Origin of the sequence: Belliella calami, assembly GCF_022549695.1 — a bacterium.
In the GTDB taxonomy this organism is placed as follows: Bacteria; Bacteroidota; Bacteroidia; order Cytophagales; family Cyclobacteriaceae; genus Belliella; species Belliella calami.
The window spans coordinates 403,700-447,111 of sequence record NZ_JAKZGS010000003.1; the positions used below are offsets into that span (position 1 = coordinate 403,700).

General features: G+C 36.6%; 41 protein-coding genes and 1 rRNA gene (1 of these 42 cut by a window edge). 24 read left to right on the top strand and 18 right to left on the bottom strand.

Features of this window, described 5'->3' with window-relative positions; genetic code table 11:
* The 3 genes in view from MM236_RS06440 to MM236_RS06450 are tightly spaced (at most 18 nt apart) and all read right to left on the bottom strand, a layout consistent with a single transcriptional unit that may run on beyond the window.
* Window positions 1-657, bottom strand: the 5' portion of a protein-coding gene (locus tag MM236_RS06440) for a hypothetical protein (protein WP_241274124.1). The gene continues 126 nt to the left of window position 1, outside the view; only the first 657 of its 783 coding nucleotides appear in the window; its start codon is at window positions 655-657; its stop codon lies beyond the left edge, outside the window.
* An 18-nt stretch (window positions 658-675) separates the two neighbouring features.
* Window positions 676-1,458, bottom strand: coding sequence for a hypothetical protein (locus MM236_RS06445; protein ID WP_241274125.1), 783 nt, complete (start codon window positions 1,456-1,458; stop codon window positions 676-678).
* 3 nt (window positions 1,459-1,461) lie between these two features.
* Complete coding sequence (locus MM236_RS06450) at window positions 1,462-1,686, bottom strand: hypothetical protein (protein ID WP_241274126.1); 225 nt, start codon at window positions 1,684-1,686, stop codon at window positions 1,462-1,464.
* Window positions 1,687-2,026: 340 nt separating this feature from the next.
* Here MM236_RS06450 and MM236_RS06455 point away from each other — a divergent pair, with 340 nt between their 5' ends.
* Window positions 2,027-2,593 carry a septal ring lytic transglycosylase RlpA family protein gene (locus tag MM236_RS06455; RefSeq protein ID WP_241274127.1) on the top strand — a complete coding sequence of 189 codons (567 nt, stop codon included), beginning with the start codon at window positions 2,027-2,029 and terminating at the stop codon, window positions 2,591-2,593.
* Window positions 2,594-3,162: 569 nt separating this feature from the next.
* Here MM236_RS06455 and MM236_RS06460 read toward each other — a convergent pair.
* Together MM236_RS06460 and tnpA are read right to left on the bottom strand one after the other, a co-directional pair.
* Window positions 3,163-3,324 carry a hypothetical protein gene (locus tag MM236_RS06460; RefSeq protein ID WP_241274128.1) on the bottom strand — a complete coding sequence of 54 codons (162 nt, stop codon included), beginning with the start codon at window positions 3,322-3,324 and terminating at the stop codon, window positions 3,163-3,165.
* Between the two features lie 8 nt (window positions 3,325-3,332).
* Complete coding sequence (gene tnpA / locus MM236_RS06465) at window positions 3,333-3,794, bottom strand: IS200/IS605 family transposase (protein ID WP_241274129.1); 462 nt, start codon at window positions 3,792-3,794, stop codon at window positions 3,333-3,335.
* Window positions 3,795-4,379: 585 nt separating this feature from the next.
* Between tnpA and MM236_RS06470 the strand changes: the two genes are divergently transcribed.
* From MM236_RS06470 to MM236_RS06505, 8 genes are all read left to right on the top strand, one after another.
* Window positions 4,380-4,571, top strand: a complete 192-nt coding sequence (locus MM236_RS06470) for a hypothetical protein (protein WP_241274130.1) — start codon at window positions 4,380-4,382, stop codon at window positions 4,569-4,571.
* Window positions 4,572-4,619: 48 nt separating this feature from the next.
* A complete protein-coding gene (locus tag MM236_RS06475; RefSeq protein WP_241274131.1) occupies window positions 4,620-5,708 on the top strand; it encodes a hypothetical protein in 1,089 nt (362 codons plus the stop codon).
* A gap of 657 nt (window positions 5,709-6,365) precedes the next feature.
* Window positions 6,366-6,557: a hypothetical protein gene (locus MM236_RS06480; protein ID WP_241274132.1), complete on the top strand. Its 192-nt coding sequence runs from the start codon at window positions 6,366-6,368 to the stop codon at window positions 6,555-6,557.
* A gap of 56 nt (window positions 6,558-6,613) precedes the next feature.
* Window positions 6,614-7,699 (top strand): hypothetical protein, encoded by a 1,086-nt coding sequence (locus MM236_RS06485; RefSeq protein WP_241274133.1) that lies wholly within the window; start codon window positions 6,614-6,616, stop codon window positions 7,697-7,699.
* Window positions 7,700-8,358: 659 nt separating this feature from the next.
* A complete protein-coding gene (locus MM236_RS06490) occupies window positions 8,359-8,550 on the top strand; it encodes a hypothetical protein (RefSeq protein WP_241274134.1) in 192 nt (63 codons plus the stop codon).
* A 48-nt stretch (window positions 8,551-8,598) separates the two neighbouring features.
* Window positions 8,599-9,687, top strand: coding sequence for a hypothetical protein (locus tag MM236_RS06495; RefSeq protein WP_241274135.1), 1,089 nt, complete (start codon window positions 8,599-8,601; stop codon window positions 9,685-9,687).
* 658 nt (window positions 9,688-10,345) lie between these two features.
* Window positions 10,346-10,537, top strand: a complete 192-nt coding sequence (locus tag MM236_RS06500) for a hypothetical protein (RefSeq protein WP_241274136.1) — start codon at window positions 10,346-10,348, stop codon at window positions 10,535-10,537.
* Between the two features lie 45 nt (window positions 10,538-10,582).
* The gene (locus tag MM236_RS06505; protein ID WP_241274137.1) at window positions 10,583-11,671 is read left to right on the top strand and encodes a hypothetical protein; all 1,089 of its coding nucleotides are present in this window, start codon (window positions 10,583-10,585) and stop codon (window positions 11,669-11,671) included.
* A gap of 549 nt (window positions 11,672-12,220) precedes the next feature.
* On the opposite strand, the gene MM236_RS06510 is transcribed toward MM236_RS06505, so the two are convergent.
* The 8 genes from MM236_RS06510 to MM236_RS06545 form a co-directional block, all read right to left on the bottom strand.
* Complete coding sequence (locus tag MM236_RS06510) at window positions 12,221-12,913, bottom strand: hypothetical protein (protein ID WP_241274138.1); 693 nt, start codon at window positions 12,911-12,913, stop codon at window positions 12,221-12,223.
* Complete coding sequence (locus MM236_RS06515; protein WP_241274139.1) at window positions 12,910-13,584, bottom strand: hypothetical protein; 675 nt, start codon at window positions 13,582-13,584, stop codon at window positions 12,910-12,912. The genes MM236_RS06510 and MM236_RS06515 overlap by 4 nt, the downstream gene beginning before the upstream one ends.
* Before the next feature lie 10 nt (window positions 13,585-13,594).
* Entirely contained in the window at window positions 13,595-14,305 is a 711-nt protein-coding gene (locus MM236_RS06520; protein WP_241274140.1) for a hypothetical protein, read from the bottom strand.
* Window positions 14,292-14,981 carry a hypothetical protein gene (locus tag MM236_RS06525; protein WP_241274141.1) on the bottom strand — a complete coding sequence of 230 codons (690 nt, stop codon included), beginning with the start codon at window positions 14,979-14,981 and terminating at the stop codon, window positions 14,292-14,294. Before MM236_RS06525 ends, MM236_RS06520 begins: the two co-directional genes overlap by 14 nt.
* On the bottom strand, window positions 14,978-15,646 hold the full coding sequence (locus MM236_RS06530; protein ID WP_241274142.1) for a hypothetical protein: 669 nt from the start codon (window positions 15,644-15,646) through the stop codon (window positions 14,978-14,980). The genes MM236_RS06525 and MM236_RS06530 overlap by 4 nt, the downstream gene beginning before the upstream one ends.
* Window positions 15,643-16,326, bottom strand: coding sequence for a hypothetical protein (locus MM236_RS06535; RefSeq protein ID WP_241274143.1), 684 nt, complete (start codon window positions 16,324-16,326; stop codon window positions 15,643-15,645). Before MM236_RS06535 ends, MM236_RS06530 begins: the two co-directional genes overlap by 4 nt.
* A 119-nt stretch (window positions 16,327-16,445) precedes the next feature.
* Window positions 16,446-16,790 carry a PadR family transcriptional regulator gene (locus MM236_RS06540; RefSeq protein WP_241274144.1) on the bottom strand — a complete coding sequence of 115 codons (345 nt, stop codon included), beginning with the start codon at window positions 16,788-16,790 and terminating at the stop codon, window positions 16,446-16,448.
* 363 nt (window positions 16,791-17,153) lie between these two features.
* Window positions 17,154-18,452, bottom strand: a complete 1,299-nt coding sequence (locus tag MM236_RS06545; protein ID WP_241274145.1) for a serpin family protein — start codon at window positions 18,450-18,452, stop codon at window positions 17,154-17,156.
* 333 nt (window positions 18,453-18,785) lie between these two features.
* Between MM236_RS06545 and MM236_RS06550 the strand changes: the two genes are divergently transcribed.
* From MM236_RS06550 to MM236_RS06560, 3 genes are read left to right on the top strand one after another with little or no spacing between them, the layout of a single operon-like run.
* A complete protein-coding gene (locus MM236_RS06550) occupies window positions 18,786-20,240 on the top strand; it encodes a methylmalonyl-CoA mutase family protein (RefSeq protein WP_241274146.1) in 1,455 nt (484 codons plus the stop codon).
* Entirely contained in the window at window positions 20,237-22,363 is a 2,127-nt protein-coding gene (scpA, locus tag MM236_RS06555; RefSeq protein ID WP_241274147.1) for a methylmalonyl-CoA mutase, read from the top strand. Before MM236_RS06550 ends, scpA begins: the two co-directional genes overlap by 4 nt.
* Before the next feature lie 28 nt (window positions 22,364-22,391).
* Window positions 22,392-24,302, top strand: coding sequence for a TIGR00341 family protein (locus tag MM236_RS06560; protein ID WP_241274148.1), 1,911 nt, complete (start codon window positions 22,392-22,394; stop codon window positions 24,300-24,302).
* Window positions 24,303-24,643: 341 nt separating this feature from the next.
* On the opposite strand, the gene MM236_RS06565 is transcribed toward MM236_RS06560, so the two are convergent.
* From MM236_RS06565 to MM236_RS06580, 4 genes are all read right to left on the bottom strand, one after another.
* Window positions 24,644-24,964 carry a 2Fe-2S iron-sulfur cluster-binding protein gene (locus MM236_RS06565; RefSeq protein ID WP_241274149.1) on the bottom strand — a complete coding sequence of 107 codons (321 nt, stop codon included), beginning with the start codon at window positions 24,962-24,964 and terminating at the stop codon, window positions 24,644-24,646.
* A gap of 15 nt (window positions 24,965-24,979) precedes the next feature.
* Window positions 24,980-25,984 (bottom strand): NAD(P)/FAD-dependent oxidoreductase, encoded by a 1,005-nt coding sequence (locus tag MM236_RS06570; RefSeq protein ID WP_241274150.1) that lies wholly within the window; start codon window positions 25,982-25,984, stop codon window positions 24,980-24,982.
* Window positions 25,985-26,079: 95 nt separating this feature from the next.
* The gene (locus MM236_RS06575) at window positions 26,080-26,511 is read right to left on the bottom strand and encodes a MarR family winged helix-turn-helix transcriptional regulator (RefSeq protein WP_241274151.1); all 432 of its coding nucleotides are present in this window, start codon (window positions 26,509-26,511) and stop codon (window positions 26,080-26,082) included.
* Window positions 26,512-26,593: 82 nt separating this feature from the next.
* Window positions 26,594-27,451 (bottom strand): toxin-antitoxin system YwqK family antitoxin, encoded by an 858-nt coding sequence (locus MM236_RS06580; protein WP_241274152.1) that lies wholly within the window; start codon window positions 27,449-27,451, stop codon window positions 26,594-26,596.
* A gap of 134 nt (window positions 27,452-27,585) precedes the next feature.
* Here MM236_RS06580 and MM236_RS06585 point away from each other — a divergent pair, with 134 nt between their 5' ends.
* The 8 genes from MM236_RS06585 to MM236_RS06620 all read left to right on the top strand — a co-directional run bounded on the left by MM236_RS06585 (window position 27,586) and on the right by MM236_RS06620 (window position 38,392).
* Entirely contained in the window at window positions 27,586-28,788 is a 1,203-nt protein-coding gene (locus MM236_RS06585; protein ID WP_241274153.1) for a pyridoxal phosphate-dependent aminotransferase, read from the top strand.
* Window positions 28,789-28,873: 85 nt separating this feature from the next.
* Entirely contained in the window at window positions 28,874-29,584 is a 711-nt protein-coding gene (locus tag MM236_RS06590; RefSeq protein WP_241274154.1) for a glycosyltransferase family A protein, read from the top strand.
* A 1,014-nt stretch (window positions 29,585-30,598) separates the two neighbouring features.
* Entirely contained in the window at window positions 30,599-31,642 is a 1,044-nt protein-coding gene (locus tag MM236_RS06595) for a DUF4421 domain-containing protein (RefSeq protein ID WP_241274155.1), read from the top strand.
* 112 nt (window positions 31,643-31,754) lie between these two features.
* A complete protein-coding gene (gene amaB / locus MM236_RS06600) occupies window positions 31,755-33,299 on the top strand; it encodes an L-piperidine-6-carboxylate dehydrogenase (RefSeq protein WP_241274156.1) in 1,545 nt (514 codons plus the stop codon).
* A gap of 368 nt (window positions 33,300-33,667) precedes the next feature.
* Window positions 33,668-34,984 (top strand): 30S ribosomal protein S12 methylthiotransferase RimO, encoded by a 1,317-nt coding sequence (rimO, locus tag MM236_RS06605; RefSeq protein ID WP_241274157.1) that lies wholly within the window; start codon window positions 33,668-33,670, stop codon window positions 34,982-34,984.
* Between the two features lie 87 nt (window positions 34,985-35,071).
* Entirely contained in the window at window positions 35,072-35,941 is an 870-nt protein-coding gene (locus MM236_RS06610) for a glycerophosphodiester phosphodiesterase family protein (protein WP_241274158.1), read from the top strand.
* 129 nt (window positions 35,942-36,070) lie between these two features.
* A complete protein-coding gene (locus MM236_RS06615; protein ID WP_241274159.1) occupies window positions 36,071-37,237 on the top strand; it encodes a hypothetical protein in 1,167 nt (388 codons plus the stop codon).
* Window positions 37,238-37,396: 159 nt separating this feature from the next.
* A complete protein-coding gene (locus tag MM236_RS06620; protein ID WP_241274160.1) occupies window positions 37,397-38,392 on the top strand; it encodes an adenosine kinase in 996 nt (331 codons plus the stop codon).
* A gap of 194 nt (window positions 38,393-38,586) precedes the next feature.
* On the opposite strand, the gene MM236_RS06625 is transcribed toward MM236_RS06620, so the two are convergent.
* Entirely contained in the window at window positions 38,587-39,720 is a 1,134-nt protein-coding gene (locus MM236_RS06625; RefSeq protein WP_241274161.1) for a DEAD/DEAH box helicase, read from the bottom strand.
* A 345-nt stretch (window positions 39,721-40,065) separates the two neighbouring features.
* Between MM236_RS06625 and MM236_RS06630 the strand changes: the two genes are divergently transcribed.
* From MM236_RS06630 to MM236_RS06645, 4 genes are all read left to right on the top strand, one after another.
* Complete coding sequence (locus MM236_RS06630) at window positions 40,066-41,412, top strand: Gfo/Idh/MocA family protein (RefSeq protein ID WP_241274162.1); 1,347 nt, start codon at window positions 40,066-40,068, stop codon at window positions 41,410-41,412.
* A gap of 93 nt (window positions 41,413-41,505) precedes the next feature.
* Entirely contained in the window at window positions 41,506-42,258 is a 753-nt protein-coding gene (locus MM236_RS06635) for a 3-keto-disaccharide hydrolase (protein WP_241274163.1), read from the top strand.
* Window positions 42,255-42,860 (top strand): 3-keto-disaccharide hydrolase, encoded by a 606-nt coding sequence (locus MM236_RS06640; RefSeq protein ID WP_241274164.1) that lies wholly within the window; start codon window positions 42,255-42,257, stop codon window positions 42,858-42,860. Before MM236_RS06635 ends, MM236_RS06640 begins: the two co-directional genes overlap by 4 nt.
* Window positions 42,861-43,326: 466 nt before the next feature.
* Window positions 43,327-43,412 (top strand): 16S ribosomal RNA (locus MM236_RS06645); the annotation flags it as partial.

Here is a 43,412-nt window from a genome sequence, read left to right on the forward strand (position 1 = left end):
ACGATATGAAAGGTTAAATCCTAAATCAAACTTCTTTGATAACGATATACTTGTCAATAAACCACTCTCAAGATATAGACTGTTTGATTTTGGTCTATCTCTGTCATGAATAAGTGTAGTCCCTGGTGAATTAATACTCTCTAAAATGTAAAATGGAAATGTTAATCGAGAAAATCCTATTTTTTGAAATGGGCGAAATTCAACTGATTTGGCTAAAATAAATCTGTAACCAATTAGATAAGCTAAGTTTTGTACCTCATATTTTTCGTGAAAATTAACCTCCATAGGGAATTGATTACTGCCGAAGTATTTATTTGCTGATTCTATCCTGATAGCATTTGAAGATTGTCCGAAGGATAAACCATGTTCCCAGAACCTTCCTGCGAGAAAGTTGATCTCTAAATTTATATCACCTCCTCGTTTGGCATGTCCATGATTTTCTTTTGAAAAAAAACCAATATCATATTGTTGATCACTTCCTTTTTCAAAAACAGTTTGTTCAAAGCCTGCAGTTGATGTAGAAGCAAACTTTCCAACGGGTATAAGTACACCACCACCGATTGAAATTTCAAATCTACCTATATTGGTTTTGTTGTTTTGTGCCAATATATTGTTTGAAAATAAAATAAAGAATATAAAAATGATTAATCTAGCCATGGATTATTTCTTGTCAGCTTAAAGTTTATATGCCAGTCTAAATCCAGTCATAATTGCTCGCAGATTAACTTGATCGGGAACTATTAAAGTTGTTGAGCCACCAGGTACAACTCTTTTGTACATGATATAGTCAAAATCCGCAAAACGATATGAAAGGTTAAATCCTAAATCAAACTTCTTTGATAACGATATACTTGTCAATAAACCACTCTCAAGATATAGACTGTTTGATTTTGGTCTATCTCTGTCATGAATAAGTGTAGTCCCTGGTGAATTAATACTCTCTAAAATGTAAAATGGAAATGTTAATCGAGAAAATCCTATTTTTTGAAATGGGCGAAATTCAACTGATTTGGCTAAAATAAATCTGTAACCAATTAGATAAGCTAAGTTTTGTACCTCATATTTTTCGTGAAAATTAACCTCCATAGGGAATTGATTACTGCCGAAGTATTTATTTGCTGATTCTATCCTGATAGCATTTGAAGATTGTCCGAAGGATAAACCATGTTCCCAGAACCTTCCTGCGAGAAAGTTGATCTCTAAATTTATATCACCTCCTCGTTTGGCATGTCCATGATTTTCTTTTGAAAAAAAACCAATATCATATTGTTGATCACTTCCTTTTTCAAAAACAGTTTGTTCAAAGCCTGCAGTTGATGTAGAAGCAAACTTCCCAACGGGTATAAGTACACCACCACCGATTGAAATTTCAAATCTTCCTGCATTAGTTTTGTTCTTTTGTGCCAATATATTGTTTGAAAATAAAATAAAGAATATAAAAATGATTAATCTAGCCATGGATTATTTCTTTAAGATGACTCTTTGTTCGTTTTCCATCATTGCTTTTGTAAAACCATGACAGTTGTAGGTTGCTTGGGTGTGGCAATCTGAGAGTCTCTTGGAGCCGTATTGCACCCCAATAATCCAAAAATCATCCCCTTGGTTGGGATAGCAATAGTTGGATTGGGTGAATCCTTGAATGGAAAATAGGAAAAGCAAAATAGAAGTAATGTGTATATGTTTCATAAAAAAGAAGTTAAAATAGTTTAATGCATATATAAAAATTTAATCTCGTAAAATCAAATTTCAAGGGGATAAAAAGGAGTTATTAGTTTTTTTGCTAAATTAATATTTTGTTCTCCCATTCTGGAAAAATCCTGTAATCTTTTTCCTAGGTGCCAATCTGCCGTGTGTAGGATTTTGATCATAAATCAAAAGTAAGTAGTATGATTTTCAAGAAAATATTATAAATTCGTCAGCTTTTAAATATTAATGGAGTTTAAAGTCAGAATCTTCTTGCAACCATTGCAAACGAGGTTCTTTATAAATGACATAAATTGGCACATGATTTGCCATGCAAGCGCTTATGAAAAAAGTATTTACATTCCTATTTTTTTTGCTCACAGGAGTATTTTCTGTGCAGGCACAAGTGGAAGAATTGGAGATAGAAAACAATTATACGGTAATTGATTCCACTTTTTTGATACAAGAGGGAGTAGCAAGCTACTATGGAACCCGATTTCATCTGAGAAAGACTGCAAATGGTGAAGTTTACAATATGGAACATTTGACCGCAGCCCACAAGAATCTTCCATTCGGCACGATGCTTAGAGTCGTTAATTTGAAAAATGAAAAAGCGGTATGGGTACGTGTCAATGATAGACTCCCTCCAAATTCCAAAAGAGTGGTTGATTTATCAAAAGGAGCGGCAAGGGAGTTGGGGATGATCAGAGATGGAGTAGTGCGTGTTAGACTAGAAGTTCCAGATCAAGAGACTATCGCATCACTGATGGAGTATTTTGATGAAAACAAACCAGATGATATCCGTCTAAGGCTCTACCCTGTTCCATTGGAAGTTACTAGGCCTTCTATAGAATTGTTGGAGATGATGATGGACTTGCCAGGAGATTTGGTTTTGTCTAGAGGGAAGTGATTTTTTTTGCCAAACGGATTAGGTTTTAAACTATCTTTTAGCTTATCGGCCGTCCCTACGGGACTTTTAGGAGCGCGTCCTTGGGTTGATCCTTGGCCGTGGGTTGAAACCCACGGTTAATACATCGGACGTGCCTCTGGCACTTTGTGGGTATAGGAGCTTTTTGAGTCCGTGGGATGAAACCCACGGTTAGTATATCGCTCGTGCCTATGGCACTGTGAGCTGAAGAGCTACCAATGTATGTTTTTCAATATGTATCGTTGAGTTTGAATATGTCGTTAATTCCTGCTGAGCTTTGTGGAGGTGTGTCTGTGGTTTAAAACCCACGGTTAGTATGTCGTTCGTGCCTACGGCACTGTGAGCTGAAGAGCTACTAATGCATGTTTTTCAATATGTATTGTTGAGTTTGGGTATGTCGTTCATTCCTGCTGAGCTTTGTGGAGGTGTGTCTTTGGGTTAAAACCCACGGTTAGTATATCGTTCGTGCCTATGGCACTGTGAGGTTTTAAAAGGCCATCAAATCTGTGGATTGAAGTCTTTGTTTAATATATCTCGTTTGCATCTGGAACTTAAAGTTTGGAACTTTTGAATCTTACTATTGCAGTATTGAGATTGTTGAGTTTTTGGCTTTTGAAGCTGTTAAAAAGCTCCGTAGGAGCGACAGATCTATTAGCCACGGCTTTCAAGCCGTGGCGTGAAATGACAGTATTTCCAAAAAATGCCGTAGGCATGGGCGATTTTATTGGAGGTTTTTGAAAATGTATCTATCATCAAAATCTACATTGTATTTGTTCAAGAGTTTTTCATATTCATCTAAGAAGCTTATTTTTTGATGATGAGATTCTTGATTTTTTATATAGTTGTAAACTTTGTCGATTTGCCCATAGCTGTATGAGAAAGCTCCAAACCCGTCTTGCCATTCAAATCTACAATTTAGATAATCTGATTCATTGAGCCATTTAGAGGATTTGGCTTTTACTGATTGCATTACTGTTGAGATCGAATGTTTTGGTTTTAAGCCAATTAAACAATGTATATGATCTGAAACGCCATTTACTATAAAAGTTTTACATTCGGTTTCATTAATAAGATTGCCAATTACTGATAATAATTCATTTTTCCATTCTTGCTGGATCATAGCATTTCTGTACTTTACCGCAAAAACGGTCTGAATTATAATTGAAGAATAGGTATTTGCCATAAAAAAGAATTTTGGTTTAAAGAATGAACTAATTTAACATAGCTAGCTGAATGATAAAAGTTTGAGTAGGATATTAAACGTTTAAGTTTAGAGATCGGCCGTCCCTACGGAACTTTGAAGAGCTGGTTCGTGGGTTGATCTGTGTCCGTGGGCTGAAACCCACGGTTAGTATATCGATCGTACCTACGGCACTGTGAGGGGGGTGTTAGGATAGAGTTCTCTGTTAATACACTAGCCATACTTTTGGCTTTGGTAGTATGGAAACAGCTCCATAGGAGCGTCCGAACTATTAACCATGGTTTTTAAACCATGGATAGAAATGAGTGAAGGTTTCTAAAAATGCCGTAGGCATGGGCGATTTTAAATTGGGGATTAAATCTATTTTAAAACAGGTTTAGCCGGAGGTGTTTAGATGTCAAGTTGTTATTATAGCTCTATGCGTAATCTTGAGTATTTTCAAAACTTGTTTTTTAATTTCGGGGTGAGGTTATTTAGTTTTCGAAAAGTTTTCAATACCGGTTAGGAATACTTTTTAGGAGGACTGCACTGCCTGAGAGTGTAGGGTAAAATTTTAATCAATTATTTATGAAAAAGTCTAATTTAAAATCAGGTCTAATCATGTTTGCAATGGTTGGGATGTTCTTCGTCAATGTGCAAGATGCGAATGCCGTTCCTTGTAAACTAAAAAAGATTAATGAAGGTGGTGCTACGGCAATATATGATTGTGGGGAGCATGGTGAAGTGACTGTGGCAAGAGGTAAAACGGTAAGAGCATAATTTCTTTGGAGGGGAAACCCTCCAATTTTTTACCTTTAACAAGATAACATGAAAATTAAAATAATCTTATGTCTCCTTATACTTCTCAAATTGACTTCATGTAAACAATCAGATGAACTATTTTTTGAAACTGTATCAGGAAATTTAACAATAGTAGACTCAGTTAAAATCGATGATAGTGGGTTTAGTTTTTCTTCAGTTTGGAATGTGAAAGTGTACAATGATTCAATGTTAGCACTTGGAGACGGTTCTTTTTCAAGCATAAACATGTTTCATTCGAAAACAGGAGAGTTTTTGGCAACTTTTGAATCAGATAGTATCGAAAGTTTTATCATTCCGAAAAAAAGTTATTCGAATTTTTCAATTAATGGAAATAGAATTTACTTGTTAAACCATCTTCTTAGTAAGGTTTATGTTTTTGCTCTTAATAAAGAGTTTATAGAAGTAGTGGAATTGAAATTTAAGGATAACTTTTATAAGCCTCAATTTAATGTGCTCTTTGAGTTTGTTGATGATCGATATTATATAAGTACTGATTTTGACGGGGTAAGTATGCATGAAACTTTCAAGCATTCTCCATTAGTTTCTGTATTTAATGCAAATGGGGATTTTATCAATGATTTTGGATCTTACCCGAAGCCCTATTTAGAAGGTAATTTGGTCTTAAGTGCAAACGAAAACAAAATCATAAAAGATGGAAAAATCTATATCCTCAATGTTGCAGGAGTACCGATTTTGAAAGAATATTTGCTGAATGGTGATCTGAATGGCGTATATAAATTAGAATCTGAGCATCATGATCCTGAAATCGGATACTATACTGATGATCCGTTTTCAGCACCACTCACTGATCAGTTTAATGGTTTAGCTTCTGACCAGAATTCGCCAAAAAAAGTTTTTTATGCATCATACCACTCTTTTGATACCCGTGATAGGGATTATGGCTTAGGGACTTATAGGTGGATGTTGATGAAAATTGATCTTGAGAATATGACAATTAAAGAGACTGAAATTGCAGGTGCTTGGTATTTAGATGATTATCCTAATCTGATCCCTCAAGTGAAAGGAGACACAGTTAGTTTTTTAATCAGGGAGAAAGATGAGAACTTGTATTTGAAGCGGTTGATATTTGATTGAGGAGACTTATTGTGCTTTAAGGATATATCGCCTGTCCCTACGGGACTTTGAGGTGCGTGTTCGTGGTTGATCAGTGTCCGTGGGTTGAAACCCACGGTTAGTATATCGATCGTGCCTACGGCACTTGAAGGACCATGTTAAAACCCACTGTTAATACATTCGACGTGCCTTTGGTACTGAATTTTGAAATGTGTTTTATCTGTGGTTTTAAAACTCTGAGTAATAAAATAGTTTGTGCCTACGGGACACTTTAGAGAGGGTTTTGTCTTATTTATTGTTGATTAATATTAGAATGGATTTTATGTTGATTGTTTGATCAATGGGGTTTTGCATAGTTCAGCTCCATAGGAGCGACCGAATTAATTGCCACGGTTTTCAAACCGTGGATAGAAATGATGGCAAGTTTCGAAAATGCCGTAGGCATGGGCGATTTTAAATTGGGGATTAAATCTATTTTAAAACAGGTTTAGCCGGAGGTGTTTAGATGTCAAGTTGTTATTATAGCTCTATGCGTAATCTTGAGTATTTTCAAAACTTGTTTTTTAATTTCGGGGTGGGGTAATTTAGTTTTCGAAAAGTTTTCAATACCGGTTAGGAATACTTTTTAGGAGGACTGCACTGCCTGAGAGTGTAGGGTAAAATTTTAATCAATTATTTATGAAAAAGTCTAATTTAAAATCAGGTCTAATCATGTTTGCAATGGTTGGGATGTTCTTCGTCAATGTGCAAGATGCGAATGCTGTACCATGTAAGTTGGTAAAACTTAATCCAGGAGGAGCTACCGCAGAATACGATTGTGGTGAGCATGGAAGAGTAACTGTAGCAAGGGGTAAAACAGTTACTCCATAGTAAAATTTGCATTTGGAGGGGAAAATCTCCTCCATTTTTCACTAAATTGATATTTTATGAAAAAAAGAGTTTTATCATTTGTTTTTATAATTAATAGCTTGATTTCTTGTAATCAATCCGAAGAACAAGTTTTTGAAATTCAACAAGGAAATCTTACTATTTTAGATTCAGTTAAGATCGACGATAGTGGATTTAGTTTTGGTGAAGTATATAATCCAAGGGTATATAATGATAGTATCTTAGGTTTTGGTGACGCTACATTTCGTAGTATTAATCTTTTTCATTCGAAATCAGGTGCATTTTTGTCAACTTATGAGACAGATAGCATTGACAGCTATCAACTTCCTGTAAAAGACATGTCTTTTTTTTATATCGATGGAGATCGGGTTTTTATTTTAAATGACTTAGTGAGAAATGTGTTTGTCTTTGATTTAGATAAGAATTTTATCGAAAAAATTGAATTGAAATTCAGTGATTTTTCTCAGAAACCTGCGTTTGAAGGTTTTTTTGAAATCCACAATAATTCGATTTTTCTAAGTTCTGTTAATGATGGTACATTAAGTGAACGATTTAAATATTCAAAAATCGTAACTGAATTCGATTTGAAAGGCAACTATATTAACGATTTTGGCAATTATCCAAAACCTTATACAGAAGGTAATTTGGTTCTTAGTACCAATGAAAGCAAAATCATCAAAGATGAAAAAATCTATATCCTTAATGTTGCGGGAGTTCCGATTTTGAAAGAGTATTTGCTCAATGGTGATCTGAATGGCGTATATAAATTAGAATCTGAGCATCATGACCCTGAAATCGGATATTATATCAATGACCCATTTTCAGCACCTTTGACTGATCAGTTTAATGGCTTAGCTTCTGATCAGAATTCGTCAAAAAAAGTTTTTTATGCATCATACCACTCTTTTGATACCCGTGATAGGGATTATGGCTTAGGGACTTATAGGTGGATGTTGATGAAAATTGATCTTGAGAAAATGACAATTAAAGAGGCTGAGATTGCAGGTGCTTGGTATTTAGATGATTATCCTAATCTGATCCCTCAAGCGAAAGGAGACACAGTTAGTTTTTTAATCAGGGAGAAAGATGAGAACTTGTATTTGAAGCGGTTGATATTTGATTGAAGAGACTTATTGTGCTTCAAGGATATATCGGCCGTCCCTACGGGACTTTGTGGCGTGTGTCCGTGGGTTGATCAGTGTCCGTGGGTTGAAACCCACGGTTAGTATGTCGATCGTGCCTACGGCACTTGAAGGGCCGTGTTAAAACCCACTGTTAATACATTCGACGTGCCTTTGGTACTGAATTTTGAAATGTGTTTTATCTGTGGTTTTAAAACTCTGAGTAATAAAATAGTTTGTGCCTACGGGACACTTTAGAGGGGGTTTTGTCTTATTTATTGTTGATTAATATTAGAATGGATTTTATGTTGATTGTTTGATCAATGGGGTTTTGCATAGTTCAGCTCCGTAGGAGCGACCGAATTAATTGCCACGGTTTTCAAACCGTGGATTGAAATGATGGGAAGTTTCTAAAAATGCCGTAGGCATGGGCGATTTTAAATTGGGGATTAAATCTATTTTAAAACAGGTTTAGCTGGAGCTGTTTAGATGTCAAGTTGTTATTATAGTTCTATGCGTAATCTTGAGTATTTTCAAAACTTGTTTTTTAATTTATGGGTGGGGTAATTTAGTTTTCGAGAAGTTTTCAATACCGGTTAGGAATACTTTTTAGGAGGACTGCACTGCCTGAGAGTGTGTGGAAAAATTTTAATCAATTATTTATGAAAAAGTCTATTTTAAAATCAGGTCTAATCATGTTTGCAATGGTTGGAATGTTCTTCGTCAATGTGCAAGATGCGAATGCTGTACCATGTAAGTTGGTAAAACTTAATCCAGGAGGGGCAACAGCAGTATATGATTGTGGGGAGCATGGTGAAGTGACTGTGGCTAGAGGTAAAACGGTAAGAGCATAATTTCTTTGGAGGGGAAGCCCTCCAACTTTTCACTAATTATAAAACCATATGAAAATTAAAACTTCCCTATTTCTCTTTATTATTTTCAAATTGATTTCATGTCAATCATCAGAAGAAAGGGTTTTTGAAATTGAATCAGGAAATTTAACAATTTTAGACTCTGTTCAAATAGACGATAGTGGATTTAGCTTTGCTTCAGTCTGGAATGCGAAAATTTATAACGATTCTATCTTGGGGTTCGGTGATGGGTCGTTTTCTAGTATCAATATGTTTCATTCTAACACAGGTGATTTTCTCATGACTTTTGAGTCAGATAGTATTGAAAGCTATATTATACCAAAGAGAAGCTATTCTAATTTTGCAATTAATGGTAACAATTTTTTTCTTCTTAATCACCTTTTGAGTAAAGTTTATGTCTTTAGTCTTGATAAGAAATATATCAAATCAATTGATCTGAAATTCGAAAATGAATTATTTAAAGGTCAGTTTGATACATTTTTTGAAAATTATAATGAACAGTTTTTTGTGAGTACCGAATATTCTGCAGGGGGATTAAAAGAAACGTTTAAATTTTCACCACTACTGACAGTCATTGATAAATATGGTGATTATTCTTATAAGATTGGTAGTTACCCTAAACCGTATTTAGAAGGGGGTTTAGTTTTAAGTGCTAATGAAAACAAAATCATAAAAGATGGAAAAATCTATATCCTCAATGTGGCGGGAGTTCCGATTTTGAAAGAGTATTTGCTCAATGGTGATCTGAATGGCGTATATAAATTAGAATCTGAGCATCATGATCCTGAAATCGGATATTATATCAATGACCCATTTTCAGCACCTTTAACCGATCAGTTTAATGGCTTAGCTTCTGATCAGAATTCGTCTAAAAAAGTTTTTTATGCTAGCTATAGTTCTTTTGACACCCGTGACAGGGAATTTGGTTTGGGTACTTACAAGTGGATGTTGATGAAAATTGATCTCGAGAATATGACAATTAAAGAGACTGAAATTGGTGGAGCATGGCATCTGAATGAAGTTCGTAATCTCATTCCCCAAGTGAAGGGAGATACAGTAACTATTTTGATTAGGGAGAAAGATGAGAACTTGTATTTGAAGCGGTTGATATTTGATTGAGTAGACTTATTGTGTTTCAAGGATATATCGGCCGTCCCTACGGGACTTTGAGGAGCGGGTTCGTGGGTTGATCAGTGTCCGTGGGTTGAAACCCACGGTTAGTATGTCGATCGTGCCTACGGCACTTGAAGGGCCGTGTTAAAACCCACTGTTAATACATTCGACGTGCCTTTGGTACTGAATTTTGAAATGTGTTTTATCTGTGGTTTTAAAACTCTGAGTAATAAAATAGTTTGTGCCTACGGGACACTTTAGATAGGGTTTTGTCTTATTTATTGTTGATTAATATTAGAATGGATTTTGTGTTGATTGTTTGACCAATGGGGTTTTGCATAGTTCAGCTCCATAGGAGCGACCGAATTAATTGCCACGGTTTTCAAACCGTAGATAGAAATGATGGCAAGTTTCGAAAATGCCGTAGGCATGGGCGATTTTAAATTGGGGATTAAATCTATTTTAAAATAGGTTTAGCCGGAGGTGTTTAGATGTCAAGTTGTTATTATAGTTCTATGCGTAATCTTGAGTATTTTCAAAACTTGTTTTTTAATTTCGGGGGGGGGTAATTTAGTTTTCGAAAAGTTTTCAATACCGGTTAGGAATACTTTTTAGGAGGACTGCACTGCCTGAGAGTGTGTGGAAAAATTTTAATCAATTATTTATGAAAAAGTCTATTTTAAAATCAGGTCTAATCATGTTTGCAATGGTTGGGATGTTCTTCGTCAATGTACAAGATGCGAATGCTGTTCCTTGTAAATTGAAAGAAGTTAATCCAGGAGGAGCTACTGCAACATATGATTGTGGTGAACATGGAGAAGTAACTGTGGCTAGAGGAGTTACGGTGCGGGCTTAAAAAAGAGAGGGGTATCCCCTCTCTTTTTACTAAAATGATATATTTATGAAAATTAGAATTTTACTATTTGCATTTATAACTATAAGCTTGTTTTCTTGCTTTCAATCCGAAGAAAATGTTTTTGAAATTCTACAAGGAAATCTTACTATTATAGATTCAATTAAGATTGACGATAGTGGATTTAGTTTTTCAAATTTAAAGAATTCAAAAATTTACAATGACACACTTTTGGCTTTTGGAGATGGCTCATTTTCAAGTATAAATATGTTTCATTCGAAAACAGGAGAGTTTTTGGCAACTTATGAATCAGATAGTATAGACAGTTTTATAATTCCAAAAAAAAGCTATTCGAATTTTTGCATTGTCGGGGATAACATATATATACTAAATCACTTATTAAGTAAAGTTTATGTTTTTAATCTTGATAAAAAGTTTGAAGAAGTTGTGGATTTAAAGTTTAAGAATCATATGATGAAACCACGATACAATGTGTTTTTTGAAGTTTTCCAAAAATCAATTTATGTAAGTACTGAATATAATAGCTCTACAACAAATGAAAATTTTAAATTTTCTCCTTTAGTTTCAGTTTTTGATGAAAAGGGTAGATTTAGAATTGATTTTGGAAAATACCCCAAACCTTACACGGAAGGTAATTTGGTCTTAAGTACCAATGAAAGTAAAATCATCAAAGATGAAAAAATCTATATCCTTAATGTTGCGGGAGTTCCGATTTTGAAAGAATATTTGCTCAATGGTGATCTGAACGGCGTATATAAATTAGAATCTGAGCATCATGATCCTGAAATCGGATACTATACTGATGATCCGTTTTCAGCACCACTCACAGATCAGTTTAATGGTTTAGCTTCTGACCAGAATTCATCTAAAAAAGTTTTTTATGCATCATACCACTCTTTTGATACCCGTGATAGGGATTATGGCTTAGGGACTTATAGGTGGATGTTGATGAAAATTGATCTTGAGAAAATGACAATTAAAGAGACTGAAATTGCAGGTGCTTGGTATTTAGATGATTACCCTAATCTGATCCCTCAAGTGAAAGGAGACACAGTTAGTTTTTTAATCAGGGAGAAAGATGAGAACTTGTATTTGAAGCGGTTGATATTTGATTGAGGAGACTTATTGTGCTTCAAGGATATATCGCCCGTCCCTACGGGACTTTGAGGTGCGTGTTCGTGGGTTGATCAGTGTCCGTGGGTTGAAACCCACGGTTAGTATGTCGATCGTGCCTATGGCACTGTGAGGACCGTGTTCATAGGTTGAAACCCACGGTTAGTATGTCGATCGTGCCTACGGCACTGTGAGGACCGTGTTCATAGGTTCAAACCCACGGTTATGTCATTTGTGTCTCTGGCACTGTGAGGGCCGTATTCATAGGTTCAAACCCACGGTTAGTGTCTCGGTTGTGCCTACGGCACTGTGGGGACCGTGTTCGTAGGTTAAAACCCACGGTTAGTATATCGATCGTACCTACGGCACTGTGAGGGGGGTGGTAGGATAGAGTTCTCTGTTAATACACTAGCCATACTTTTGGCTTTGGTAATATGGAAACAGCTCCATAGGAGCGGCCGAACTATTAACCATGGTTTTTAAACCATGGATAGAAATGAGTGAAGGTTTCTAAAAATGCCGTAGGCATGGGCGATTTCTTTTGTTGGTCAATCAGTTTTCTCCATAAATATTGATTAATTCCTCAGTATCGGACATACTTCTGTCTAAAACCCTCGGAAGAATGAAAATACTGACAAAAAGTAAACAGAGACATGATAAAATTACTCCTTTAAAGATTCGAGAGAAAAGCACATCTGGTGTTGAATTATCATTATAAACAAAATTCCAACTTTGTGAGCAGGTAATAATTCCGAAATTGATCATTGCAAAAACATTGTTTGAAGCTATATAGGAAGCGTACTTCTTATACTTATTGTGTTTGCGCCAATAACGAATTATGATTGTCAAGAAAGAAATCAGAACAAAACCAATCATCATCAATATCCATGATTTGGAATCTTGAAACCAGTTAGATGGCTGGAACAAAATCAGCAAAATTAGGATTGGATACAAGATTCTATAGCTAGTCAATAAGCTTTTCAACTCTTCCCAATAATACCCTCTCAGCCTTTTTGAAATCATTTTCACATAAGACTCCTCTAATTCCGAAAACCCAAAAATACCAAAGGAAGCATGGACTTTTCTGAAAGCATCTGATAAACTAAGCTTTGGGTTTTCTTCCATCAGGACTTCCACTTTGCAAGCGACATGATCCAAGATTTCATATTGCACATCCACTTGTGGATAACCTTTGTAAGAAATCAGTTTTTTGAGTTGGTCGATTTGGTCTTTATCTAGCTTCATGATTTGATCAGTTTGAAGGTTTTGAGATTGATGGTGGTGAATACTAGCCATGAATAGGCAAGAATGATCATGCCTAGGCTGAGAAGTAGGAATGGAGTCAAATGTTCGTAAGGAGTATTTAACAAAAGCATAGGAAGTAATTGTGCAGACAGGTGGATTATGCCAAAAATTAATCCTTGAGAACCGAAGAACGTGGCTGCCAATACGTGTTTAGGTTGATGTTTGCCTGGAGAAAGGGATAACGTGAATCCATATTTTTTTCTGTTGTAATAAATGGAGGACCCCATCAATATTACAAAAAACATCATTACTACAATATAAAAAGACTCTTCGCCTGCGAAGTAAAATATCTGTATCAGAATCACTGCCGTCAAAATCAAAATCCCTATTTTCTTCCAGCCCAAACTCCAAACCTTAAAACTTGATTTCGCGGTATTCATCAATTCTCGCCAAGCAACCTTTTGAAGGTCTTTCTCCATCTGTTTAATGATTGACCAAGAGAATTCGTCATCCAAAGCTTCTTTTTTACAATCAAACTCTTCCTCAGGTGTTTGCTCCAAAGCAGAGATATAATGATCCAAGAGCTCATCATATATTTCTGCATAAGCAATCAAGCAGCGATCAAGCCGGTCTTTAATGGTTTGGATTTCTGTGTCGGTAAGTTTTCTCATGGCTCAAAAGTTATCTAAATTGAGGCTTGGAAAGTGTGGTCTTAACTCTGTATCTTACTATTGTCAATAGGAGTAGAAGCCATACGCCTATTATAGTGAAGTACAGGTATGGTGGTTCAAAAATAATAGACTGACTCCTTGTCTCATCAGTATATATCCCATAAGTAAACAATAGCGGAATCATTACTAATACTAATATAATTCCATGAAGTATGGCGTAACCCTTTGGTGTGTCAGCTTTGGTATGGGCAAAAATGGGTTTGTCGTCCTTACTTCTGTAATGATGTTTATGGTTTTTGTTAGGGTAATTTCTCCCGATCATCCAATTTTCAATACTCATGGTAGAGATTACAATCAAATTGAGTAGATGTACTAACGCACCACTTTTTGGAATCCAACTAGGAAAAGAAATAACTATTCCCAAAATTAATAGCGTGATCCAAATTTTTCTAGTTGTAAATAGAGCTAGTATTTCTTGCTTGAATCTTGTGGTATATTCTTTCTTTAAGTTACTCAAATAGTCTCTTCCTGCCTTTCTACAATAGCCAATTGTGAAAGATTGATCAAGGGATCTCAAGACATCTTCCATTGACTTTTCTTCCTCTGATTCCAATGCAGTCTGATAGTGATCCAGTACCTCGTCTCGAATTTCAACATACTCGATATGCTTGTCATTGATGTGGTAATGCAATTGTTCGATTTGGTCTTTACTTAGCTCCATATAAAAAAGGTTTGAGTTGGATAGAGTACACGGTGTAAAATGCTCTTGCCGATAAGATAAACATGTAAATAATGATGCTTGAAATTATTGGATGATAATATGTAATAGCGAAGTATTCGTCAAGTTCAAGCATTTTTCTGCTTGTGTCGAATATTATCTGCCAGAAAACGAAACATGCTAAAAGGCAAGTCCACATGGCGTCTCTTTTTGCACTTACATACCTATTTTTCCTTAAAAGCAATGATTTCTCACCCAAAGTGTCACGGCTGTGATAGATCCATGTTTGAAATATTGTTGGGAAGCCAAACCAAAGAAAGACGATAAGCGCTGTTGTTATGTTGAATGAATTTTCAAAGAATGTAAATCCTATAAAAACAGCCAGTACCAAAATAGGAATTTTGAATTTCAATTCCTCTTGTCCAATAGAAAAAAGAGACTTAAGAAAGGTGTAAAGGAAAAGCCAAATCAACGATAAATGATGAAAGAACCTTAATTTGTAAATCTTCCCCCAACTCCAATTTGATTTTTCCTGCTCCCAAAATGCCTCGACATCATTTATTCCTGAGGCTTCATATTTGCAAAGTACATGGTCAAGAATTTCAAAATATAACTCTTCCCACCTGAAAGGTCTTTCCGCTAGTTTTTCCTCTAAATACTTTATATCTAATCTATTCATGATTTGATCAATTTGAAGGTTTTTAGATTGATGGAATGATAAAGCGATAGTGCATAGAGATTCAAAAGTGTGCTGTAGAACAGCATCAGAATCATTGCCGAATGTTCTAAATCATTTTTATCTAATATTATTGATGTAATGAAAAAAAAGAAATTACTCGAATTTAAAACGAACCAGTATCTTCCTAAAGCTGCCTGTAAGATGACATTTCTAGGTCTGAAATAACTTGGCTTGAAAGAAAACCAAAAATAATTTCCTGAATGATAAAGTAAGACTATCATAATCCCTAATGCTGGCAAAAAAGAAAAAACCATCATCACATCAAGGCTTATCGTTTTATAAACAACAATCAATAAAACTGTGTAAGTGAAAATCCCAAAAACTCTCCAAAAATCCATTTTCCAGAATTTCAGTGATTCTAATTGAGAGTTTTTTAACTCACTGCTGACTGAGTTCAGCAGCTGTTTTTCCATACCTCTTACTACTGACCAAGCGAATTCCTCATCCAATAATTCTTTTCTGTGATCAAATTCTTCCTGTTCCACCTCTTCCAATGCCGTGACATAATGATCCAAAAGCTCATTGTAGATTTCTAAATAAGACAGATTTAAGCTGTCTAACCTGTCTTTGATGGTTTGGATTTCTGTGTCGGTAAGTTTTCTCATACCAATGCCGTTTTAGATTTGATTTTCCAGACTTCCAATAATGAAACTGTATAAAGTGTAAGCAATATTGTGATCATGGCAGCTCCAGCGGGTAGATAAGGTAATAGATCAATTTGGGAGAAAATTAATTTTGGAACATAGACAAAAAGTTGCGCCATCAAAATGGGAAAATACATGCGTTCAGTGATTGGTAGCGCCAAAGAAGAATTGATCGGGATTCCTATGTCTTTAAATGTTTTTTTGATAGGTCTAAGCTTTCTGAAATTTTGATATCCGAAGGCAATGTTAACTATCAGCAATAGAATCATGGGGGATAACAAAAGAACTCCCAATTCTTTTTCAGTTCTTGCTTGAGTAGCTACATAAAAAGCCAAAGCCATTATCCCTGCTAAATAGAACCATCTTGATGTACAAAAGTATTTTCTAATCACCATCCATTGAGTTTGGTGAATATCTTCTTTGGCTTTTTTATTGAATTTATACTGCAAAGCATGACAATATCCATAAGTGAACTTTTCATCCAGTTCAAAAAGTTGTTCATTGAAATTTTCTTCAGGAAATTCTTGTAAATGACTGATATAGTGATCATAAATCTCCATAAGAATCTCAGCTGAGGAAATTTCTTTCCTCATAATGCTTCTCCTGATTTCCTGTAGTTCTATTTCTGTAAGTTGACGCATATTTCCGATTAACCTTTGAGGTCTTTTTTAGAGCTCGAAGGTTTTAAGGTATGTGATGGTATAAATACTATTTTCTTGTTTTAAACCTTCGGGGTTTTTAAAACCCCAAAGGTTTGGAATCAAGCCAAGCCCGGTTTCCACTCCGGATCTAATATTCTCTGGAGATTGCCCACGAAGCTTTGAAGCTCGGACATTTTTGCACTCACTTCTTTTTGACCGTCCTTGGTTAGGCTATAGTATTTCCTAACCCTGTTATCCACTTGTTGGATTTCTGTGGTCAGCATTCCTTCTGCTTCTAGCTTGTGGAGGGCAGGGTAGAGGGCTCCTTCGGTAATTTTAATTTCACCTTCGGTAAGTTCTTTGACCCTTTGGGTTATTTCATAGCCATACATTTTATCATTTTCCTCAAGAAGTTTAAGGATGATGGTTTGAAGGCTTCCTTTTATTAAATTGTTGTTGGACATAATGATTTTGATACATCAGTAAGTCAAATATATAAAAAAATTATATACATAAGAAAGTTGGGTATTGAATTTTGTCTTAGAATGAGTGAGAGTCAAGAAACGAAAAGAGAAGCTAGCTATGAGACAAAGACAAAGTAATGAGACATGAGTGTTATGTCAATTAACCACGAAGTGCCTGCCTGCTGCAGGCAGGGTTAAACTTTGAATTGCCCCGGATTGCTACCAGGGGATCAAAGTCGATGAGCGAAACACAACCCCGAAGTGTCTGTCCCGACAGTTTCGGGAGGTTGAACTATAGTAATTGTAAGGAAAAGTGTCAACTATTTTCAGGACGAGACAATAGGGAAATCAATAGAAAAAGTGTCAACTATTTTCAGGATTTTCCAATTTACCTATAAATAAAATCGCTCCGCTATGCTTTTCCTGAATAAAAAATATGAAAGGCCTGTCCAATGTAAAAATAGTAGGGGATCTATCTGGAAGTAAACTGACTAGCTCAACTACTTCAACAATCGTTGCCGCAGCAGCTTCCGTGCCTCTTTCATCTACTTCTATCAGAGCTTGGTGAATAACCCTGTCGATTTTCAAAGGTTCAGTTGGGTTAGAAAACAAAGCTGTAAAGTTGTCTTTATGAAAGTAAAAGGCCTTTTCTAAGCCCATCGCTTGTAAGTCTTTTGATAGATTATCAATTCTATATTCAATTTTAAATTTTGGCATTTTCAAAATCAAATTTGCATCTCTTGAATTATCTCTCCAGGTATTCAGGTTTTCCATGGTGAATTGTTGGGATAGCTGCGACAGGTCCCCGCTTTCGTTGATCAGTATTCCCATTGTATATTGACCCGAGCTGTAAGGGATCTCCAGATAGGTGTAATCTGCGGAGAAATGTGTTTTGAATCCAGCTGGATCACCCAAATTCATCATGTCTGTCATGATTTCTTGCCCATTTCCAAGAGTGAATTTTTCTTTTTTGGTATTTTCCTTAGGAAAATTATAAGTCCAATCCCCTTTGAAGTAAATAGCATTGACTAAATACATCACAGCATCAGATGGAATGAAGTCCAGCATGTCTTTGATGAGGTTATTGGTCTGTTTTTCGATCCAGTTATTGATGATGTTTACAGAGTTAGGATTATGCATATCAAGAGGAGCTATTTCAGCATTGAAATATTGCTGAGAAGTATTCTTGAAAGGAATTTGTGCTTGATAATCATCTTTATACCAGATACCATTTGCGATGTTTAGCTTTACTTTTGAATCTACATCAAGTAGGAAGGAAGTTAAGTCTTTGACAGCTTGATTTGCCTCTGCTAAGCTCATGCCTTCCAATTGTAAAATTTGGATAAATTCTTCTAAAACTACCCCCTCATTTCCATTCATAGCCATAGCCAATGCTTGGTGCACTGAATATGGGCTGAAAAATAGATTTTCTGAATCATTATTCGAGGCTATTTGTTGAAAAAGGTTAATTGAAAACTTGGTATTAGCATCGGAGAGCCTGTTTTCATCCGAAGACAAAGCCCTGAGATTAGCTTCAACTTTGTCTGAAAGGGAATCGTCCTCATTATTGATACAACCAAAGCAAAAGAAAAATGCTGAAAGGATATATAAGCTTGAAATAGCTTTTGAACCCATGTAGGTTTTGATAAAGATTTTTTTCATGGCTAGCTTGTTTCCATCAAGACGTTTTTTTTCTCTTGAATGCTACAATTTAAGAGAAACTTTTTGAAAATCCCAGATCAGCATTTTTGAACGAATTCCTATACCAGGGTTTGTTTTTTGCGACAAACCCAATGTTTTCTGACTAAATATATATAAATACTATTTTCGTAGGCGATCCAATTTCTAGGAGTATCTAAATATTGAGAATGTTAGGCTATTTTATTCGCTTGACAAATTGCGTACCTACATCATATCTAATGTTTACATTAAAAACCTTATTTTTGGTTTTGAAGAGCAATGTCATTATTAAAAAATCAAGATTGATTTTAAACAATGCAAAATAACCCAAATGTAATTATAGATATGAGAAATAAATTGTTAGATGATTTTGTACCTACTACCAAAGAGGAGTGGATTGCTCAAGTTGTCAAAGATTTGAAAGGAAAGGATTTCGAAGATACCCTTGTCAATCAAACTTTGGATAGGTTCAGAATACAGCCTTTTTATACAATTGAAGATCTTCCTGCTGATACAGTACTAAGTGAATTTCACCATAGGCTAAACCTTAAGCCTTCTGTGCCTGGAATCGCGCCCCGAGTTTGGAGTAATGTGGTGAGGATCGCACATATCGATGAAAAAGCAGGGAACGAGATCCTTTTAGAGTCTCTTCAAAATGGTGCAGATGCAATTGTCTTGGAATTGGATGGTAATGAAGATCTTTCTGTTTTGTTGAAAGGTATTCAGCCAGCGTACATCAATTTGTTTTTAGAACCAACTGATGACCCCATTCCTGTATTTAGTAAATTCAAGGATTGGTTAAGTGCTGAGAGCCATGATTTTTCAGATATCAATGGAGGGATAATTTGGGATGGAGCTGTACAAAATTTGACAAAACGGAGAGATAGAAAAAATATATCCCAGACTTGCAAAACATTGCTTTCGATGGGAAAAGAGCTTTCAAGCTTTAGAACTTTAACTTTGCAATGTTCCCATTATCACAATTCAGGTTCCAGCATAGTTCAGGAATTGGCATTCAGCTTAAGTTATTTTATTGACCTGGTTGAAGAATTAAGTGCTGAAGGGATTAGTCCAAGGGAAATTTTCGGGAATTTAATACTTCAGACAGCTGTTGGCTCAGATTACTTTTTGGAAATGACCAAAATCAAGGTTCTGAGAATATTGATTCAAAATCTTGCTTCACTTTATCAAGTAGAACAAAGCCCCGAAGATATCTTCATTTATGTGCAAACAAGTTTTTGGACAAAATCAGGGGTCGATGTCCAGACTAATTTGCTGAGAAATACTACTGAAGCAATGTCAGCGATTTTGGGCGGATGCAATGCATTGGAAGTTTTAAGGCATGATGTGGTCAGCAAAGAAATGGGTGAATTTTCTTTGCGGATGTCCAGAAATGTTTCCAATATCCTAAAAGAAGAAAGTTACTTAGATCAAGTATTGGATCCTGTTGCAGGGTCATATTTTATGGAAAGTTTGATTGCAGAGATTTTTGAAAATGCCAAAGAGAAACTATTGGAAATAGAACAAATTGGTGGTTGGTGGCAAGCTGCAGATCAAAATATCATTCAAAATGAAGTGAAATCTGTTAGAGAGAAACAGCAACAAATGGTATTGGAAGGTAGTTTAATCAAAGTTGGTGTCAATAAATATTTGAGTGATATAATAGAAGATTTGCAGCTCGAAGATCCTATAGCCAATGAATCAGAAAGTCAGTTGAAATTCAACAGACAGAGTTTTTTGAAAGAAGTTTTGAACCAAGAGAAGTTATGAGACCGGATTTAAAACAATTGAGTTTAGACAAAAAGGTCAATTTTCAAAAAGAAGATTGGGGAAGTTATACATGGAATACTGCGGAGAAAATAGAAGTACCCGCGGTGGTCCAAAAAGAGAATCTTTCTGAAGCCGAACACCTAGGTTTCGCTGCTGGAATAGCACCATACTTAAGGGGGCCATATAGCACCATGTATGTGATGCGACCATGGACTATTCGTCAGTATGCTGGATTTTCTACAGCTGAAGAGTCAAATGCATTCTATAGAAAAAATCTTAAAGCTGGCCAAAAAGGGCTTTCTGTTGCTTTTGATTTGGCGACTCATAGAGGTTATGATTCTGACCATCCCAGAGTAGTAGGGGATGTAGGTAAGGCAGGTGTTGCGATTGATTCAGTTTTGGATATGAAAGTGCTTTTTGATCAGATTCCATTGGATCAAATGTCTGTCTCCATGACGATGAATGGTGCTGTGATTCCGATAATGGCTTTTTATATCGTTGCTGCAGAGGAGCAGGGAGTTAAGCCAGAGCAACTGAGTGGCACGATCCAAAATGATATTTTGAAGGAATTCATGGTCCGTAATACCTATATCTATCCACCTTTGCCTTCTATGCGGATCATTGCGGATATCTTTGAATACACTTCGAAGAAGATGCCCAAATTCAATTCAATCTCAATATCAGGTTACCACATGCAAGAAGCAGGTGCTACTGCTGATTTGGAATTGGCTTATACTTTGGCAGATGGTTTGGAATACCTAAGGACTGGAGTAGCGGCAGGTCTAGATATAGATGATTTTGCACCGAGGCTTTCGTTTTTTTGGGCAATCGGAATGAATCATTTCATGGAAATTGCAAAAATGAGGGCAGGAAGATTGCTTTGGGCCAAAATAGTGAAGCAATTCAATCCTAAAAATGACAAATCACTTGCTTTAAGGACTCATTGTCAAACGAGCGGTTGGTCACTTACAGAGCAAGATGCAATGAATAATGTCACAAGAACAGCTGTCGAAGCGCTTGCGGCAGCACTTGGTCATACACAATCCTTGCATACCAATTCCTTTGATGAGGCTATTGCTTTGCCTACGGATTTTTCGGCAAGAATAGCAAGAAACACACAATTGTATCTCCAAGATGAAACCGAGATCACACGGGTTGTTGATCCTTGGGGAGGATCTTATTATGTAGAGTACTTGACTGATCAATTGGTGAAAAAAGCTTGGGCATTGATAGAAGAAGTGGAAGGGCTTGGAGGAATGGCAAAAGCTATAGAAGCAGGTATTCCGAAAATGCGCATAGAGGAAGCCGCTGCAAGGAAGCAAGCAAGGATAGACAGTGGGAAAGATGTGATAGTCGGAGTCAACAGATATCAGACATCAGAGAAATCTGATTTTGAGATAAGGGAAGTTGACAATGATTCTGTCCGAAAGTCACAAATCGAAAGGCTCGACAAGTTAAAAGCAGAAAGGAATACGGAAGAAGTGAAAGCAGCTTTGAAGGCAATCACTGATTCAGCCAAAAGTGAAAAAGGTAATTTATTGGAACTGGCGGTAGATGCGGCTCGAAAAAGGGCTACCTTAGGAGAAATATCAGATGCTATGGAAGAAGCATTTGGGAGACACAAAGCTACAGTGAAATCAATTTCTGGGATTTATTCAGGTGAAGCGATGCATGATAAGAGTTTTATAGAAGCCAAAGCACTGGCCGATGAATTTGCCAAACTTGAAGGCAGAAGGCCTAGGATTATGGTTGCCAAAATGGGACAAGATGGCCATGATCGCGGTGCTAAAGTTATCGCAACTGGCTTTGCAGATTTGGGTTTTGATGTAGATATAGGGCCTCTTTTTCAAACTCCAGAGGAAGTAGCGCAACAAGCTGTAGAAAATGATGTTCATATAGTAGGAGCTTCTTCTTTGGCTGCAGGGCACAAAACACTGGTTCCTGCTTTAATTGCTGAGTTGAAGAAATTAAAAAGAGAGGATATTATGGTTATAGCGGGAGGGGTGATTCCGCCAAGGGATTATGATTTCCTCTATGAAGCAGGTGTTTCTGCTGTGTTTGGACCTGGTACAGTATTACCAAAGGCCGCAATAGAAATTTTAAATAAAATGATGGAGGGTTGATTTTCAACCTTTCTTTTTTGATACCCTTATGAAGTCGATTACTTTAATTTATGATGAAAATCAATTAGACCTCTTGGAAGAAAAGGTTTTGCCCTTATTGAGTAATAATGTCAAAATCAAAATTCCATACAAAGATCATAGAAAGCATGAGTTTACAGACAATGATTTTATCGTGGCTTATTTATCAGATGAGCAATTGCGTGAATTGTTGGATGGAATCATAGAGAATCATTGGAAAATAGGCTTTTTGCCTCATCCGAAATTGGTGGAGGCAAGACAGGGTTTTGGGGTCTCTTCAAATCTTGAAATTGCTGTAGATAATATTTTGACTACTGAAGAAGTATTTGAAATCGATGTCTTGTTGGCAAATGGCCAACCTGTATTGAATAAATTGATGATTGGAGATTCTTTCAGCCTTTTGTATGCGGTAGAAAAGGACAGGAATTTGATTTCTCAATTTGCCATTAGGGTTAAGCGCTTGTTGAATTCCTTCAGAAGAGTGAAGCTTCACCCTTTCAGTATCAATTGGAGTAATGAAGGCGGTGAGTTTAAGGAAAAACCTATCGAAACCGCCGCCTTAGGTATGGTGGTGGTGCAACATGGTCAGAGTTCTATTTTATCACGCAGAATCATTGAAGGATCCTACGCAAACGATGGTTTGATGCATTGCTTAGTGTTGGCACCAAGTAGTATTTGGGAAATTTTTAAGTTTGGGTTTTTCAGTATTTTCAAATCTTCAAAAAAGAATCGGCTTCCAGACTATGTAGCACACATTAAGACAGATAAAGTTCATATAAATAGTAGCTCGCCGATAAACTATTCGGTTGATGAAATTTTGATGACATCCAAGTCAATAGAATTGGAAGTAGTGTCAAAAGCATTGTCGATAGTACCAGGGAAATCCTTGAAGACAGAGGGTAAAGTCAAAAAAAGCAGAATCTATAAAACCCAAAACTTACCACAAGGTGAGCTGAAAAATGAGTTGTTGGAAAGATTCTTGCCAATCACTAATCATGCAACTACAGAGGAGTTTAAGTGGCTCTTTACAATCCTAAGGGAAAATTCAAGGCTCAGTTCGAGTTATCTTGTTTTGATGGCATTGTCTACGATCATAGCGACTTTTGGACTTTTTGGAGATTCATCTCCTGTGATTATTGGAGCGATGATTTTGGCTCCATTGATGTCTCCGATTATTTCATTGGCAATGGGTGTTTTGAGACAAGATAATAAGCTGATTAGCGAAAGCTTTAAAACTATAGGTTTTGGCTTAGGGGTAGGCTATCTTTTTGCAGTTTTGATCACTTGGTTTACCCCCTTGAATACAATGAATGGCGAGATTTTGGCAAGAATTCGACCTAACTTACTTGACTTGGGTGTGGCAGCAGCTTCAGGGATTGCAGGAGCATATGCCCATGCCAAGAAAGAAGTTGCAAAAACACTGGCAGGTGTAGCAATAGCAGTTGCACTAGTGCCTCCTTTGGCAGTATCTGGAGTTGGGCTTGGTTGGGGAGATTGGTCGGTTTTCTGGGGAGCGTTACTACTTTTGGGAACCAACTTGGCGGGAATGGTTTTGGCTGCAGCGCTTACATTTCTTTTTCTTGGATTTAGTCCATTCAAGCTGGCAAAAAAGGGTTTGACAATATCCCTATTCTTTGTAATCCTTATTTCAGCACCACTTGCTTTCGGTTTTTCGAAAATGGTCAAAGAGAATAAAATTATGCAAAATCTTAGTGGAAAGGAGATCTCTATAGGTGTTCTAAGGGATGTGAAAGTGATTAAAGTGGTTCCATTAAAGCTTTCAGCAACAGTTGTATCAGAGTCGCCTTTGGATATCCAAGAGCTCAATAAGGTGAAAGATGAAATTGAAGAAATATTGTCCCAAGAAATTGATTTGGAATTGTCAGTGGCAGTTGGTCTGTGGAGGAAAAACGATGAATGATGGAATAGTTTCAAAATAGGGAGCTAGGTTGTCTTCGACAATGTCACATAATAATCGAAGATCCTGTAAGGGATTATTCGAATGAAAAGTTTTTATATACTATCCGCTTTCTAGCACGTAGCCAAACAATAGATTGTCGGATGAACGATTTGTGGTTCTGTTAACTGTGAACTGTTAGCTGCTGACGAGTATCCGCAACTTACAAAAGTACTGATTACCTAATGTGCAACATTGCGGATACTCATAAGTTTTTATAAATAAACTTAATTTTACTCAGGTGATAAGAGCCAAAAAAGGAGGTCAATTTGACCTCCTTTTTTGCTTGTTATATCTTTTTCGTATTAATTGTCTTCACCTCTAAGCTTGATAACAGCCCCTTCCAATATTGGGCTGATTCTTACTTGACAAGCAAGTCTGCTTGTAGGGAAATACTCAGGGAGGTTTTCCAACTGATCTAGTTCAGTATCGGTAGCTTCTCCAAGTGCCTCTTCACCTTCCAAGACTTCTATATGGCAGGTAGCACAAAGAGCCATTCCGCCACATGTCGCAAGTACTGGGTACTCTGAAGCTTTCAAGATTTCCATCAAGCTCAGCCCCATGTCGTCAGGAGCTTCTATAGATTGGCGATTGCCGTCGTGATCTTCTACTGTAAATGTTACCATGGTGCAAAGATAAAATTAAAATGCATTTACACCATTGACAGTGGTATATTTGAAGCTTAATTTTTGATCAGGGTACACATATTTGAAAGCTGAGTGCATCATGATGGCTGCCTCGTGGAAGCCACAAAGTATCAGCTTCAATTTTCCAGGATATGTATTGATATCACCAATTGCATAGATTCTGTCAACACCAGTAGAATAATCAGTGGTATCCACTTCTATGGCGTTTTTATCAATGCTTAATCCCCAATCTGCTATCGGTCCAAGTTTTGGACTTAATCCAAACAATGGGATCAGATAATCAGCATCTATTTTTATTTCCTCTTTATTTTTACTTTCTAAAGTAACGCTATTTAACACACCATTTCCACTTACCTGCTTGAGATTTGCAGAAAGGATCAAATCAATTTTGCCATTATTTGCCATATCAAAAACCTTTGCGGCAGAATCAGGAGCGCCTCTGAAAGTTTCATTTCTGTGAACCAAGGTTACCTTTTCGGCTACATCTGACAAGTAGATTGCCCAATCAAGTGCAGAATCACCACCACCTGCTAAGACCACCTTTTTGTCTCTAAAGGTTTCAGGATTTTTAACCATATAAGTAATGCCTTTTCCTTCAAAATGCTCTAAGTTTTCAAGAACAGGTTTTCTAGGTTCAAAGCAACCTAAGCCACCAGCAATAACTATTACCTGGGCGTGAATTTTTGTTTTATCACTAGTCGTGACAATAAATGATCCGTCTTCCTGTTTAGCGAGATGATCTACTCTTTCTCCCAAAGTGAAAGTAGGATTGAAAGGCTTGATTTGGTCCATCAAATTATCCACCAAATCCTGTGCTTTTACTTCTGGATATCCTGGAATGTCATAGATTGGCTTTTGGGGATAAATCTCCGAAAGCTGGCCACCTACCTGAGGTAATGCATCAATCAAATGACACCTCATTTTTAATAGTCCTGCTTCAAAAACAGCAAACAACCCAACTGGTCCTGCTCCGATAATGCAAATGTCAGTATTAATCATTTCTCTATTTGTTTATTGGTAAAACCAATGTGAATTCAATTTGTTCGTACAAATATAATTAGTATAACAACTATTTTAAACCTTCTGGGGATTTTCTATCCCAAATTATTGTAAATAGTGTTCAAAATCCTTTTAAATTCTTCAAAATCCTTTGAATCAAGGTTTTCCCAAGCTTTTTCCCTTATAGAGGCTACCTGAGGCTTCAATGATTCGACTTTTTCAACTCCCTCTGTAGTGAGATGAAGTTGAAAACTTCGCCTGTCTTGAGGATGTGGTATCCTTTCTACATATCCTTTTTTTGACAGAATGTCTATTATTCTTGTCAGGGTAGGGTGGTCTTTGAACACCAGTTGTGCGAGCTCTGTCTGGCTCAGGAGTTCATTTTCAGCAAGATTTTTCAAAACCAACCATTGATCTACTGTGATATCAAATTCCCCAAGGTTAAACTTCTGCTGTGCATATTGTTTTACTTTCCGGGCAGTTCTGTCCAGTAGAAATGAATACTTGCTGAATTGTTCTTGTGTCATACCAATAGTTAGTGTGACAAATATATGGAAAAATTATATGAAAAATTAATAACCCTACAAAAATTATAGGGTTAATTATAAATTAATTTGATGCGAGATTTCTGTAGATTAAATTTCCATCTTTGTCCCATTCGGCACGGATATAGGGTCGAAATTTTTTCGTAAAGGGTTCTTCTTGGTATTGAATCTCTCTCTTTCTGATAGCTGTGGTGTTTTTGGTGTCCCAATATTCTGTCCAAATACCGACTTTTTCACCGTATTTATATTCGCCAATTACTGCTGCTTGCCCATTCTCGTAGAAATGATAGAAATTCCCTTCTTTCAATTCATATTCTACCGGTGTTATTTTTTCAATCTCTTTATTGGTTTCGTCATAGTAAGTTGTACGGGAATCTTTCGGCCAACCTTCGTAATAGTGTCCTTTGTCAATCAAAACACTTTTAGCGTCAAAAGTTAACCATGTGCCGTGCTTGGTTCCGTAGTAAAACATTCCTTTTTCAATGACTGTTTCATTCAGGTATTTTTCATATGGGCCATGTAGTAGAACGCCTTTTGATGCATCAAAATCTTTAGACCTGACCAGCTTGTCTTTTTGATCAAACCAATAGATGTCTCGTATATAAGGATCTACCGTTTTTTGTTCTAAGGTGTAATTGAAAATGGTATATTGAACTTGATCTCTTAAAGCTTGTCGAGTTCTTCCCTTTCTGGTCTTTTCTCCAAAATAAATATTTTTCCTTATTTTCTTTTTGTCTTTTTTCTTTTTATCCTTTTTGCTCTGTTCGTCAAAAAGCAAGAGTGGAGAGGTAGTTGGCAGTAATTTATTGGCAACTACTCCTGAAGAATCAGGATCAACAAATACCTCTTCGGATTTTTTTTGTGCAAAAGCGCCCAATTGAAAAGTAATCAGCAGGAATAAAAGTATTTTGATCGATTTCATGACCTGAATAACGTGTTCTTTTTAAGATTATTGAGCATTAAAATTACTAATTCGCAATCAAATCTCAGTTATGTTTAGATATAAAGTTTCAAATCTTTAATTTTGACAAAATTTTAAAAAAAACAACCACTAGAATGAATTCAATCCTATCAGACCGAATTAACCAAATGGAAGAGTCAGCAACGCTGGCAATGGCAAAAAAAGCTAGAGAGCTCAAAGGCCAAGGAATAGATATTATAAGTTTGAGTCTTGGAGAGCCAGACTTCAAAACGCCAAAACATATTCAGGATGCAGCAAAAGCAGCAATCGATGAGGGGAAATATTTTGCGTATCCTCCAGTGGCAGGATATCAGGATTTGAGGGAAGCAATTGCCAAAAAACTTCGTGATGACAATAAGATAAGTGATGCGAAGGCGGAAAACATCGTTGTTTCTACTGGCGCTAAGCATTCTATCGCTAACATATTTATGTGTATGCTGAATGAAGGTGATGAAGTAGTTATTTTTTCACCTTATTGGGTTTCTTATGCCGAGATCATCAAGTTGGCAGGCGGTGTTCCTGTTTTGATTGAAGGTACTTTGGAAAACAATTTCAAAGCTACAGCAGCTCAGTTGAAGGATGCAATGACAGCCAAAACAAAAGCAGTAATCTATTCTTCCCCTTGCAACCCTACAGGTTCTGTTTTCAGCAAGGAAGAGTTGGAGGCTATCGCTGAAGTGGTAAAAAGCCAAGAAGATGTATATGTGATCGCAGATGAAATTTACGAATTGATCAACTTCACAGGACAACATGCAAGTATAGGTTCTTTCCCAGGAATGTTTGAAAGAACAATTACTGTTAATGGATTTTCAAAAGGTTATGCAATGACAGGTTGGAGAGTAGGGTATATTTGCGCTCCACTGTTTATTGCCAAAGCATGTGAGAAGATGCAAGGTCAATTCACCTCAGGTGGAACCGGAATTGCACAAAGAGCAGCATTGGCGGCCATTGCAGGTGATCAGCAACCATCAAAAGAGATGGAAAAAGCATATCTTGGACGTAGGGAGTTGGTTTTGGGATTGTTGAGAGATATTCCAGGGATCAAGACTCACGTTCCTGAAGGGGCTTTTTACTTCTTTCCAGACGTGACAGCTTTCTTTGGGAAAAGTGCTGAGGGAATACAAATAAATAATGCAGATGATTTGTGTATTTATTTGCTAGAGAAAGCGAACGTATCAGTGGTGACAGGGGCTGCTTTTGGAGCGCCTGATTGTTTTAGGTTGTCATATGCAGCATCTGAAGAGGATTTGAAAGAAGCTCTGAAGAGAATGAAAGAGGCTTTAGGTAATTTGTCCTAATTCTTTTGAGATAACCAAGAGGCCTTTTGATTTCCTTTTCAGAAGGCCTTTTTTTATTTGTTTTATTCAATACTCAATTTGAAATATGGTAAAGGCATTAGTCATCACTCCTGTAAAAAATGCGATCGAAACGACTTTGGATACAGCCAAAGCAATAAGTGAATCAAATATAGAGGTAAAGCATATTATTTTTAACGATTTCAGTAGTCCGGAAACTCGAGAAGGACTGGAATTGAATCAAGCAAAGTTCGGCTACGATCTTATTAATTTGGAAGATTTTGTGCAAAAACCTTCTCCAAATTATGATTATGTTTTGAAGAAAGGTCAGGCTTTGGCTCTGGAAGAAAAATTGCCATTGATCATTGTTGAGTCTGATGTTGTTGTCAAAAAAGATACTTTATCTAGCTTACTTACATTTATGGAAAATAATAAAGGTTGCGGAATGATAGGGGCTATCACTGTTGATGAAAAGGGTAAGACTAATTTTCCTTATTTAAAATTTAAAAATGAAAAGAAGCAAGTGATCCAAACAGAAAGGAGTTTGAGCTTTTGTTGTACTTTGATTACAACAGATTTTTTGGCAGCTTATGATTTCAATTCCTTGGAAAGAGGCAAAGATTGGTTTGATACAACAATATCGAAAATGTCAATAAATTTGGGGTTTGAAAATTTTGTTTTGAATAATGTCCCTGTATGGCATAGACCTCATGGTAGCAGACCATGGAAGCAACTCAAATACACTAATCCAATAAAATACTATTGGCAAAAGTTTATTTTGGGAAGAGATAAAATATAAGCAGTTTAAAGCTATTGGTTGATTTTAATGGATATATGGAGCTTTGTCACTAACTAAAGAAAAGCCTTATTTAGCTTAGGTTCGATATTAATTGATATTTGATACACAAAGATCTTTAACATAAGCCAACAATCAACCATGGAATTATGGCTGCCGGCAAAGAAGCATGTAATCAAAATAATTTTTCTTTCAATTTTTTAATTTTCCCTTTTTCGGAATGATTTCGTATTTAGATTAGCAGAATAGATATTTTTCAGACAAGAAAATCCTAAAGCAAATTGATCAAATGAAAGGATGGCTAAAGCTAATGTGTTTTTTTTACTTTATTTATTGTCTTCCATGAGCCATTTTGTAAAATGTAATCCATAAAGTATTCATTAACTTTTTCCTACAGTCTTCAGGAGAAAATAGCAAGACTTTCCAAATGTTGTGGGTTTGACTTTATTAGAAATTTACCAAGTTTTGAGTATAAAAGATATAATTAAATCAATAAAAAATTATTTTTATGTAATTTTGTTTTTTGGGTGTATAGGAGTTCGGAAATTTGATGAATGGGTATGTTTGGTTTTTGTTTTAAGCTGAATATTGTTTGATTAAACCCATATAAATATTGATAAACAATTGTTTGAAGTGTTTTTTGTACGTTTATTTTTGCTCATTTGCTCCTGAGAAAATTAGGATGAGTGGGGCGTTTCTGTCAAGGGAATTTTATCTAAGCTGGATTTATTTGAGTAGTTGGCTGTCAGTTGTTGTTATTATTTTTATAATTTATCAAAAATTACCATGAAAAAATATTTGGATATTAAATATAAACTTATGTATATTTGTCATGGGTGATTAAGCAACTTTTTCTGCTTTAAGTTTTTGATCTAGCATAGAAATGAAGACTGTTTCGAGAATTGCTTTTACTAGTCTTCATTTCAAAAATATAAAATCCTGCTTCGGCAGGATTTTTTGTTTAGATTGCTCTTATTAATTTTATGTTTCAATGAAATCCATTAAAAAAAGATCATTGTGGGTATTTATAAGCTTCAAATATTCAAGGTTGTAATTTTGCTTGTTTTGGCGTTTTCTTTGGAAGTAAAACCAACGAATGCCCAAGCAAATTTGGACTCTGTCTACTATGTGAAATTTCCTGATCAATTGACCACTAGAGTGTACACTTCCAGAAAATACACCTCTGTTTTGATAAACGATCGGGTGCTAGACCAAAAAATTCGATTCGAACCAAATTCCACATTGAACCTTGGACTTGGAGCTACTTACAATGGACTTACTTTAAATATTGCGTATGGTTTTGGTTTTTTGAATCCAGAACGTGGTACAGGAGAGTCAAAATACTTGGATCTTCAAGCCCATGCTTACCCTAAAGATCTTATTATTGATCTTTTTTTACAATTCTATAAAGGTTACTATGCGGAATTGGATGATTTTTCTTCACAAAATGATCCGTTTTTGATTCTCCCTGAGATGCGAGTTAGAAAAATAGGGACAAATGTCCAATATCTATTCAATGGTGATAAGTTGTCTTTACGAGCTGCTTTTCTTCAAAGTGAATGGCAAAAACGCTCAGCGGGAAGTCCTCTTTTGGGTTTTGAGATTTATGGAGGTCTTGTAGACAATGATGGGTTGATAATGCCAATGGGCTTATTGGATTCTGAAGATCGTAACTTCAGTTCTTCAAAATACTTCCAATTTGGACCAAATGTTGGGTATTCGCATACCTTCGTGATTTTGAAACATTTTTTCATAACTGGATATGCATCTACCAATCTGAGTTTGGGGCATCAAAATTTGTCTTTTGAAAATGGAAATGAAAGAAGATGGGGTCTGAGTTCTAATTTATTTCTTCGTGGATTTGTAGGATACAACTCTGAAAAGTGGTCAATCAATGCAAATTACGTACATAATAGAGTTAATTTGACACGAAACAGTAACTTTGATAATACATTGATGACAGGAAACTATCGGATTAATTTTGTTTATAGAATAAAGCCTGGGTCAAATTTAAAGCGATATCTTGATGCAGTAGATTTAAAAAGGCTCTTAAGGAGATGATATTCGATTGGCAATATATAGCTTGATATATTGGTAATTATACCTATTAATATTTTTAGATATCATATTTTATTAATTTTACTTTCTTTGAAGAATATAAAACCAAATATATATGTCAGACAAATATGGAATAGGCAAAGCCTTGGCAGTCTTGGGTGTTAAAGCTGAAAATAGTGGGACTTGTACCGGAAATAGCTGGATGGATACAAGTGAAGGATATTTAAGTTCATTTTCTCCAGCAGATGGTGATTTGATAGCAAAAGTTCAATTGACAGATAAAGAGTCATATGAAAAAGTCATTTTGCAAGGACAAAAGGCTTTTTCTGAATGGAGATTGTTGCCGGCACCTCAGAGAGGGGAGATTGTCCGTCAGGTTGGAAATGCTTTGCGAGAAGTTAAATCTGAATTGGGAAAATTGGTTTCTTACGAGATGGGTAAGTCTTATCAGGAAGGTTTAGGGGAAGTTCAGGAGATGATAGATATCTGTGATTTTGCAGTTGGTCTATCAAGACAACTTTATGGATTGACAATGCATTCTGAAAGGCCTGGCCATAGAATGTACGAACAATGGCATCCAATTGGAATAGTCGGTATAATTTCCGCATTCAATTTTCCTGTGGCAGTTTGGTCTTGGAACAGTATGATAGCTTTAGTTTGTGGCAATGTTTGTGTTTGGAAACCTTCCGAAAAGGCTCCGATTTCTGCTATCGCTTGTCAACATATAATTGCAAAAGTATTGAGAGAAAACAATTTGCCTGAAGGGATTTCATCATTGATTGTGGGTGATTACAAAGTTGGTGAATATTTATCCCATGACGCTAGGATTCCATTGGTATCTGCGACGGGTTCTACTAGGATGGGCAAACTAGTTGGGCAAGCTGTTGGAGCTAGGCTAGGTCGCTCCTTGCTTGAATTAGGGGGGAACAATGCGATTATTATTTCTGAAAATGCAGATTTGGAAATTGCAATTCGTGGTGCCTTGTTTGGAGCCGTGGGTACTGCGGGTCAAAGATGTACTTCCACAAGGAGATTGATTGTCCATAAATCAGTGTATGAGGAAGTTAAGTCTAGGTTGGTTTCGGCCTATGGGAAGCTCGTGATAGGAAACCCACTAGATGAAAAAAATCACGTGGGTCCATTGATAGATGAGCAAGCAGTAGAGATGTATCTTGAGGCAATCAAAAAAGTAAAAGCAGAAGGTGGTAAAGAATTAGTTGTGGGAGACGTGTTGAGCGGCGAAGGTTATGAATCAGGTTGTTATGTGAAGCCTTGCATCATCGAAGCGGAAAATCACTATGAGATGGTGCAGCATGAGACTTTTGCCCCGATTTTGTATTTGATGAAATATGATGATTTGAAAGAGGCAATAAAGTTACAAAATGCAGTTCCGCAAGGATTGTCTTCTGCTATTATGACATTGAATATGCGTGAAGCAGAGTTGTTTTTGTCTGCAGCAGGTTCCGATTGTGGTATTGCAAATGTTAATATTGGGACTTCTGGTGCAGAAATAGGAGGGGCATTTGGGGGAGAAAAGGAAACTGGTGGAGGAAGAGAATCAGGGTCAGATTCTTGGAAAGCCTATATGCGTCGACAGACTAATACGATCAATTATAGTAATGCATTGCCTCTTGCACAAGGTATTAAATTTGATATTTGATAAATAGAAAATTGGGATGGAGCGAATTTTCATCCCAATTATTTTTTCTTGCTATATCTCAAAAAAAATAGCGTCGATGTGAATCGACGCTAAAAAGTAATGCAAGGAGTTGAAAAAATGTTCGTTTGCTGTACGAGTTCAAAAGTAGAAAGATTCTATTCATCAGAAGCAAATAAATCATTAAGGATATTTTAATTAAAAGGCAATCTAATCTAAGATTGTTAATATTTTGATAATATAGCTGTACAGTGAATCCCACATGATCTCTAGAATTGATTCTAAAAAAAATCACTTATTTACTTCTCTATCCATCCAAAAGAAGCAAGTTCCTTTAAATTCCTTACCTTTGCCCCCAAAGTAAGATATCAGTGAAAGCGAGAACATTAAAAAAAGATAAGGTCAATATCATCACCATGGGGTGTTCCAAGAATTTGGTAGACTCAGAGGTGCTTTTGACACAACTCAGAGGCAACGGCATCAATGCCAGCCATGAATCAAATAAGGACGATAACAATATAATTATCATCAATACCTGTGGGTTTATTGACAATGCAAAACAGGAGTCTATAGATACAATACTCCAGTATGTAGATGCAAAGGAGCAGGGTTTGGTGGATAAAGTTTATGTCACTGGTTGCCTGTCTCAGCGCTACAAAGATGATTTGGAAAAAGAAATCCCTCAAGTAGATGCATTTTTCGGGACTAGGGATTTGCCAGCTATTTTGAAAAAATTCAAAGCAGATTATAAGCATGAACTGGTAGGTGAGCGTTTATTGACTCATGCCTCACATTATGCTTACATGAAAATTTCTGAAGGTTGTGATAGACCTTGTTCTTTTTGTGCGATTCCATTGATGCGTGGAGGTCATATCTCACGCTCTATTGAAGACTTGGTAAAAGAAGCTGAACACAAAGCTGCTAACGGAACCAAAGAATTGCTCTTGATTGCACAAGATTCAACTTATTATGGTCTTGATTTATACAAGAAAAGAAGATTGGCAGATTTGATGCGAGCGCTATCAGATGTAAATGGCATTGATTGGATCAGATTACATTATGCATATCCGACTGGATTTCCAATGGATGTGATCGACGTCATGAAAGAAAGACCAAATATCTGCAACTATTTAGATATTCCATTGCAGCATGGATCCACTTCAGTATTGAAAACAATGCGTAGGGGTACAACCAGGGAGAAGCAGGAAGAATTGATACATTCTATCAGGGATGTGATGCCAGATATCGCTATCAGGACTACTTTGATAGCAGGACACCCTGGTGAGGGAGAAGCAGAATATCAGGAAATGGTTGACTTTGTTGAGAGAATGAAATTTGAGCGCTTGGGTGTTTTTACATATTCTCACGAAGAAAATACACATGCCGGCTCGATGGAAGACATTATTCCACAAGAGGAAAAACAAGCCAGGGCAAATCACCTGATGGAAATTCAAGAGCAGATTTCTTATGACCTCAACCAAGAGAAAATCGGTAAAACCTTTAAAGTCTTGATTGATAAAAAGGAAGGTGGACACTTTGTGGGTAGGACAGAGTATGATTCTGTAGAGGTTGACAACGAAGTGCTTATTGATGCAGCCAAGCATTATTGTAGAGTTGGTGATTTTGTAGATGTCAAGATTACAGATGCTACAGAATTTGACTTGTATGGAGATGTCTTGAATTCCTAAAAAGATTAGATTAAGAAATCATCACAATTAATTCATATTGTGATGATTTTTTGTTTTCAGACATAGTGTAATTTGCAAACAAAAAACATGAAAAAATCACTCCTTTTTGCTTTAATTTTTATCCCCATGATCTCAGAAGCTCAGTTTTCTTACGACCTGCAAGGCCACAGAGGCTCAAGGGGATTGATGCCTGAGAATACTATTCCAGCTATGATCAAGGCTTTGGATTTGGGGGCTACTACACTTGAATTGGATTTGGCTGTGACAAAAGACGGGGAAATAATTGTGTCGCATGAACCATATATGAATCCGTTGATTTGCTTTACCCCGGAAGGAAGTGAAATAAAAGAAGGTGATAAAAGCCATAATATCTACCAGATGACTTTTCAGGAAGTAAAAAAATACGATTCTGGGACGAAATTTCATGCTGGTTTTCCTCAACAAGTGAAATTTCATGTCACCAAACCTAGACTCAAGGATCTTTTTGAAGTAGTAGAAAAATATGTGAAGGATCATAACCTACCCTCACCTTATTATAATATTGAGATCAAAAGTAGCGTCGAAGGCGATGGTGTTTATCATCCTGCTCCAGCTGAGTTTTCAGATATAGTTTTTAAATTAATCGATTCGAGTGTTTCTTGGGAGCGGGTGAATATCCAATCTTTCGATTTCAGGGTTTTGAAATACTACAACCAAACATATCCAGATGTAACATTGGCAATGTTGATAACAGATGCGACCAAATCTAAAGCGCAACTGGAGGAACTTGGATTTCAGCCTCAGATCTATTCTCCATATTTCGTGGCACTCAACCAAGAGACTGTCAAAGAATTGAAGGAGAAAGGTATGAAAATTATCCCATGGACAGTCAATACCACAGAGCAAATGCAAAAACTTTTGGATATGGGTATCGATGGTATAATTACAGATTTTCCCAATTTGGCTCCGAAGCAGTAGTAGGATTTGCTTATTATACAACAGGCCTTAGAATCATCCATAGTGATTTTGAGGCCTGACTCTTTTTAAATTACCTCGGACTTTAAGATTATATGCTTATTTTTGGCTTTTCTTAATCAAAAGCAAAGCATGAAGATTGTAGAAGTAAGCAGCCCTGCGCATCAAAAGGAGTTTATAGAAATGGCAGTTCAGTTATACAAAAATGAACCCAACTGGATCCGGCCTTTGGACAAAGATATTGAGGGTCTATTTCATACCGATACCAACAAGCTTTTCAAACTTGGAGCAAAAGCAAGCAGATGGTTACTTTTGAATGATAAAGGAAAAACTATCGGAAGGGTATCCGCTTTTGTAAATCCTAAATGGAAAGAAAAGCAGCCTACAGGAGGCATGGGTTTTTTTGAATGTATCAATGACCAAAAAGCAGCCTTTTTGTTAATTGATACTGCCAAAAACTGGCTTGCTCAACAAGGAATGGAAGCCATGGATGGGCCAGTCAATTTTGGAGAAAGGGATAAGTGGTGGGGACTCTTAGTCCAAGGATTTTCTCCCCCTAATTACAATATGCCTTGGAACTTCTCTTACTATAAGGATTTTTTTGAAGCTTATGGCTTCCAGATTTACTTTAAGCAATTCACCTATATGCGTCCTGTGCAAGGTGTAGGATTTGATAAGAAAATGATAGAGAGAGCCAATAAAATAATCGGTGATCCAGATTTTGAATTTAGGCATATTTCTGGAAAAGAACTTTCTGAAAAGGCTCCCGAATACTTCATGACAGTATATAATAAAGCTTGGGCCAGACATATGGGTAAAAGCCTTACATTACGCGAAACGCAACTGATGTTTGGAAAGATGAAGCCGATCATGGATGGGAGGTTGATTTACTTTGGTTTTCACAAAAAAGAACCAGTTTCTTTCTTCATCAATATCCCAGAGATCAATCAACTCTTCAAATATGTCAATGGGAAAATGGACTTGATAGGGAAACTGAAGTTTGTCTGGAACAAGATTTTCAATCCCCCAAACAAAATGCTCGGTCTCGTATTTGGTGTTGTACCAGAGTTTCAGGGAAAAGGTGTGGAAAGTGCGATGATTATGGCTTATAATGAGAAATTCGCAAAACATGATTCCTTCCCATATAAAACAATAGAAATGAATTGGATTGGGGATTTTAATCCTAAAATGATGCGGGTTTGTGAGCAATTGAATGCTGAAATCTACAAGACGCACCATACCTACAGGTTTTTGTTTGATAGAGAAAAGCCATTCGAAAGACATCCGATTTTTGAGTAAACATACTAATATGAATCCCGATTCATAAAGTAAAAGAAATAGACAATCGACGAAATTGAATGCTATAGATTTTACACACTCACCTTTTGGTCAATAGTGGCAATAGGAGAAATAGCGAGTGTATCAACATGAAATTAATAAAAAGTAAATAAATTGAGAATGAAGAAGTACGACGTAACAGGCATAGGAAATGCACTTGTAGATATTGAATTTAAAGTAAAAGACCAGTTTTTTATTGATAATCAAGTTGAAAAAGGCTTGATGACATTGGTAGATGAAGACCGTCAGAATAGTTTGATGCAGGTGATCAATACCGAAGAAGCAAAAAAACAATGTGGAGGTTCTGCTGCCAATACAGTGATTGCAGTGAGTCAATTTGGTGGTAAATCATATTATTCCTGCAAAGTGGCAAATGATGAATTGGGGAAATTCTTTGTTGCAGACATGAAAGAAGCAGGTGTTGATAATAACTTGAATCCAGAAAAACTTGAGGAAGGGATTACTGGAAAGTGCCTAGTGATGGTGACAGAAGATGCTGAACGTACTATGAATACGTTTTTAGGAATTACACAGACCTACTCTATAGCAGATGTCAACGAGTCAGCAATTAAGGATTCTAAATATCTGTACATAGAAGGATATCTAGTGACATCTGAAAATGGAAAAGCAGCCATGCGTCATGCTAAAAAGCTTGCCGAGGATAATGGTGTGAAAGTGGCAATGACTTTTTCTGACCCTGCGATGGTTAAGTATTTCAAGGAAGCATTCGATGATGTAATTGGCCATAGTGTAGATATGCTATTTGCCAATGAGGAAGAGGCGATGCTATACACAGGGAAGGATAACCTCAAAGAAGCTCGTGAGGAATTGAAAAAGGTAGCAAAACATTTTGTAATTACCCAAGGCAAAAATGGTGCAATGATCTATGATGGGGATACTTTTATTGACATTGAACCTTACCCAACTACGGCTATTGATAGCAATGGAGCAGGTGATATGTTTGCGGGTGCATTTATGTATGGGATCACCAATGGACATTCTTATGCCTCAAGTGGAAAACTGGCATCTATGGCTAGTTCAAAAATTGTCAGCCAATTTGGGCCAAGGTTGAAATGGCACGAAGCAAAAGATATTTTATCCAAATTGAATCCTTAAACAAACAAAAATCCCTTCTGAATTAATTTCGGAAGGGATTTTTTATATATGCGATTGATTCACTAAAATCATAAAACCTGAAAGGTTTTATGATTTTCAATTAGTTGTTAGCATTAATCAAGTGAAACTTGGAAGGTTTTTTCTCAATATAAATCAACTGATTATTACAATATGTTGCGGATTTTAGGGGTTTACTAAAAATCAATATTTTCAGAGTCAATCAATTCTACCCACCTTTTCATTTTTTTCTGAATTACTTTAAAGTGATGTCTATCCTCCTCTGTGATAAGAGAAATAGCTTCTCCTTCCGATCCTGCCCGACCTGTACGACCAATTCTGTGGATATAATCTTTTGGAGATCTAGGCAATTCGAAATTCACAACATATGGTAAAAATTTAATATCGATTCCTCTAGCGGCCAAATCAGTAGCAACAAGCACTCGGAGTGCGCCACTTTTGAATTGTTTCAAAGCTTCAGTTCTGCCCCCTTGACTTTTGTCTCCATGAAAAGCCATCGCCTGAATCCCATTCTTATTCAGTTTTGCCGTTAAGTTATCAGCCGCTCTTATCGAAGAGGTAAATACCAGGACCTGATTCCAGTTCCCGTCTAAAATCAAATGTCTTAAAAGAGGTCCCTTTTTTTCTTGACTGACAAGATATGCTGATTGTGCTATGAGATCTGGAGTAATTTCTTCAGATTTGATTTCGATTTTGACGGGGTCCGTGAGCAGTTTGTCTATCAAAAGTGCCACAGAATCCTCCATTGTTGCGGAAAACAAGATGTTTTGTCTTTTCTTTGGTAAGCGAGACAAAATCTCATCGACCTCCTCCTTGAAGCCCAAATTCAAAACTTTATCGGCCTCGTCCAATACCAGCGTATTTAGATCTGAGATTGATATGGCATTCTTTGAGAGTAGATCCAATAATCTACCAGGAGTAGCCACCAATATATCTGTACCATTTAGCTTCATCATTTGAGGATTGATGGAAACACCCCCAAAGACTGCCATACTTTTTACCTTTCTTGGTAAGTGTTCACTAAAGACCCGTATTACATCTTCTACCTGAGCAGCCAATTCTCTAGTTGGCACGATGATAAGAACAGGAATGCTTCTTCCTTTATTAATTTCTTTTTTTTGTATTGCTTCTAAAATAGGAAGAATGTAGGATGCTGTTTTTCCAGATCCTGTCTGTGCGATTCCAAGTACATCTCTATTTTTAAGAATTGCCGGAATAGCTTCTATTTGAATTGGGTAAGGTTTCTCGTAGTGTGCTTTGTTGATAGCCTCAAGAATATTTGGAGAAAAGCCTAAGTCAGAAAACTTCATCTAATTTTATTAATTTACTGCAAATGTAGGTTTTATTTTATGGATCCCCTCTAATTTATGGCTTAGAATGGGTAATTGGCTTTCTACTTCCTTTTCATTACCAAAAGTTAAATCCAAATAGCAAGCTAAGAATATGACAAAATTGGTGATATTATCATCTTCCTATTACTGATTCAACTTAGTGGAATTCTCCTTACATTGTTTTTAGAAAATGCTTCGAATAGCTTTTGTATTGTTACAAAATATCACAGTTTGTAATATTTTTATGGAATAGAGTGAACTTTATTAAAAAAATTACCTAACTTTTAGTCGATATTTAACCTTTAATATGAAATTTTTGAATTCATGAAAAATAACCGTAGAAATTTTCTCAAAAAAATAGGGGTGACTGGTGTTGCGGCAGCAGTTACTCCTATGGTTTTTGCTGAAAATACTCCATCAAAAATGATTTTGACTAGAAGTCATTTTGATTCAAATGAAAAACCACTGTCCCTTGCTCTGATTGGGGCTGGAATTATGGGGGTTCAGGACATGCAGACAGCTTTAATGCATCCTAATGTCAAAGTAGTTGCTGTTTGCGATCTTTACCAAGGAAGGTTGGATGATGCAAAAAAAAGATGGGGAGAAGACTTGTTCTTGACAAAGGATTACACAGAGATCTTGAAAAGGAATGACATTGATGCGGTGCTGATAGCCACACCTGATCATTGGCATAAGCAGATCAGTATAGATGCTTTGAATTCAGGTAAGCATGTCTATTGCGAAAAGCCCATGGTACATTCTGTAAAAGAAGGGGAGGGTGTTATCAAAGAATGGAAAAAGTCTGGTAAAGTGATGATGGTAGGGAGTCAAGGCGTTTCCTCTTTGGGAAATGAAAAAGCTAAGGAACTTTTGGCTGCAGGAGCTATCGGTGATATTGTTTATGCTGAAGGTTTTTGGGCGAGGCATTCCCCTGAAGGCGCATGGCAATATAACATCCCAAAAGATGGAAATACACAAACTGTTGATTGGGAAAAGTTTATATCAAATACAAATAAGAAACCATGGGATCCATTGAGATTTTTTAGATGGAGAAATTACCTTGATTATGGTACGGGAATGTCTGGTGACCTATTCGTTCACCTTTTTTCTAGTCTGCATTATATTACAGATTCATATGGCCCAGACAAGATTTCTGCCATGGGAGGATTGAGATATTGGGAGGATGGCAGGGAAGTGCCTGACGTCCTTTTGGGTACATTCAATTATCCGAAATCAGAAAAGCATCCTGGGTTCAATCTTTCTTTAAGGTGTAATTTTGTAGACGGTACAAGTGGAACTACATATCTTAGAATTGTGGGCACGAAGGGTTCAATGGATGTGAAATGGGAAGAGGTGGTTGTCAAACTCAATGGTGGAGCAGCTTTGGAAGAAGATCCTTTCTTGAAAGAGCAGGCACTTTTGAGAGGAGAAACAGACACAAGGGCTAAAATTCTCCCTCCTCGCGAAACTATCTATGCCGCTGAAAAAAAATACAAAGGTGCACATTATGATCATTTTGGCAATTTTTTCCACGCAATCAGGACGGGTGGGGAAGTGGCAGAAGATCCTGTTTTTGGTTTTAGGGCAGCAGCGCCAGCATTATTATGTAATGACAGTTACTTTCAAAACAAATTCATCAACTGGGATCCAGTAAACATGAAAATAGTATAGGAAGAAATCTCATCTCACGAAAGTTTCAAATGTATAGAAAATAGTAAGTCATGTGAGATTTTATGTTACCACGGAAAAGAAAATTATAAGTATATGAAAAAGAAGTTAATCTATTTGGGTATAACTGCATTGCTAATAGCGTGTAGTTCCGAAAAAAAGACAGAAAATTTAGAAGAGACACCTGTTGAGGTCAGGGAAGACAATACATTAACAGATGATGAAAAAGCTGAAGGTTGGATGCTTTTGTTTGATGGTGAAAATGTAGATGGTTGGAGAGCTTATAATGGAGATAGTTTTCCAGAAGGGTGGACAGTAGAAGAAGGGGCTTTGAAAGGTCTTGGTCTTGGTGGAGATATAGGAGGTGATATCGTATTTGGAGCAGTTGAGTTTTCTGAGTTTGAAATGGAGTTTGATTGGAAAATTGGTGAAGGGGGCAACAGTGGTGTCTTTTATCATGTAGTGGAAGGGGAGCAATACAAAGCGCCATATTACACAGCTCCAGAATATCAAGTTATCGATCAATTAGGTTTTCCTCAAAAGTTGGAATTGTGGCAATCAATTGGAGCTGATTATGCAATGTATGATCCGGATTTTGAAGGAGCAGTAAAGTCAGCAGGCGAATGGAATACCTCCAAGATTGTATTTTCCGAAAAAGGTGCCAGCTATTGGTTGAATGGTAAGAAAACAGTTGAGTTCGTTCCCTATTCAGAAGACTGGAATCAAAGAAAGAATAGTGGTAAATGGGATGAATACCCAGATTATGCCATGTCTAAATCAGGATTGATTGGCCTACAAGATCATGGTAGTGCAGTTTGGTTCAAAAACATTAAAATAAAGAGACTATGAAAACTATAATTACAACTTGTTTTTTTTGTTGTCTGGTATTGGCTTTTTTGGGCTGCAAGTCCGATACTGAGGTTTCCTTATTCAACGGTAAGGATTTGAATGGCTGGACTATTTATGGTACAGAGAAATGGTATGTTGAAGATGGGTTGCTAGTTTCAGAGAGTGGTCCTGACAAAGCTTATGGATACCTCGGGACCAATGAGAGTTATAAAAACTTCGAGTTGAGTCTTGAGTTCAAGCAAGAAGCAGATGGTAATTCTGGAGTTTTCATTAGGTCTACAGTGGAAGGAACTACCGTTTCTGGCTGGCAAGTAGAGGTAGCTCCTCCAAATCTGCATACAGGTGGTATTTATGAATCTTATGGAAGAGGATGGTTGATAAAGCCTGAGGCGGAAAAGGAAAAAGCATTAAAATATGGAGATTGGAATAAAATGAAAATTGTAGCTAATGGAGGGAGGGTCACCTCGTATCTGAATGGTGAAGAGATGGTAGATTTAGAAGATGACAAAATTGCAAAGGGCGAGGGTAGTATTTTGCTTCAGATCCATGATGGTGGAGGTATCAAAGTATATTGGAGAAATATTGTTTTGAAACCTTTATAGGCTTTTAAAAGGAGAGATTTGAAATCGCTCAAGTTAGAAATAGCTTGAGCGATTTTTATTTCAAAACTTTTCTACTTGGTTTTCAGGTATTTTGGTAATGTTGTAAAAATACTTTGTGAGTAGTAGTTGTAAATTTGGGAAAAAGTTGCACTTTTGCAATCCCAAACGGGGGAAAGGTTGACACAGAAACACAGCAAGGGCAAAAAAGAAGTAAATATTTTCAATCTTTTTTTTGCGGTTTTAAAAAACATTCCTACCTTTGCAAACCCAACTCGTAAGAGGGTTTTGGGGATAAGGCCAGAGAGGTTTTCAAGACACCGGAAAGTCGGTGTATAAGTTCATTGAAGTACTGTAAGACAAAACGACAGAGACGAAGCCTTAGGGCTAGTTTCGTAAGAATAGATAGAGAATATATATCCATTGGCGTCAGGAACAAAGGGATTTAAAGATCCCTAAAAAAAACTTTACAATGGAGAGTTTGATCCTGGCTCAGGATGAACGCTAGCGGCAGGCCTAATACATGCAAGTCGAACGGGATTCGAGACTTCGGTT

What these genes read in the sequence shown, in the direction of transcription:
- MM236_RS06445 (WP_241274125.1), bottom strand. Translation starts at nt 1,458, where the DNA reads ATGGCTAGATTAATCATTTTTATATTCTTTATTTTATTTTCAAACAAT.
- MM236_RS06450 (WP_241274126.1), bottom strand. Translation starts at nt 1,686, where the DNA reads ATGAAACATATACACATTACTTCTATTTTGCTTTTCCTATTTTCCATT.
- MM236_RS06455 (WP_241274127.1), top strand. Translation starts at nt 2,027, where the DNA reads ATGAAAAAAGTATTTACATTCCTATTTTTTTTGCTCACAGGAGTATTT.
- MM236_RS06460 (WP_241274128.1), bottom strand. Translation starts at nt 3,324, where the DNA reads ATGCCTACGGCATTTTTTGGAAATACTGTCATTTCACGCCACGGCTTG.
- tnpA (WP_241274129.1), bottom strand. Translation starts at nt 3,794, where the DNA reads ATGGCAAATACCTATTCTTCAATTATAATTCAGACCGTTTTTGCGGTA.
- MM236_RS06470 (WP_241274130.1), top strand. Translation starts at nt 4,380, where the DNA reads ATGAAAAAGTCTAATTTAAAATCAGGTCTAATCATGTTTGCAATGGTT.
- MM236_RS06475 (WP_241274131.1), top strand. Translation starts at nt 4,620, where the DNA reads ATGAAAATTAAAATAATCTTATGTCTCCTTATACTTCTCAAATTGACT.
- MM236_RS06480 (WP_241274132.1), top strand. Translation starts at nt 6,366, where the DNA reads ATGAAAAAGTCTAATTTAAAATCAGGTCTAATCATGTTTGCAATGGTT.
- MM236_RS06485 (WP_241274133.1), top strand. Translation starts at nt 6,614, where the DNA reads ATGAAAAAAAGAGTTTTATCATTTGTTTTTATAATTAATAGCTTGATT.
- MM236_RS06490 (WP_241274134.1), top strand. Translation starts at nt 8,359, where the DNA reads ATGAAAAAGTCTATTTTAAAATCAGGTCTAATCATGTTTGCAATGGTT.
- MM236_RS06495 (WP_241274135.1), top strand. Translation starts at nt 8,599, where the DNA reads ATGAAAATTAAAACTTCCCTATTTCTCTTTATTATTTTCAAATTGATT.
- MM236_RS06500 (WP_241274136.1), top strand. Translation starts at nt 10,346, where the DNA reads ATGAAAAAGTCTATTTTAAAATCAGGTCTAATCATGTTTGCAATGGTT.
- MM236_RS06505 (WP_241274137.1), top strand. Translation starts at nt 10,583, where the DNA reads ATGAAAATTAGAATTTTACTATTTGCATTTATAACTATAAGCTTGTTT.
- MM236_RS06510 (WP_241274138.1), bottom strand. Translation starts at nt 12,913, where the DNA reads ATGAAGCTAGATAAAGACCAAATCGACCAACTCAAAAAACTGATTTCT.
- MM236_RS06515 (WP_241274139.1), bottom strand. Translation starts at nt 13,584, where the DNA reads ATGAGAAAACTTACCGACACAGAAATCCAAACCATTAAAGACCGGCTT.
- MM236_RS06520 (WP_241274140.1), bottom strand. Translation starts at nt 14,305, where the DNA reads ATGGAGCTAAGTAAAGACCAAATCGAACAATTGCATTACCACATCAAT.
- MM236_RS06525 (WP_241274141.1), bottom strand. Translation starts at nt 14,981, where the DNA reads ATGAATAGATTAGATATAAAGTATTTAGAGGAAAAACTAGCGGAAAGA.
- MM236_RS06530 (WP_241274142.1), bottom strand. Translation starts at nt 15,646, where the DNA reads ATGAGAAAACTTACCGACACAGAAATCCAAACCATCAAAGACAGGTTA.
- MM236_RS06535 (WP_241274143.1), bottom strand. Translation starts at nt 16,326, where the DNA reads ATGCGTCAACTTACAGAAATAGAACTACAGGAAATCAGGAGAAGCATT.
- MM236_RS06540 (WP_241274144.1), bottom strand. Translation starts at nt 16,790, where the DNA reads ATGTCCAACAACAATTTAATAAAAGGAAGCCTTCAAACCATCATCCTT.
- MM236_RS06545 (WP_241274145.1), bottom strand. Translation starts at nt 18,452, where the DNA reads ATGAAAAAAATCTTTATCAAAACCTACATGGGTTCAAAAGCTATTTCA.
- MM236_RS06550 (WP_241274146.1), top strand. Translation starts at nt 18,786, where the DNA reads ATGCAAAATAACCCAAATGTAATTATAGATATGAGAAATAAATTGTTA.
- scpA (WP_241274147.1), top strand. Translation starts at nt 20,237, where the DNA reads ATGAGACCGGATTTAAAACAATTGAGTTTAGACAAAAAGGTCAATTTT.
- MM236_RS06560 (WP_241274148.1), top strand. Translation starts at nt 22,392, where the DNA reads ATGAAGTCGATTACTTTAATTTATGATGAAAATCAATTAGACCTCTTG.
- MM236_RS06565 (WP_241274149.1), bottom strand. Translation starts at nt 24,964, where the DNA reads ATGGTAACATTTACAGTAGAAGATCACGACGGCAATCGCCAATCTATA.
- MM236_RS06570 (WP_241274150.1), bottom strand. Translation starts at nt 25,984, where the DNA reads ATGATTAATACTGACATTTGCATTATCGGAGCAGGACCAGTTGGGTTG.
- MM236_RS06575 (WP_241274151.1), bottom strand. Translation starts at nt 26,511, where the DNA reads ATGACACAAGAACAATTCAGCAAGTATTCATTTCTACTGGACAGAACT.
- MM236_RS06580 (WP_241274152.1), bottom strand. Translation starts at nt 27,451, where the DNA reads ATGAAATCGATCAAAATACTTTTATTCCTGCTGATTACTTTTCAATTG.
- MM236_RS06585 (WP_241274153.1), top strand. Translation starts at nt 27,586, where the DNA reads ATGAATTCAATCCTATCAGACCGAATTAACCAAATGGAAGAGTCAGCA.
- MM236_RS06590 (WP_241274154.1), top strand. Translation starts at nt 28,874, where the DNA reads ATGGTAAAGGCATTAGTCATCACTCCTGTAAAAAATGCGATCGAAACG.
- amaB (WP_241274156.1), top strand. Translation starts at nt 31,755, where the DNA reads ATGTCAGACAAATATGGAATAGGCAAAGCCTTGGCAGTCTTGGGTGTT.
- MM236_RS06610 (WP_241274158.1), top strand. Translation starts at nt 35,072, where the DNA reads ATGAAAAAATCACTCCTTTTTGCTTTAATTTTTATCCCCATGATCTCA.
- MM236_RS06615 (WP_241274159.1), top strand. Translation starts at nt 36,071, where the DNA reads ATGAAGATTGTAGAAGTAAGCAGCCCTGCGCATCAAAAGGAGTTTATA.
- MM236_RS06620 (WP_241274160.1), top strand. Translation starts at nt 37,397, where the DNA reads ATGAAGAAGTACGACGTAACAGGCATAGGAAATGCACTTGTAGATATT.
- MM236_RS06625 (WP_241274161.1), bottom strand. Translation starts at nt 39,720, where the DNA reads ATGAAGTTTTCTGACTTAGGCTTTTCTCCAAATATTCTTGAGGCTATC.
- MM236_RS06630 (WP_241274162.1), top strand. Translation starts at nt 40,066, where the DNA reads ATGAAAAATAACCGTAGAAATTTTCTCAAAAAAATAGGGGTGACTGGT.
- MM236_RS06635 (WP_241274163.1), top strand. Translation starts at nt 41,506, where the DNA reads ATGAAAAAGAAGTTAATCTATTTGGGTATAACTGCATTGCTAATAGCG.
- MM236_RS06640 (WP_241274164.1), top strand. Translation starts at nt 42,255, where the DNA reads ATGAAAACTATAATTACAACTTGTTTTTTTTGTTGTCTGGTATTGGCT.